Origin of the sequence: Type-D symbiont of Plautia stali, assembly GCF_001485335.1 — a bacterium.
Lineage (GTDB): Bacteria > Pseudomonadota > Gammaproteobacteria > Enterobacterales > Enterobacteriaceae > Pantoea > Pantoea vagans_C.
On record NZ_BBOC01000020.1, the window covers coordinates 1 to 56,488 of the forward strand.

Annotated in this window: 56 protein-coding genes (1 of these 56 cut by a window edge); 33 read left to right on the top strand and 23 right to left on the bottom strand. The window is 54.3% G+C overall.

Features of this window, described 5'->3' with window-relative positions; genetic code table 11:
• Both PSSD_RS08505 and PSSD_RS08510 read left to right on the top strand, forming a co-directional pair.
• The coding region (locus PSSD_RS08505; RefSeq protein WP_167347661.1) for an ABC transporter permease family protein at positions 1 to 280 on the top strand (280 nt) is incomplete at its 5' end.
• Complete coding sequence (locus PSSD_RS08510) at positions 280 to 1,095, top strand: carbohydrate ABC transporter permease (RefSeq protein ID WP_058970585.1); 816 nt, start codon at positions 280 to 282, stop codon at positions 1,093 to 1,095. The genes PSSD_RS08505 and PSSD_RS08510, both read left to right, overlap by 1 nt.
• Positions 1,096 to 1,191: 96 nt before the next feature.
• Here the strand turns inward: PSSD_RS08510 and PSSD_RS08515 are convergent, their stop codons facing one another.
• Complete coding sequence (locus PSSD_RS08515) at positions 1,192 to 2,262, bottom strand: tartrate dehydrogenase (protein ID WP_058970588.1); 1,071 nt, start codon at positions 2,260 to 2,262, stop codon at positions 1,192 to 1,194.
• A gap of 85 nt (positions 2,263 to 2,347) precedes the next feature.
• Between PSSD_RS08515 and PSSD_RS08520 the strand changes: the two genes are divergently transcribed.
• The 4 genes from PSSD_RS08520 to PSSD_RS08535 all read left to right on the top strand — a co-directional run bounded on the left by PSSD_RS08520 (position 2,348) and on the right by PSSD_RS08535 (position 6,918).
• Entirely contained in the window at positions 2,348 to 3,256 is a 909-nt protein-coding gene (locus tag PSSD_RS08520; protein ID WP_058970591.1) for a LysR family transcriptional regulator, read from the top strand.
• Between the two features lie 377 nt (positions 3,257 to 3,633).
• Positions 3,634 to 5,055 (top strand): sodium:solute symporter family protein, encoded by a 1,422-nt coding sequence (locus tag PSSD_RS08525; RefSeq protein WP_058970594.1) that lies wholly within the window; start codon positions 3,634 to 3,636, stop codon positions 5,053 to 5,055.
• Position 5,056: 1 nt separating this feature from the next.
• A complete protein-coding gene (locus PSSD_RS08530) occupies positions 5,057 to 6,238 on the top strand; it encodes a sialidase family protein (protein WP_058970597.1) in 1,182 nt (393 codons plus the stop codon).
• 2 nt (positions 6,239 to 6,240) lie between these two features.
• Positions 6,241 to 6,918: an SDR family NAD(P)-dependent oxidoreductase gene (locus tag PSSD_RS08535; protein ID WP_058970600.1), complete on the top strand. Its 678-nt coding sequence runs from the start codon at positions 6,241 to 6,243 to the stop codon at positions 6,916 to 6,918.
• Positions 6,919 to 6,990: 72 nt separating this feature from the next.
• Here the strand turns inward: PSSD_RS08535 and PSSD_RS08540 are convergent, their stop codons facing one another.
• Entirely contained in the window at positions 6,991 to 8,958 is a 1,968-nt protein-coding gene (locus tag PSSD_RS08540) for a sigma-54-dependent Fis family transcriptional regulator (protein ID WP_058970603.1), read from the bottom strand.
• 197 nt (positions 8,959 to 9,155) lie between these two features.
• On the opposite strand from PSSD_RS08540, the gene PSSD_RS08545 reads away from it, so the two are divergent.
• The 4 genes from PSSD_RS08545 to PSSD_RS08560 all read left to right on the top strand — a co-directional run bounded on the left by PSSD_RS08545 (position 9,156) and on the right by PSSD_RS08560 (position 13,574).
• Positions 9,156 to 10,175, top strand: a complete 1,020-nt coding sequence (locus PSSD_RS08545) for a Gfo/Idh/MocA family oxidoreductase (protein WP_058970606.1) — start codon at positions 9,156 to 9,158, stop codon at positions 10,173 to 10,175.
• Entirely contained in the window at positions 10,175 to 10,954 is a 780-nt protein-coding gene (locus tag PSSD_RS08550) for a TIM barrel protein (RefSeq protein WP_058970609.1), read from the top strand. Before PSSD_RS08545 ends, PSSD_RS08550 begins: the two co-directional genes overlap by 1 nt.
• A 74-nt stretch (positions 10,955 to 11,028) precedes the next feature.
• Positions 11,029 to 11,943, top strand: coding sequence for a substrate-binding domain-containing protein (locus PSSD_RS08555; RefSeq protein WP_058970612.1), 915 nt, complete (start codon positions 11,029 to 11,031; stop codon positions 11,941 to 11,943).
• A gap of 407 nt (positions 11,944 to 12,350) precedes the next feature.
• Positions 12,351 to 13,574, top strand: a complete 1,224-nt coding sequence (locus PSSD_RS08560) for an O-antigen ligase family protein (RefSeq protein ID WP_167347662.1) — start codon at positions 12,351 to 12,353, stop codon at positions 13,572 to 13,574.
• A 20-nt stretch (positions 13,575 to 13,594) separates the two neighbouring features.
• Here the strand turns inward: PSSD_RS08560 and PSSD_RS08565 are convergent, their stop codons facing one another.
• Positions 13,595 to 14,521 (bottom strand): glycosyltransferase family 2 protein, encoded by a 927-nt coding sequence (locus tag PSSD_RS08565; RefSeq protein WP_058970618.1) that lies wholly within the window; start codon positions 14,519 to 14,521, stop codon positions 13,595 to 13,597.
• Between the two features lie 311 nt (positions 14,522 to 14,832).
• On the opposite strand from PSSD_RS08565, the gene PSSD_RS08570 reads away from it, so the two are divergent.
• Positions 14,833 to 16,284, top strand: coding sequence for a methyl-accepting chemotaxis protein (locus tag PSSD_RS08570; protein WP_058970621.1), 1,452 nt, complete (start codon positions 14,833 to 14,835; stop codon positions 16,282 to 16,284).
• 27 nt (positions 16,285 to 16,311) lie between these two features.
• On the opposite strand, the gene PSSD_RS08575 is transcribed toward PSSD_RS08570, so the two are convergent.
• The 3 genes from PSSD_RS08575 to PSSD_RS08585 form a co-directional block, all read right to left on the bottom strand.
• Positions 16,312 to 16,602: a DUF1330 domain-containing protein gene (locus tag PSSD_RS08575; RefSeq protein ID WP_039334080.1), complete on the bottom strand. Its 291-nt coding sequence runs from the start codon at positions 16,600 to 16,602 to the stop codon at positions 16,312 to 16,314.
• Entirely contained in the window at positions 16,602 to 17,483 is an 882-nt protein-coding gene (gene yghU / locus PSSD_RS08580; RefSeq protein WP_039334082.1) for a glutathione-dependent disulfide-bond oxidoreductase, read from the bottom strand. Before yghU ends, PSSD_RS08575 begins: the two co-directional genes overlap by 1 nt.
• Before the next feature lie 102 nt (positions 17,484 to 17,585).
• Positions 17,586 to 18,605: a LacI family DNA-binding transcriptional regulator gene (locus tag PSSD_RS08585; RefSeq protein WP_058970624.1), complete on the bottom strand. Its 1,020-nt coding sequence runs from the start codon at positions 18,603 to 18,605 to the stop codon at positions 17,586 to 17,588.
• 100 nt (positions 18,606 to 18,705) lie between these two features.
• On the opposite strand from PSSD_RS08585, the gene PSSD_RS08590 reads away from it, so the two are divergent.
• Positions 18,706 to 19,716, top strand: coding sequence for a Gfo/Idh/MocA family oxidoreductase (locus PSSD_RS08590; protein ID WP_058970627.1), 1,011 nt, complete (start codon positions 18,706 to 18,708; stop codon positions 19,714 to 19,716).
• Between the two features lie 122 nt (positions 19,717 to 19,838).
• On the opposite strand, the gene PSSD_RS08595 is transcribed toward PSSD_RS08590, so the two are convergent.
• Positions 19,839 to 20,720 carry a sugar phosphate isomerase/epimerase family protein gene (locus tag PSSD_RS08595; RefSeq protein WP_039334092.1) on the bottom strand — a complete coding sequence of 294 codons (882 nt, stop codon included), beginning with the start codon at positions 20,718 to 20,720 and terminating at the stop codon, positions 19,839 to 19,841.
• Between the two features lie 16 nt (positions 20,721 to 20,736).
• On the bottom strand, positions 20,737 to 21,774 hold the full coding sequence (locus tag PSSD_RS08600) for a Gfo/Idh/MocA family protein (protein WP_058970630.1): 1,038 nt from the start codon (positions 21,772 to 21,774) through the stop codon (positions 20,737 to 20,739).
• A gap of 324 nt (positions 21,775 to 22,098) precedes the next feature.
• Between PSSD_RS08600 and PSSD_RS08605 the strand changes: the two genes are divergently transcribed.
• The 3 genes from PSSD_RS08605 (at position 22,099) to PSSD_RS08615 (ending at position 25,484) form a co-directional block, all read left to right on the top strand.
• The gene (locus PSSD_RS08605; RefSeq protein WP_058970633.1) at positions 22,099 to 23,127 is read left to right on the top strand and encodes a LacI family DNA-binding transcriptional regulator; all 1,029 of its coding nucleotides are present in this window, start codon (positions 22,099 to 22,101) and stop codon (positions 23,125 to 23,127) included.
• Between the two features lie 253 nt (positions 23,128 to 23,380).
• A complete protein-coding gene (locus tag PSSD_RS08610) occupies positions 23,381 to 24,304 on the top strand; it encodes a TIM barrel protein (RefSeq protein ID WP_039334098.1) in 924 nt (307 codons plus the stop codon).
• 10 nt (positions 24,305 to 24,314) lie between these two features.
• Entirely contained in the window at positions 24,315 to 25,484 is a 1,170-nt protein-coding gene (locus PSSD_RS08615; protein ID WP_058970636.1) for a Gfo/Idh/MocA family protein, read from the top strand.
• 129 nt (positions 25,485 to 25,613) lie between these two features.
• On the opposite strand, the gene PSSD_RS08620 is transcribed toward PSSD_RS08615, so the two are convergent.
• The 6 genes from PSSD_RS08620 to nac form a co-directional block, all read right to left on the bottom strand.
• Positions 25,614 to 26,351: an amino acid ABC transporter ATP-binding protein gene (locus PSSD_RS08620; RefSeq protein ID WP_039334103.1), complete on the bottom strand. Its 738-nt coding sequence runs from the start codon at positions 26,349 to 26,351 to the stop codon at positions 25,614 to 25,616.
• Between the two features lie 9 nt (positions 26,352 to 26,360).
• On the bottom strand, positions 26,361 to 27,116 hold the full coding sequence (locus PSSD_RS08625; RefSeq protein ID WP_058970639.1) for an amino acid ABC transporter permease: 756 nt from the start codon (positions 27,114 to 27,116) through the stop codon (positions 26,361 to 26,363).
• 5 nt (positions 27,117 to 27,121) lie between these two features.
• A complete protein-coding gene (locus PSSD_RS08630) occupies positions 27,122 to 27,817 on the bottom strand; it encodes an amino acid ABC transporter permease (protein WP_039334109.1) in 696 nt (231 codons plus the stop codon).
• Between the two features lie 22 nt (positions 27,818 to 27,839).
• On the bottom strand, positions 27,840 to 28,592 hold the full coding sequence (locus PSSD_RS08635) for an SDR family oxidoreductase (protein WP_039334110.1): 753 nt from the start codon (positions 28,590 to 28,592) through the stop codon (positions 27,840 to 27,842).
• Between the two features lie 128 nt (positions 28,593 to 28,720).
• The gene (locus tag PSSD_RS08640) at positions 28,721 to 29,134 is read right to left on the bottom strand and encodes an acetyl-CoA carboxylase biotin carboxyl carrier protein (RefSeq protein ID WP_039334111.1); all 414 of its coding nucleotides are present in this window, start codon (positions 29,132 to 29,134) and stop codon (positions 28,721 to 28,723) included.
• A 114-nt stretch (positions 29,135 to 29,248) separates the two neighbouring features.
• The gene (gene nac / locus PSSD_RS08645) at positions 29,249 to 30,172 is read right to left on the bottom strand and encodes a nitrogen assimilation transcriptional regulator NAC (RefSeq protein ID WP_039334112.1); all 924 of its coding nucleotides are present in this window, start codon (positions 30,170 to 30,172) and stop codon (positions 29,249 to 29,251) included.
• A 450-nt stretch (positions 30,173 to 30,622) separates the two neighbouring features.
• Here nac and PSSD_RS08650 point away from each other — a divergent pair, with 450 nt between their 5' ends.
• Entirely contained in the window at positions 30,623 to 31,825 is a 1,203-nt protein-coding gene (locus tag PSSD_RS08650) for a pyridoxal phosphate-dependent aminotransferase (protein ID WP_058970642.1), read from the top strand.
• A gap of 327 nt (positions 31,826 to 32,152) precedes the next feature.
• Here PSSD_RS08650 and PSSD_RS08655 read toward each other — a convergent pair whose 3' ends face one another.
• Genes PSSD_RS08655 through PSSD_RS08670 form a run of 4 tightly spaced genes read right to left on the bottom strand, consistent with a single transcriptional unit; the run spans position 32,153 to position 35,480 of the window.
• The gene (locus tag PSSD_RS08655) at positions 32,153 to 32,923 is read right to left on the bottom strand and encodes a 5-oxoprolinase subunit PxpA (RefSeq protein ID WP_058970645.1); all 771 of its coding nucleotides are present in this window, start codon (positions 32,921 to 32,923) and stop codon (positions 32,153 to 32,155) included.
• A gap of 21 nt (positions 32,924 to 32,944) precedes the next feature.
• On the bottom strand, positions 32,945 to 33,931 hold the full coding sequence (locus PSSD_RS08660; protein WP_039337321.1) for a 5-oxoprolinase subunit C family protein: 987 nt from the start codon (positions 33,929 to 33,931) through the stop codon (positions 32,945 to 32,947).
• A complete protein-coding gene (gene pxpB, locus PSSD_RS08665; protein ID WP_039337323.1) occupies positions 33,928 to 34,638 on the bottom strand; it encodes a 5-oxoprolinase subunit PxpB in 711 nt (236 codons plus the stop codon). The genes PSSD_RS08660 and pxpB overlap by 4 nt, the downstream gene beginning before the upstream one ends.
• A 2-nt stretch (positions 34,639 to 34,640) precedes the next feature.
• Positions 34,641 to 35,480 (bottom strand): transporter substrate-binding domain-containing protein, encoded by an 840-nt coding sequence (locus PSSD_RS08670; protein WP_039337325.1) that lies wholly within the window; start codon positions 35,478 to 35,480, stop codon positions 34,641 to 34,643.
• Between the two features lie 259 nt (positions 35,481 to 35,739).
• Between PSSD_RS08670 and PSSD_RS08675 the strand changes: the two genes are divergently transcribed.
• Positions 35,740 to 36,660, top strand: coding sequence for a DMT family transporter (locus tag PSSD_RS08675; RefSeq protein WP_058970647.1), 921 nt, complete (start codon positions 35,740 to 35,742; stop codon positions 36,658 to 36,660).
• Positions 36,661 to 36,755: 95 nt separating this feature from the next.
• On the opposite strand, the gene PSSD_RS08680 is transcribed toward PSSD_RS08675, so the two are convergent.
• Complete coding sequence (locus PSSD_RS08680; RefSeq protein WP_058970650.1) at positions 36,756 to 37,451, bottom strand: RraA family protein; 696 nt, start codon at positions 37,449 to 37,451, stop codon at positions 36,756 to 36,758.
• Between the two features lie 12 nt (positions 37,452 to 37,463).
• Complete coding sequence (locus PSSD_RS08685; protein ID WP_058970653.1) at positions 37,464 to 38,975, bottom strand: MFS transporter; 1,512 nt, start codon at positions 38,973 to 38,975, stop codon at positions 37,464 to 37,466.
• A 421-nt stretch (positions 38,976 to 39,396) separates the two neighbouring features.
• Here PSSD_RS08685 and PSSD_RS08690 point away from each other — a divergent pair, with 421 nt between their 5' ends.
• Complete coding sequence (locus tag PSSD_RS08690) at positions 39,397 to 39,795, top strand: (R)-mandelonitrile lyase (RefSeq protein ID WP_039336699.1); 399 nt, start codon at positions 39,397 to 39,399, stop codon at positions 39,793 to 39,795.
• A 33-nt stretch (positions 39,796 to 39,828) separates the two neighbouring features.
• On the opposite strand, the gene PSSD_RS08695 is transcribed toward PSSD_RS08690, so the two are convergent.
• Together PSSD_RS08695 and PSSD_RS08700 are read right to left on the bottom strand one after the other, a co-directional pair.
• Positions 39,829 to 41,139 carry a type II toxin-antitoxin system HipA family toxin gene (locus tag PSSD_RS08695; protein ID WP_235589202.1) on the bottom strand — a complete coding sequence of 437 codons (1,311 nt, stop codon included), beginning with the start codon at positions 41,137 to 41,139 and terminating at the stop codon, positions 39,829 to 39,831.
• Entirely contained in the window at positions 41,139 to 41,444 is a 306-nt protein-coding gene (locus tag PSSD_RS08700; protein ID WP_268810627.1) for a helix-turn-helix transcriptional regulator, read from the bottom strand. Before PSSD_RS08700 ends, PSSD_RS08695 begins: the two co-directional genes overlap by 1 nt.
• 407 nt (positions 41,445 to 41,851) lie before the next feature.
• Here PSSD_RS08700 and PSSD_RS08705 point away from each other — a divergent pair, with 407 nt between their 5' ends.
• The 13 genes from PSSD_RS08705 to PSSD_RS08765 all read left to right on the top strand — a co-directional run bounded on the left by PSSD_RS08705 (position 41,852) and on the right by PSSD_RS08765 (position 54,426).
• On the top strand, positions 41,852 to 42,766 hold the full coding sequence (locus tag PSSD_RS08705; RefSeq protein ID WP_058970662.1) for a ParA family protein: 915 nt from the start codon (positions 41,852 to 41,854) through the stop codon (positions 42,764 to 42,766).
• 123 nt (positions 42,767 to 42,889) lie between these two features.
• Positions 42,890 to 44,254, top strand: a complete 1,365-nt coding sequence (gene dnaB-PI, locus PSSD_RS08710) for an SPI-7-type island replicative DNA helicase (RefSeq protein ID WP_058970665.1) — start codon at positions 42,890 to 42,892, stop codon at positions 44,252 to 44,254.
• Positions 44,251 to 45,972 (top strand): ParB family protein, encoded by a 1,722-nt coding sequence (locus PSSD_RS08715; RefSeq protein WP_058970668.1) that lies wholly within the window; start codon positions 44,251 to 44,253, stop codon positions 45,970 to 45,972. The genes dnaB-PI and PSSD_RS08715 overlap by 4 nt, the downstream gene beginning before the upstream one ends.
• Positions 45,965 to 46,219 (top strand): TraR/DksA C4-type zinc finger protein, encoded by a 255-nt coding sequence (locus tag PSSD_RS08720; protein WP_058970672.1) that lies wholly within the window; start codon positions 45,965 to 45,967, stop codon positions 46,217 to 46,219. The genes PSSD_RS08715 and PSSD_RS08720 overlap by 8 nt, the downstream gene beginning before the upstream one ends.
• Positions 46,212 to 46,955: a DUF2786 domain-containing protein gene (locus PSSD_RS08725; protein WP_058970675.1), complete on the top strand. Its 744-nt coding sequence runs from the start codon at positions 46,212 to 46,214 to the stop codon at positions 46,953 to 46,955. Before PSSD_RS08720 ends, PSSD_RS08725 begins: the two co-directional genes overlap by 8 nt.
• An 84-nt stretch (positions 46,956 to 47,039) precedes the next feature.
• Positions 47,040 to 47,639: a DUF2857 domain-containing protein gene (locus PSSD_RS08730; RefSeq protein ID WP_038643502.1), complete on the top strand. Its 600-nt coding sequence runs from the start codon at positions 47,040 to 47,042 to the stop codon at positions 47,637 to 47,639.
• Positions 47,639 to 47,869: a ParE family toxin-like protein gene (locus tag PSSD_RS08735; protein WP_038643500.1), complete on the top strand. Its 231-nt coding sequence runs from the start codon at positions 47,639 to 47,641 to the stop codon at positions 47,867 to 47,869. The genes PSSD_RS08730 and PSSD_RS08735 overlap by 1 nt, the downstream gene beginning before the upstream one ends.
• A 78-nt stretch (positions 47,870 to 47,947) precedes the next feature.
• Complete coding sequence (locus tag PSSD_RS08740) at positions 47,948 to 49,126, top strand: STY4528 family pathogenicity island replication protein (protein WP_058970678.1); 1,179 nt, start codon at positions 47,948 to 47,950, stop codon at positions 49,124 to 49,126.
• 265 nt (positions 49,127 to 49,391) lie between these two features.
• Positions 49,392 to 50,114, top strand: a complete 723-nt coding sequence (locus tag PSSD_RS08745) for a PFL_4669 family integrating conjugative element protein (protein ID WP_058970681.1) — start codon at positions 49,392 to 49,394, stop codon at positions 50,112 to 50,114.
• A 16-nt stretch (positions 50,115 to 50,130) separates the two neighbouring features.
• Positions 50,131 to 52,143, top strand: a complete 2,013-nt coding sequence (locus PSSD_RS08750; RefSeq protein WP_058970684.1) for a DNA topoisomerase III — start codon at positions 50,131 to 50,133, stop codon at positions 52,141 to 52,143.
• Between the two features lie 635 nt (positions 52,144 to 52,778).
• A complete protein-coding gene (locus PSSD_RS08755; RefSeq protein ID WP_058970687.1) occupies positions 52,779 to 53,270 on the top strand; it encodes an STY4534 family ICE replication protein in 492 nt (163 codons plus the stop codon).
• A 75-nt stretch (positions 53,271 to 53,345) separates the two neighbouring features.
• A complete protein-coding gene (locus PSSD_RS08760; protein WP_058970691.1) occupies positions 53,346 to 53,894 on the top strand; it encodes a single-stranded DNA-binding protein in 549 nt (182 codons plus the stop codon).
• A 100-nt stretch (positions 53,895 to 53,994) separates the two neighbouring features.
• Positions 53,995 to 54,426, top strand: a complete 432-nt coding sequence (locus tag PSSD_RS08765) for a DUF29 domain-containing protein (protein WP_034948913.1) — start codon at positions 53,995 to 53,997, stop codon at positions 54,424 to 54,426.
• 142 nt (positions 54,427 to 54,568) lie between these two features.
• Here the strand turns inward: PSSD_RS08765 and PSSD_RS28085 are convergent, their stop codons facing one another.
• Entirely contained in the window at positions 54,569 to 54,916 is a 348-nt protein-coding gene (locus PSSD_RS28085; RefSeq protein WP_034948916.1) for an FxLYD domain-containing protein, read from the bottom strand.
• Positions 54,917 to 55,081: 165 nt separating this feature from the next.
• On the opposite strand from PSSD_RS28085, the gene pilL2 reads away from it, so the two are divergent.
• The gene (gene pilL2 / locus PSSD_RS08775) at positions 55,082 to 56,335 is read left to right on the top strand and encodes a PFGI-1 class ICE element type IV pilus protein PilL2 (protein WP_058970694.1); all 1,254 of its coding nucleotides are present in this window, start codon (positions 55,082 to 55,084) and stop codon (positions 56,333 to 56,335) included.
• A 1-nt stretch (position 56,336) separates the two neighbouring features.
• Positions 56,337 to 56,488: the 5' portion of a type IV pilus biogenesis protein PilM gene (gene pilM / locus PSSD_RS08780; RefSeq protein ID WP_058970697.1), read on the top strand. 292 nt of this gene lie beyond the right edge of the window; 152 of the gene's 444 nt are visible here — the first part of the coding sequence; its start codon is at positions 56,337 to 56,339; its stop codon lies beyond the right edge, outside the window.

Here is a 56,488-nt window from a genome sequence, read left to right on the forward strand (position 1 = left end):
TCGTCAGAAATTTATGCGGATTACGCTGCCCTCGCTGCGTCCGGAGCTGCGTATTGCGTTGCTGTTGACGGTGATTGCCAGCCTCAAGGCTTTCGACCTGGTCTACGTGATGACGCAAGGCGGGCCTGGAACCTCAACCATGGTGACCAACATCTTTATGTATAAGCAGGGCTTCGACCTGCACTACTTTGGTTATGCCTCCGCGGTGGCGGTGTTCAGCATGTTGATTGTATTGATGATCAACGCATTAATTCACTTTGCCATTCGGGAGAGACACTGATGCGTGGCACGCCAATAGCCTCTCGCGCGCTGATCTGGATTGTCGCGCTGATGACCATCCTGCCGTTTTTGATGGCGCTGATGACCTCATTCAAAACCCAGATTGAGCTGTTTCAGGGCGTGTTTACGCTGCCCTCGTCGCTGAACTTCAAAAACTATGTCACTGCCTGGCAGCAGGGGCACTTCAACGTCTACTTTATGAACTCGGTGCTGGTGGTGATTCCGGTGGTGATCAGCAGTATTCTGCTCGGTATTCTGGCGGGATTCGGTTTTGCCTGGTTGAAGATCCCCGGCAAGAAAGTGGTCGCAGCGATGCTGGGGCTGGGCATGGTGCTGCCGAGTGAAGCCTTTATTATTCCGCTGTATCACGAATTGCGCTGGATGGGGTTGACCAACACCTATCTGGCGCTGATCCTGCCGCAAATTGCGCTGTCGCTGCCGTTTACCACCTTGATGATTGCCACCGCACTGCAGCAAGTGCCGCGAGAACTGGTGGAAGCTTCGGTGATGGATGGCGCATCGCGCCGCAAAATTCTATGGGGCATTCTGGTACCCGCTATCTGGCCCACGCTCTCTACGCTCGCACTGCTGCTGTTTATCTGGACGTGGAACGAATTTCTTATCCCGCTGATTCTGGTCAACAAAGATGAGCTACGCACCTTGCCCATCGGCATGATGTTCTTCCAGAACAAAAACACCATCGACATTCCGGTGCTGATGGCAGGCGCGATGATCGTGATTATGCCGCTGGTGGCGGTGTTCCTGGTGTTCCAGCGCAAGTTTATTAGCGGTGTGACAGAAGGGGCAGTGAAGTAGTTGGGCGTTCAGAATATTCATCATTGCCAAGGGCGGCCTTCAGGCCGCCCGTAACCGACATTACCGTAGCGGCGCGACTCATCGCGCATTTGAACGTTACAACGCAGCCGCTATCGCCACGCCCAGCGCTTCCGTTGAGGCGCTGCCGCCGAGATCGCGTGTCAGGCTATTGCCCGCAGCCAGCGTGCGCTCAATCGCATCCAGCACTGCGGCACCCGCTTCAGCGTAACCCAGATGTTCCAGCATCATCGCGCCACACCAAATCTGTCCAATCGGGTTGGCCACGCCTTTACCCGCGATATCGGGCGCAGAACCGTGCACCGGTTCAAACAGGCTGGGGAACTTGCCCTCCGGGTTGATATTGGCCGAAGGTGCAATCCCGATGGTACCCGTACAGGCGGGGCCGAGGTCTGACAGGATATCGCCAAACAGGTTGCTGGCGACCACCACATCAAACCAGTCAGGATGCAGCACGAAGTTCGCGGTCAAAATATCGATATGATATTTATCGACTTTCACTTCCGGGTAGCTCGGTGCCATCGCTTCAACACGGCTGTCCCAGTAGGGCATGGTGATAGCAATACCGTTGGATTTGGTGGCCGATGTCAGGTGTTTTTTCGGGCGCTTTTGCGCTAACTCGTAAGCAAATTTCAGAATACGATCGACGCCAGTGCGCGTCATGACTGTCTCCTGAATCACCACTTCACGCTCGGTGCCGGGGAACATGGTGCCGCCCACGGACGAGTACTCGCCCTCGGTGTTTTCGCGTACTACGTAGAAATCGATATCGCCCGGCTGGCGGTTTGCCAGCGGTGCTTTCACGCCTGGCATCAAACGCACAGGGCGCAGGTTGACGTACTGATCGAACTCGCGACGGAACTGCAACAGCGATCCCCACAGTGACACATGATCGGGCACCACATCCGGCCAGCCCACGGCGCCAAAATAGATGGCATCGAACTGGCTTAAGGTGGCGAACCAATCATCTGGCAGCATTTTACCGTGCTGCTGCCAGTATTCGGCGCTGGCAAAGTCAAACCACTGCCACTCCAGTGAAATATTGAATTTCTTCGCCGCTGCATCCATCACACGGATGCCTTCAGGCATCACTTCTTTGCCAATGCCATCGCCAGGGATGACGGCGATTTTATAGGTTTTGCCGCTCATAGGGTCTCTCGCAGGTTGCTGTTGATGTTCTGAACGCAGTATAACCATGCATCACTGGGAAATAATTAGCCTGAGCGGCAAGCCAATGTTGAATAAAAGTAGAGAATCGCGCACTTCAACCGACGATCTGGCCTTCTTTGTCCGGGTGGCAACGCTGGAGAGCCTAACCGCTGCCGCGCGGGAACTAGGCCTGTCGCTGCCTGCAGTCAGTAAACGCCTGAGCCAACTGGAACAGCGGCTGGGCGTTCAACTGCTGCGGCGCACTACGCGACGGCTGGAGCTGACCGCCGAGGGCAAGCGCTATCTGGAAGGGGCACGACCGTTGCTGGATCAGCTGGCAGAGCTGGAAGAAGCGGTCAGCAGTCAGACTGCGGTGCTGCGCGGTTCGCTCAACATCAACGCCTCGTTCGGCTTTGGCCGACGCCACGTGGCGCCTTGCGTCTCACGTTTTGCCGCGCTGCATCCTGAAGTCTCCTTATCCCTGCAACTCAGCAGCCAGCCACTCAATTTTCTTGATGCGCACATTGATATCGATATCCGCATTGGCGAGCCGCCCGATGCACGGCTGATGGCGCGTAAGTTGCGCACCAATCCGCGCGTGTTATGCTGCGCGCCCATCTACGCCGAACGCTATGGGCTGCCTGAGAATATTGCTGCTCTGTCACAACACAACTGTATTTTACTGCGTCAGTATGAGAGTGATTTTGCCCTGTGGCGCTTGAGCAACGGCGAGCAGCAGTTGACGCAAAAGGTGCACGGCAGTCTGATCACCAACGATGGTGAGGTGGCGGTGCAACTGGCGATGGATGGACACGGTATTCTGCTGCGTTCCTGGTGGGACGCTCAGCACAGCATTGAGCGCGGGGAACTGCTGCATGTGCTGCCTGAATGGAGCGCGGTGGACGGTGATATTTTTGCCGTGTGGCAGCCACAGCGCCAGTTGCCCGCTCGCATTAGCGCCTTTGTCGACTTTTTGCAGTCCGCGCTGAAATAGTTAAGCTGATTTTGATTATTTATAATCATCATTGACTGTTTGTGAGCATGATCAAACAAATATTACTTCATTTAGCCTATAAATTGCCCTGCTTGTGCGTGAATTCATTCTGATGTGAGTGAAATGAATCACAAAATAAAGCAGGGGGTGGCCAGGGTGCAAAGACACTATACCCAAAATAATTCGAGCTTCAGGAAGGCGGCAAGTGCATGAATCCTCAGGAGCTTACTGAAGTAAGTGACTGAGGTGAATGCACGTAGCCAACGCACCTGCAGCTTGAAGTATGAAGGGTATAAAATAACAAAGTTGGCGACCTCATTAACGGCATGCGTTAAGCCCAGCGCCTGCCACGACCCTACGTTATCGATGAGGCTAAAATGAAACAATTCTCTGCAGAAGGGATGATGATTATTGTCGGGATTGTCATCGCGTACATTCTGTTTACCACCTGGCTGACCTGGCGTCTGCGCAGTAAAAACAGCGGCGACTTTATGGCGGGATCCAACGTGATGCCGGCTTTTGTGGTGGGCGTAATGCTGATGTCAGAATATATCGGCGCGAAATCCACGATCGGTACGGCGCAAGCCGCTTTTGAAGACGGTTTTGCCGCGTCCTGGTCCGTGATTGGTGCCGCTATTGGCTTCCCGCTGTTTGGTTTCCTGCTGGTGAAGCGCATTTACAACACCGGAAAAATCACCATTTCAGGCGCGATTGCTGAGCGTTACGGCAACTCAACCAAAAATATCATCTCGATCATTATGATCTACGCGCTGCTGCTGGTGAATGTCGGTAACTATGTGAGTGGTGCGGCGGCGATCTCCACGGTGTTAAACCTGGATCTCACCACGGCGGCGGTGATCACCGCGATCGTCAGTACCTTCTATTTTATGTTTGGCGGCATGAAGGGCATTGCCTGGGTCACGCTGCTGCACAGCGGATTAAAATATATCGGCATCCTGATTATTCTCGGTGTGGCGCTGCACATGACCGGCGGTGTGAAGCCGATGATCAAGGAGATGCCGCACTTCTACTGGACCTGGGATGGCAATGTCGGTGCCAGCACTATCTTCGCGTGGATGATTGGCACTATCGGCTCGATCTTCTGCACCCAGTTCGTGATTCAGGCGATTGCCTCCACCAAAAGCGCGGAGTCTGCGAAACGCGCCACCTGGGTCGCCTTCTTCTTCTGTATGCCGATTGCCATCGCCATTGCACTGATCGGCGTGGCGGCTAAGTACCTGCATCCGGATATTAAGAGCCTCTATGCGCTGCCGGTGTTCCTGCAGGATATGAGCCCATGGCTGGCAGGGATTGTGACGACCTCGCTGGTGGCATCAATCTTTGTCAGCGTGAGCACCGTGGCGTTAGCGATTGCCTCGCTGGTGGTGAAAGATTTCTACGTGCCTTACCGCAACCCTACGCCAGAACGTGAGTTCCGTATGACACGCTGGTTATCGCTGCTGATTGGTTTCTTACCGCTGATCTTTGTGCTGTTTGTGCCGGAAGTATTGAAGTTGTCCTTCTTTACTCGCGCGATTCGCCTGTCGATCTCGGTTGTCGCCATTATCGCTTTCTACCTGCCGTTCTATAAAAGCACGCGCGGTGCCAATGCGGGCCTGATTGGTGCCTGCGTGGTGACTTCGGTCTGGTACCTGCTGGGCGATCCGTTCGGCATCAATAACATGTACGTTGCGCTGATTACGCCTGCGGTGATCATGGTGATTGACCGTTTGATCCCCTCGCGTCAGACGCTTGAGAAAAAAGCCCCAAAATCGTCAATGCAAAACAGTGGAGCCTGATATGACCGATTCAACGATTACCGTAGAACGTAACGGTAACCTTCATCCACACGCCCAGGATGCACAGCAGCTGACGGCCATGCTGCCTTCGGTCTGTCCGCAGAACCATGCTGCGAATTTGCTGCCCCTGCCGAACGGCGATCTGCTGTGCGTCTGGTTTGGTGGCACTCAGGAGGGGATCGCGGATATTTCGGTGTGGTGCTCGCGTCTGGAGAAGGGCAGTACGCAGTGGAGCGAAGCAGAAAAACTCTCTGATGATTCCACCCGTTCGGAGCAAAATCCGGTGCTGTTCCTCGATCCCGATCAGGTGCTGTGGCTGCTTTGGACTGCCCAGAAGTCGGGTAATCAGGACACTGCCATTGTGCGTTATCGTCAGTCTCGCGATTTTGGCCGCAGCTGGAGTGCCATTGAAACGCTGCTCGATCAGCCAGGCACCTTTATTCGCCAGCCGATTGTGGTGCTGCCGAATGGCAACTGGTTGCTGCCGGTGTTTTATTGCCGCACCCAGCCGGGCGTGAAGTGGGTAGGGAATGACGATATCAGCGCGGTGAAGATCTCCAGTGATAAAGGGAAAAGCTGGCGTGATGTCGCGGTGTCGGAGAGTCTGGGCTGTGTACACATGAATATCACATTGTTGCAGGATGGCAGCCTGTTAGCGCTGTATCGCAGCCGTTGGGCAGATTTTATCTACCAAAGCCGCTCCGTTGACGGCGGGGAGAGCTGGAGTGCGCCGTTGGCGACTGAACTGCCTAATAACAACTCTTCGATTCAGGTCACCACGCTGAACAACGGTCATCTGGCACTGGTGTTCAATGCCATGAGTGCCAAAGATGCCAGCGAGCGCCGTCTGTCGTTGTACGATGAAATTGAAGACGAGGATGACGATGTGGCGGTGGCGGCGGAACCGGTGGTGCACACCGGGCGCACGGCATTTTGGGGTGCGCCGCGCGCACCGATGACGCTGGCGATCTCTACCGATGGCGGTAAAAGCTGGCCGTGGCAGCGCAACCTCGACGAGGGGGATGGCTACTGCATGACCAATAACTCACAGCAGAAGCTGAACCGCGAGTTCTCCTACCCCAGCATCAAGCAGAGCGAAGACGGTGCGCTGCACATCGCCTATACCTATTTCCGTCAGGCGATTAAATATGTGCGCGTCAACGAAGCATGGGTGAGGGGATAAGCATGAGTCGACACGCGCTGGTTACCGGTGTCAGTTCCGGCATCGGCGCGGCGATTGCCGATCACCTGCTGGCGCAAGGCTGGCAGGTGACGGGTTTCAGCCGCACGCTGGTGAAAAAAGATCACCCCGCCTTTACCTCGGTGAGCGTCGATCTGTTTGATGCCAACCTGCTGAAACAGGCGTTGGCCGCACTGCCGAAGGTCAACGCACTGGTGCATGCGGCGGGGATGATGGCGGCGGCACCGCTTGGCGATCTGGATGAAGAGCAGAGTGCTCGCTTGTGGTATCTGCATGTGCAGGTGGCGCAAATCATGGCGAATGCCTTGCAGCCACAGATGACACAGGGCGATCGTATTGTGCTGATCGGCAGTCGAACGTCACGCGGTGCAGCCAATCGCAGTCAGTATGTCAGTACCAAAGCGGCGATGGTGGGAATGGCACGCAGCTGGGCGGCAGAGCTAGCGCCGCAAGGTATTACAGTGAATGTGATTGCGCCGGGCGCCACCGAAACGCCGATGCTGCTGCAACCGGGGCGCGCCAGCTCACCGCCCAAGCTGCCGCCGATGGGGCGCTATATCAAACCAGAAGAGGTCGCTGTACTGGCAGGCTTTGTGCTGTCGCCGGCTGCTGACGCCATCACCGGGCAGGAGCTGGTGATTTGTGGGGGGGCGTCGTTGTAACTATTGTTCATAGATGCGGGTGTTCGTAGGGGCGGCCTCCAGGCCTGACGATAACGCTGTCTGGAGCCGCAGTTACAATGCTAATCCATTTCTTATTGCGGCCACGTCCACCTGCCACAACTTCAATTTGTTATACAGCGCCGTGCGGGAAATCCCCAGCAGCTGCGCGGACTGGCGCAGATTGCCTTTGTGTTCACTCACTACCTGCAACACATGCTGGCGCTCTTTATCCTGCAATGACGTCAATGTACTGGTGTCGGTCACTGAAGCCCGTCGCGTCATCTCCTCGGGCAAATCTTGCCTGCCGATCTCCAGCCCTTCACACAGGTTCACCATACGCTCGACCAGATTCTCCAATTCACGCACGTTGCCCGGCCAGTGCCACGCCTGCAAACAGCTCATCGCTTCAGGCGACATTTGGGGGGCAATGCGTTTCAGCCGGGTACAGAGCGCGACAATAAAGGTATTCACCAATCCTGGAATATCCTCCTGACGCTGGCGCAGTGGCGGTATCTCCAGCGAAATAACGTTAAGGCGGTAGTAGAGATCGCGACGAAAGGCGCCTTTCTCCACGGCATCAAGCAGATTGCAGTGCGTGGCGGCGATGATGCGCACGTTCACTTTCAGCGGATGTGCCGCGCCGATACGCACCACTTCACTCTCCTGTAAGACGCGCAGCAAACTGGTTTGTGCCTCTAACGGCATCTCGGCAATCTCATCGAGAAACAGCGTACCGCCCTCTGCCAGTTCGAATTTACCGGCCGAGCCACCGCGCCGCGAGCCGGTAAATGCGCCATCGACATACCCAAATAGCTCACTCTGGACCAGATCACGCGGTAGCGCGCCGCAGTTGAGCGCGATAAACGGTTCCTGATGACGCGGGCTGGCATTGTGAATCGCCTGGGCAAACAACTCTTTACCGGTACCGCTCTCACCGCTTAATAGCACGGTGCTGTCAGTGCGGCTGCTGGCACGCGCTTTCTGAATCGCCTGCTGCACAAGCGGGGCGTGGCCGCGAATCATCTCGAAGGTGTAGCTGGCGCTGGCCCCCATCACCCGGCGCGTGATCGCGCGGATACGCTGGTTCTCACGCAGAGAGAGCACGCGGCCACCATCGGGCGCGGGCATAAGGGAAATCAGGCAGGAGAGGGGCTGGATGCCATCCGGGATGAACTGCAGTTCGCGGTCGTTGCAAAACGGCATGGTGAGTAGCGATCCACCCTGCGGCTGCAGCAGGACATCGATCGGCCCGGCATCGGGATCGAGGCCGCTGAATATCTGCCGTGCGTAGCGATTCAGGGTTTTAATGCGACCGTGGCGATCGCAGACGATCACGCCCTCATTCAAGGTTTCGAGAATCGACTGCTGCTCGGCCAGTAAACGCCGCAGCGTCAGTTGCTGTCCCACTGCTTCCGCAGCGGCTTGTACGGTACCCAGCGTGTGGGTATTGAAGTTATCCGGGGTAGCGGTCAGTGTCAGCACGCCTAGCATTTGACCGCTTGCGTCACGTACCGGTGCGGCGGCGCATTGAAAGTGGCGATTGCGTAGATCGATCTTCCAGTTCTCCCCGCTCAGCACATATACCAGGCGTTGCTCGATTAGGCAGCGTGCCGTGCAATTGGTGCCGAGCACCTCTTCACTCAGGATGCTGCCAACAGGTGTCAGGTCGGAGCCGCAGAAATGCAGTGTGACACCCTGTGCATCAGTGAGATTGATATGGCCGTCCGGGTTGTAAGCCAGCAGGTTCTCCATCACGTTGCGTGCCACCAGGATCAGCTCGGCATTGTGTTCCAGGATCGCCGCCAGCTCCTCGGCGGGCGGAGAGGTATAAACAAAGGTCGTGGGGTCGATGGCACGCTGCTGCGAGCGCTGCCAGGAGTGCAAAATGCTTCGCCGCATCCAGCGTGGCTGCTCACCTCGTTCAAAACTGTGCCAACCCTGCCACAGCAACGTATCCCATTCGCCCACCTCCGCACTGTTGGGCAGGCTGAAGATGGGGTCGCTTTCATCTTTAAAGGGTAAACGCTCAATGGTACGCATCAGACACTCCTGCTGGCGGTGGAATGTCCATTTTATTGACATGCAAAGTTGACATGTAAATTTTATTGCCAGTTTGTGAGCCAACGCTGTGTTCTGCCTCACAAAATCGCTGCGATACAGGTTGGCATTGGCTTTGCAATGTCTTGATGACATCGCAAGGCCCGATTGGGTATATCCAGAAACCTAAGGAATGAACCATGACATATCATCTTGACCCTGTGCGCGTTGGCCTGATTGGTGCGGGCCGCATGGGCAGCTTCCATGCCGAAAACCTCGCGTATCGTGTACCGGGCGCTATCCTGGCTGCCGTAGCCGATCCGCTGCCGGGTGCCGCAGAGAAACTGGCCAGCAAATTAGGTGTGACCAAAGCCTATAGCGATTTGCATGCGCTACTGCAGGATCCTGAGATAGATGCCATTGCCATCGCGGCACCGGCGCGGACGCACGCCGAGTGGGTGATCGCCGCGGCCAATGCGGGCAAGCATGTGTTCTGTGAAAAACCGATGGCGGTGACGCTGGATGAAGCGGATCGCGCGATTGCGGCGGCCAAAAGCGCGGGCGTCGTGTTACAGGTGGGGTTCAACCGCCGCTTTGATTCCGGCTTTGCGGTAGCCATCGCGGCAGTGAAAGCCGGCGAAAACGGCACCACGCAGTTGAGCCGTTCGGTCACGCGCGATCCGAAGCTGCACGATCCTGCCCCGATCCCGCAGTGGACTATTTTCCTGGAAACCCTGATCCACGATTTCGATACGCTGCTGCACTTTAACCACGGCGCGAAGCCGGTCGAAGTGTACGCAATCGCTGATGCGCTGGTGCGCCCAGACTTCAAAGACAAAGGGCTGTTAGATACCTCCGTGGTGACGATTCGTTTCGACAACGGTGCGATTGCCATTGCCGAAGCCAATTTCCAGGCGGTGTACGGCTACGATGTGCGCGGTGAAGTATTTGGCAGCAAAGGCATGTTGCAGGCCGGCCATATCAACGCCAACCACTGCGTGCGCTACCACGCCGACGGTATTGCCATCGATACCTCGAGAATGGATTCCGATCTGCTGCGTGAAGCCTATGTAGCGGAGATGGCCGAGTTCGCACGCTGTATTCGCACCGGCGAAACACCACGCGCCACCGGCGAAGATGCGCGCAATGCGCTGGCGATTGCGCTGGCCTGTATCGAGTCCGTCAAACAGAACCTGCCTGTTACCTTAGGAGCGCGCTAATGGCGACCTATCAACTCTCTGTCTGTGCCGAAATGGTGTTTCTCGATCTGCCATTTATCGAGCGTGTAAAACGCATTCATGAGCTTGGATTTGGCGTCGAAATTTGGGGTTGGGCCAACAAGGACATTGATGCGCTGGTGGCGACAGGGGCGCGCTTCACCTCTATGACCGGCTACCTCACCGGTAACCTGACCGATGACAGCGAGATTCAGCAGTTGCTGCAGAGCGCAGAAGCCTCGCTGGCTGTGGCTGAGCGGCTTAATTGCCCTGGACTGAACCTGCATGGCACCGGGCTGGATGACAAAGGTTTACCGGTGAAACCCGTGGAGATTGTCACGGGGGAGATGTGGCTTAAAGCCGTCGAGACGCTGCGCAAAGTGGCACAGCTGGGCGAGCGCGCAGGACGCGTATTCACGCTGGAAAACCTGAATCTGCCTGTTGATCATCCCGGCACGCCGTTTGCGCTGGCCGCCGACACGCGTGCGCTGGTGGAAGCCGTCAACAGTCCGGCGCTAAAAATGAACCTCGATCTCTACCACGCGCAGATTGGTGAAGGAAATCTCATCGAGCTGATTCGCCGCTGCGGTACGGCCATCGGTGAAATTCAGGTGGCGGATGTGCCGGGGCGTCAACAGCCCGGTACCGGTGAAATCAACTACCGCGCCATCGCCCGTGCGCTGCACGAGGTGGGCTATACCGGCACTGTCGCGATGGAGGGCTGGGCCAGCGGTGATAGCACGCTCGCACTGCAACAGTTCCGCGATCACTTCACGATTTAAGCGTTCTACCGCCGGGTATTTGCCTGTTGCCCGGCGTCATAACAATAAAACCTCAACCCTACAGGAATGAACCCATGAATATCAGAAACATCATGCTGTGCCTGTGCTCGTTGTTACTGAGTCTGAGCGTCAGTGCGAAAACCTTCACCGTTGGCGTCGCCCTGGCTAATTTCGATCTTAACTTCGTCTCCATCCTGCGTACCCAGATGCAGGAAGAGCTGAAGGCTAACCAACTTAACGGCCAGTTTGTCGATGCCAAAGGCGATGTGGCGTTGCAGGTGCAGCAGGTTGATGACTTTATCAACCAGGGCGTTGACGCCATTATCCTCAACCCCGTGGACACCCAGGGCGTGTTGCCGATGATTACCGCAGCGAAAAACGCCAATATCCCTCTGATTTTTGTCAATCGTAAGCCGGAAGTGAAGTTGCCAGGTGACATGGCTTATGTCGGTTCCGATTCGGCGCTGGGCGGCGAGATGCAGATGGAAGCACTGGCGAAGAAGATGAACTACAAGGGTAACGTGGCGATTTTAATGGGTGCGTTGTCGAACGAGGAAGCGCGTGAACGCACCAAAGCGGTCGAAGCGGTCATCGCCAAATACAAAGATATGAAAGTGATTGAGAAGCAGAGCGCCAAATGGCAGCGCAATGAAGCGGTGGATGTGGTGTCGAGCTGGTTGCTGAACCAGCGTCCGATTGATGCTATCGCCGCCAACAACGATGAAATGGCGATCGGTGCCATCATGGCGCTCAATCAAGCGAAGAACGAAAAGATCCTGGTCGCCGGTATCGATGGCACGCCAGATGGGCAGCAGTTTGTGAAAAACGGCAAAATGACCCTGACTATCTTCCAGGATGCCAAAGGTCAGGCAACCGGCGCGGTTCAGGTCACCAAGGCGCTGCTGGATAAGCAGAAAGTGCAGGAGTACAACTGGGTACCGTACAAAACCATTACTCAGGATAACTACGCGCAGTTTGCTGCGAATTAATGCGCTTATCCCCTCTTCATCATGCAAGAGGGGAATTTCTTCTCCACCTCATCCTCACGCCCTGTAAGCCAACTCCCCTCTATGTACCGCCCCATAATCCATTAACGGATCCAATTTAACGTTGATGAGGCGAAGTAAATAAGCCGTTGACTGCTGGACGTTGAACAATCAGTGCGGCATTATCAGCAGCGCATTGGCGATATTATCGTTGAATGAATCAGAGACAGGGGTTATTCCTACTTTGAGAGGCATCAAAACGTGAGGATGGGTGACAGTAAGTAAAAATCATAAATAAAGTATTTAGGATTATACTTAATGTTCCGTCGGTCATTTTGAGAGTAAAGGTTACTGAGGCTAAGCGAATTTTGAGTATATTATCACCAGTAATGAAGAGAAAAAATCTTGGCATGGCACTGCCTTGGCTGGCTTTTGCCGCACTTTTTTGTATGCTTCCCGTTGCGTTTCTGTATGAGAAAGGGGGTCGGGTATTATTTTATTATTGTGCTTATTTTTCATTGGCTGGTGTAGTTATTGAATTATGGCAAAGAAAGAAGGTTAAGCTAACGGATAAAAAAGCTCTGGCGATATTATTGCTGGGTGTGATTTACGTTGGGTGGTCAATATACTTCCAATATGTCATGCATACCGTAGATGGCTTGTATTATACCGCTGGGAAGCGATTTATCCTTGCCTGGCTTATTATGGTGTACATGATGCACTGCTTCCGCACTGGGTCGCTGAACAAAAAATTGGCTGTGCGCTATGCTTTTCTCTCTTTATCCCTGGCATTTATCACCTCAAGTTGCTTTGGGATCTTCCAATCGATAACCACCGATGAGCGCATTGTGCTCGGCATTAACCGCGCAACAATGACAGCCTATGCCTACTCTATCGTGATGCTGGCGTTAATATCACTGATATTGAGAATGCCTGACAGCAAGCTAAAGAAAGCCTTTTTCCTGTTCGTTTCGATCATTTCACTGTACGTGATTATGCTGACGCAAACGCGCTCGGCTATGGCCATCCATACTTTATTCCTTGCTTACATGACCGTGAGACTCTTTGCGGTGACACGTAATGTGAAATTCATAGGGTGTGTAGCGCTATTGCTGCTGTTAGCGGTAGGCCTTAGCTATAAACTGATTGAAACCCGTGTTGATACGACCGTGACGGAGTACACGGATTATCAGCAGGGCAATGACAAAACATCGCTGGGATCGCGCTTTACCATGTGGAAAACCGGCATTCTGGCCTTTGAACATGCACCATTAGGTCAGACGCAGGATCAGCGTAATAAATTCATTACCACCTACCTTGATGAACATCATCAATCGGATTCCTGGGCGTTAATTTATATTAATGTTCATCTGCATAATGAGTTTATTCAATTCGCTTCATTATTTGGTGTGGTGGGTGTCTTGATGTTGTTGTATTTCTTTTTCACTCTTATCGTGGTTGAAATAAGATCTCATCAAACCATCACGCCATTGGCCATAGCCAGCGTTGCCATGCTGTTATATGGTATGACCGATGTATTGCTAACCTCAGTCGAGTTTATCGCCATGTTCGGTGTATTAGTGGTGTTGCTGTCGCTGATTGAGAACGCAGAGGGTAATAAAAAAGCTCCTTAACGGGAGCTTTTTTCAGCGTGTTAAAAGAGACCTTTAAGCTTCATTTTGAAGTATTTTTTCTTGAAACTGGTTCGCACTTTGGTGTCAGCGAGAAACGAAATGACGGGTATTTTACTGATGGCATTTTTCACTGTTACCAGGTCATTTTCGTTTTTGATCATCGGATAATACTTATGGGCAATATTAATCCAATGGCATGACAGGAGATTGCGATATTTTTCCTGAAAAACATCATCCATTTTCTGTGTGGCAAGAATTAGCATGGCGATCTTTTCAGCATCCAGGTCGTTCGACAAACTTTGCGCCCTTTTAAAATAAAGATACGGGCTATGTTGAGCGTAAAGGATATGGTGGCTGACTTCTAATACAGTAGGGAAGAGCCATGCATCTTCATAGCAGGTTAAATCAGGGAATTGAAATTTTTCCAGGATTTCTCGCTTAATGAATTGACCGATAAAATGTGCCTGTAATTCACGATGAATCAGGAATTTTTCAATAGCCTGATGCTGACTCAATGGCGTTGTGATTAATCCATGCCATTTTGCAACCCGCTGCTTATTCTCATAAACCTCATTGAGTGGTGCAAACAAGGCATCTGGACTCTCTTTTTCTAAGCAGTTAACAATATCCGCTAATGAATTTTTCAACAGTTGGTCATCACCATCCAGCATCATAACGTACTGACCGCGGCATTGACTGACTGCAAAGTTTCTTACCTTGCCGATATTTCGTAATGAAATATCAAATACGCTGGCATGGGCATTTTCGGCTGCGAACGCGTGCAGCATTTTACTGGTGTTATCCGCAGAGGCGTCATTAACAAGGATGATCTCAACTAATTCCTGCACCCCAATGCAGGCATTTTTCAAGCTCTCTAAGGTGTCTTCAAGAAAATTTTCACAGTTGTGTGCAGTGAGTAAGACACTAATAACATAAGGAGAAGCCATAATTATCCGCTATCTTTTATAAGAGACATCACGATTAATATTACTATAGGTACATCATCGGGGGTGAGCGAATTCATGAAGTGGTGCACATCTTCTGGTAAAGTCAGATTAGTACTAAGAAAACCCCCGCTATAAGCCTAACGGCAGCTCGCTGCGAGCTGTAACAGTGAAAAAGATCACATCTCATCACCTTAGCTTCAGACGGCGCTAAATTATTTCCCGCGCTTGTCGATAATTTCTCCACTCAGTCTGTGTCGCCTTGCCCTGCATCCCTGGGGCAGCTTGATCAACTTCTGGTGTGGAAAAGTGCCATGATCGCAACGCCCTTGATAGGCCCGGACGCCGCGCCGGTAGAGATGGTTTCGCTTAAACGTATTGCACAGCGCGCAGACACGCTTGCCATGCTGCTCTGTTGGACGCTGTGGCCGATTGCGCTTGGCATAGGGTGGATGAACCACAGCGTGATGGTGGCGCTCATCGTGGGGCTGATTCTGGTGTTGCTGGCCACCTTTTGCGCAACGGTGATACGCGGCTCACTGACTTCCAGGTTACTTCTTTCCACTTTGCTGATTGGCTGGGCTGGCTTATTGATTCAGCTCGGTGAAGGGGAAACCGAATATCACTTCTCGGTATTTGTGCTGATGTCCGTACTCTTGGCGTGGCGCGATATACGTCCTCTGCTCATGGGAGCGGTTGCAGCGGCGACGCATCATATTTTGTTCAACTATCTACAGGATAACGATCTGTTTGGCGTGGTGGTCTTCCATCACCCAGGCTGGGACATGGTGTTTTTCCATGCGCTGTTTGTTGTCGCGCAAACCATCATACTTTTGGTGATTGCTCGCCAGATGGCCGCTGATGCGCGTTCCGCCAGCGAGGTGGCAGTACTGGCCGCCCAGATCAATCAGCAAAGCGGTTATCTGACGCTCACCGCCGATACACAGCAGAGTGAGACGCCCTTTGCGCGTACCTTTAGCACCACGCTAGGCACCTTGCATGGCACGCTCTCGCAGGTCAGTCAGCGTGTGGGGGCGTTACTGGTGGAGTCGGACAGTCTGCTGCAACGCAACGCCGCACTGTCCAGTCGAACCGATGAGCAGGCACAGGCGCTGGAGGTGGCTGCCAGCGCGATGACGCAGATCAGTATCGCCGCCAGCTTAACCCGTGATAAAGCCCAAAGTGCCCGCGAACTGGCCAGTGAAACGCGCGCGGTGGCAACGCGCGGTGAAGAGAATATTCAGTCGGCGATGGGATCGATGGCGAAGATCAGCGAAGAGTCACAGCGGGTGAAGGTGATTTTGGAATTGATTGACGGCATTGCGTTTCAGACCAATATTTTGTCACTCAATGCGTCGGTGGAAGCGGCCCGCGCGGGGAACCAAGGGCGTGGCTTCGCGGTGGTGGCCAGCGAAGTGCGTAATCTGGCGATGCGTAGCGAAAATGCGGCGCGTGAAATCCGGCAGTTAATCGATGCCAGTTCTGCCAGCACCCAGCATGGGGCCGTGCAAGTTGAACATGCGGCTCAAACGATGCGCTCGATTCACAGCAGCATTAGCGGGTTATCGCAGCTGGTGACGGAATTATCGGAGATGAGTGAGCAACAGAATCTCAGCATTGAGCAGATACAGCAGAGCATTAACAGCATTGATCACAGCGTGCATCACAATGTGCAGCACGTAGCCGAAACCATGCAGGTGGTTCAGCAGCAGCAACGGCAAGCGAATCAGTTACAGCAGTCGATCTCGTTGTTCAGGCTGGATTGAGTGGGCGGCCTGCAGGCCGCCAACACATTAGGCTACGCCGTTCACCAACAGCACGCGGTAATTGGCACCTTTAAGGCGGTGCGCTTTGGCTTCCTGATACGCCGGGCTGAAGTACCAGGCTTTTGCAGCATCAGCATCGGCAAATTCCAGTACCACCACGCCTTCCGCATCACGGCCTTCCAGCACCTGCAGATCGCCGTAAAAGGCCAGCGGGTTGATCTGATGATCGCCGCGCGCCTCGCCCGCTTTCTGCGCATAGGTCGCCAGCTCATCCTTATCCAGCGTTTCGTCCTTAATCATCACCACATAGGCAGCCATTACTTCTCTCCTCGAGCCTGGCGTTTATCTTCGGTGTTGTTATCGAAATCAGCGGCATCGTGGCGTTCCAGCAGTTGGTCTTGCGGCTCTGCACCGAACGCTTTATTCACCTTACGACCACGGATTACCGCTGGGCGTTCGGCAATCTCTTTAGCCCAACGCACCACATTTTTATACGACTGCACGTCGAGGAACTCGCCGCCGCCATAGATGTTATTCAGCACCAGATTGCCGTACCAAGGCCAGGTGGCGATGTCCGCAATGGTGTATTCATCACCGGCGAGGAAGCGATTATCGGCCAATCGACGATCCAGTACGTCAAGCTGGCGTTTGGCTTCCAGCGAGAAGCGGTTGATGGCGTATTCGATTTTTTCTGGCGCGTAGAAATAAAAGTGGCCATAGCCGCCGCCGAGGTAGGGCGCTGAACCTTGCAACCAGAACAGCCAGTTGAGGGTTTCGGTACGGCCCGCGATATCGGCAGGAATGAAGTGACCAAATTTCTCGGCCAGATAGAGCAGAATATTGCCTGACTCAAATACGCGCAGCGGCGGGGTGACAGAGTGGTCACTCAAGGCCGGGATTTTAGAGTTCGGGTTAACCTCAACAAAACCGCTGGAGAACTGATCGCCATCCCCGATGCGGATCAACCAGGCATCGTACTCGGCTTCTTTAGCCCCGACGGCCAGCAACTCTTCCAGCAGAATAGTGACTTTCTGGCCGTTCGGCGTGCCAAGTGAATAGAGCTGCAGCGGATGTTTGCCCACTGGCAGAGTCTTCTCATGCGTCGGCCCGGCGAACGGACGGTTGGTTTTCGCGCCGTTACCTTTGGCTTCCGGGTCCCAGGTCCAGACTTTCGCGGGCTGATACTGATTTTCCGACATAGTGATTTCGCCTTGTTGTGATTGCGTTTTTTGCTGCTACTGAGTGTAGCAGCGCGAGATGAAGGCGATTTAACCGCGCTGGCGGTGCGAAGCCAAGTGTGATTAAGCGAAGTTCTCTTGCGTAAAAAGCATAAAGTCCACTTTACCGGGCGCGTAGGTGTCGGGCTGTTCACCCTCTTCCAGATGTTTGAGCAGCAGGGTGAGCGCCAGCTGCGCGTGGCGCAGGGTGTTTTGATCGAGGGTCAGCGTCAACACGCGTTTTTCTAACAGCTGGCGCGTGGTGCTGTAGAGCTCATGGGTGACGTACACCAGTTTGCCGTTCAGACGATGACGCGCCAGGGCTTCGTGGATCTGTGTATTGCCCATGCCCGTATTGTACAGCCCAACGATGTGCTGCGAGCCGGCCAGGGTTTTCTCCAGCAGACGGCTGATGCGCTCACGCTCATCCTGCCCGGCCAGAATCTCGCGCAAGCGCAGTTGCGGGAAGCGTTCGGCCAGTACCGATTGAAAGCCTTCGATACGCTGGCGATGCGCAGAGTAGTCGGCGCGGCCACTCACCAGCACCACATCACCTGCGGTGGCGGTCATACTGCCGAGCATCAGCCCGGCGGTGCGACCCGCTTTGTATTGATCGATACCGACATGGCACAGGCGCGCCGCATCGGGCAGGTCGGTGACCAGGGTGATTACCGGCACACCGCGCGCTTTGCAAGCGGCTAACGCCTCATAAATCAGAGGGTTTTCGTGGGCAAAAACAATCAGCGCGTCCCGTTTTTTGCTGCTGGCTGCAATATGTGCTGCCAGCTTCTCGGGCGCGTTTTCTGGGATCAGGGTGCGATGCAACCGCAAACGGCGATAGCCAAGCTCATCAGCGAGATGGGCGAAGTCCTGTGCCAGTTGCTGGAAGAAGAACGAGCCGTTGCCACTCAGCAGCACTTCAACCTGCCAGGTGTGGCGATGCTCCTCCGGCAAAATACGCTTTAAACCCGCCTCGCGCGCTGCCTGTAGAATTTTTTTGGTCATCGCAGGCGAGACGCCGCCGCGATCGTTCAGGACGCGATCAACCGTGGCCACGCCTACGCCAACCTGCTTCGCCAGTTCCGCCAGCGTCAGTGCTTTCATCTGAGGTAATTCCATCAAAAACCGCGTTCAGCTAGCCTGCCACAAAGCGCTATTTTGACAACATTGGCTATTCCAAAATGTGAACAAAAGGAGCGTTAAGATGCGGACGCCGCAACGTTTTGCCCTGATTGGCAGTGGATTTATAGGCCAGGTACATGCCGCAAACCTGGCGACTCATCCCGGCGTAGAGCTTGCGCTGGTGTGCGATATCGATGTCTCACGAGCGGAAGCGGTGGCGCAGCGGTTTGGTGCGCGTGCGGCAAGCGTGCAGCAGGCGCTCAACAGCGATGCGATTGACGCAGTGTTGATCGCCAGTGCCACGCCAACCCATGCCGAATTGCTGGAGCAGGCGGTGCGGGCGGGTAAGGCGGTGTACTGTGAGAAACCGATCGACCTGTCGTTGCAACGCGCGCGCGAAGTGGTGGAAAAGATTTCGCCGCTGCAGGTCCCTGTCACCGTGGGGTTTAATCGCCGCTTTGATCTGAGCCATCAGCAGCTGAAAGCGCAGTTAAAGCAGGGGCTGATTGGCCGCACCGAGCTGATACAGATGGTGTGCCGTGCTTCTGAGCTGCCACCGCTGAGTTATCTTCAGGCCTCAGGCGGACAGATGCGCGATCAGGCGATTCACTTTTTCGATCTGCTGCGCTGGCTCACCGAGGATGAAGTCAGCACGGTGGGTGCACTGGGTGCCGCGCTGGCCATGCCCGAGATACGTGATTTCGATGTCGATACTTCGGTGCTTATCATGCGTATGCAGCAAGGCGCCTTGGCTCAGCTGGATAATACACGCCGCACGGCTTATGGCTACGACGAACGCATTAGCGTGATGGGCAGCGAAGGGATGCTGGCGTCAGAGAGTCAATCGGCGCGCGGTGCCACCTTGTATCAGGGGAGAGGGATTACTCAGCCTGGACTTTATGCCGACTGGTTTAGCCGTGTGCAAGAGACGTATTACACGCATCTGGATGCGTTTGTGCGTTACATCGGCGGGGAGAAGGTGGAAGGGCTGCCGGGATTGATTGATGGTCTGCGTGCGCAGGCGATTGCGGAAGCGGCGCAGCTTTCGCTGACACGCGGTGAGTTTGTGGATGTGGAGCGGGTGTCTATCTGATGCCCTCACCCCAACCCTCTCCCGCAAGCGGGCGAGGGGGCCGATCGAGGGAGCATGTCGTCCACACTATCCAGTCCCCTCTCCCTGTGGGAGAGGGTTAGGGTGAGGGCATCAAGCCGCACCTATTTCAGCAGTTCACGCTCAATCAATTCACGCGTTTCCACTGCCTGGTACTTCATCTTCTCCGGATAGCCGAACAGCGCCGCCGAGATAATCGACTCACCGCCCACCTTGTAAGTGCGGTTGGCAAAGTCCATCTCGCGCAGTGCCTCAAACAACCCATCGAAGTTCACTTCGCCTTCACCCACAGCCACGTGCTGATGAATCGTCGCATCGACACCCGGCGGGTTAACAATATAGCGGCAGTGCTTGGTGTGGTTCATGGTATCGGCAATCAGCATATGCGACAGATCGTCGCCGGCGTAATGCAGCATGCTTTTCACATCACCTACGCCCTTGTCGTAATAGAAGGTGTGCGGCGCACTGTAGATGTATTTGACGTTGTCGCTACGGAAGGATTTCACGATATCCGCCGTTTCATTACTTTGTTCGCAGAAATCCCATGGATGGGCCTGAATTTCGACGCGGATGCCCTCACGTTCAAAAATGGGCAGTAACTCATCCATTGAGCGATAGAACATCTCTTCACAGATTTCCGGCTCATTCGGGTTGCCCGACAGCTCGGTGTTGATCACCTGTACGCCCATCTCAACGGCGATTTCAATCATGCGTTTCCAGTTCTTCACCGCAGCCTGACGGCGCAATTCGTCTGGGCCGGACCAACGGTACACGGTGATGAACGAAGAGATCTCTACGCCAGTGGCATTCAGCGCATTTTTGTATTCGCGCATGATTTCACGGCTGGCTTTGGGATGTTTATAGAACGGGTTGATCTGTGGATGCGGGGATTGCTCAATGTACTTATAGCCCCACTCAGCCACCTGATGCACCATGCGAGTGATACCAAGGTCTCTGATGACATCCACATCAAAAGCGATTTTCATTTTGTTCTCCTGAGCGTTAAGCGGTGCGCTCTTCATTAAACACCACACCAATCTGCTGTCTGACGTCATCCATTGCCCGCAGCGTCGCCAGAGAAGTGGCAAGCGGACGAACAGGCGAGTCGAGCAGGCCCTGATGAATACACCAGGCGGTATGTTCGATTTCATGACTGAGCTGAATATAGCGGTTGGTCGGCTCCTCCCAGCGCAGCGTGTGTCGGCCATCACTGGAGGTGAGACGGAAATTGCCCGGCGCGTAGAACTGGCCGTCAAGGTAGAGCGTGGCATCGCGGCCAGCGATGACTGCGGTGCCAGGCGTGTTGCTGAACAGGGTGGTGTTGAGTACCGAATGCATACCATTGCTGTGCGTCAGCAGCATCGAGGTCTGGCCGTTAACCCCACCCGGTGCGGGCTGTCCCTTGGCGACAATGCTGTCGGGCGCACCGGCGACAAACACGCTGAAGCCGATCAAATAACTGCCGAGATCGAGCATCGGGCCGCCAGCCAGATCGAGATTAAAGATGCGGTGATCCTGGGTGAAATATTCGCCATGATCGGCGATCAGCGTATGAACATCACCTAAAGCGCCATCGGCCAGCAGTTGACGGATCACATCATATTTTGGCGCGAAGTCGCACCACATCGCTTCGACACACAAGCGTTGCTGCTTTTGCGCTTCTTGCTGTAACTGCCAGGCTTGCTGCGCATTCAACGCCAGCGGCTTTTCGATTAATACGTGTTTGCCTGCCTGTAACGTGCGCAGACCATCCGGGAAGTGGTGATTGTGCGGCGTGGCGATATACACCACATCAATGTCAGAGCGGCTGAGCAGTGCATCTATCCCTTCCACGGCATGCGGGATATCCCACTTACTGGCAAAGGCCTGGGCTTTCTCAAGGCTGCGTGACGCTACAGCGATCAGCTGCTGCTGAGTGTGGTGGCGCAACGCGTTGGCAAAGTGGTCGGCTATCCAGCCAGGACCAACAATACCCCAGCGTAATGCAGGAATCTGGTTTTCAGGGTGACGACGAGGTGCAGGTAGGGTTGCAGGGAACATATCATCTCCGTTTTATTTAATACCTAATGAACCGGGAGCCAGCCATCAAATATAGGAAGCGGCAACCGCACCCTCTAATCCTTTCCTGATGTAAATCCATCAGCCTGAAGCACAGGTGTCGGGAGGATAAATATCAAACATTTATTCTGGATGGTATCTGAATGAAATGAGTCATTTCATTTTTGCGAGGGGGATCAAAATACTGAGAGGCTTTCTATCAAATAGTGAGATTTGATGACGACTTATCCAACAACAGATTCGCACTCTAAAAAGAATTCAGGCATTATTTTTGATAATTAACTATCAATTTACTGGAAGCTATTGATGAGTAAAATCACCATGAATGCCATTGCCGATGCGGCGGGTGTGGGTGTTGCGACCGTAGATCGCGTGCTGAACCGTCGCGCACCGGTTCGTGCAGCCACCGAGCAAAAGGTACTTGAAGCCGCGAATCGCCTGGGGTATCGCGTTGGCCCCGTCGCGACGTTCCACGAAACACAGCAAACGGCAGGCGTGACGTTACGTATGGGTTTCATCCTGCTCTCCAAATCTTACTCTTTCTATCATGCGTTCACTGACGCACTGCGGCAGCATACCCAGCCGCTCCATCCTGCCGGCAGTGAGCCGTTATTTTACTGGCACGATATTGATGATGTTGCTGCGGTGGTGGCATCCCTGCATAAGCTGGCTGAGCAAGTGGATGCTATTGGATTGGTGGCGCTGGACCATCCGCTGATTCGCCATGCGATTGAGCATATCTCGCGGCAGGGCGTGCGGGTTTATGCGCTGTTTTCGAATTTTTCTCCCTGCGGCCACGCCGGTTATTTTGGGCTGGATAATCAGAAAGCCGGGCGCACCGCCGGTTGGGTGGCCTCGCATCTGCTGCATCAGCCGGGATCGGTGGGCGTGTTGGTCGGTGACCATCGTTTTACCTGTCAGGAGAGCTGTGAGATCAGCTTCCGATCCTATCTGCGCGAACAAGACAGTGCCCGTCGGGTGCTGGAGCCATTGAAAACCCATGAGTCAATTGATGGTGGCTATCATGCCACGCGCCAGTTACTGGATGAGCATGCTGATCTCGCATTGATTTACGCCCCCTGTGGCGGAATTGAGGGGGTGATCCATGCGCTACGCCAACAGCCACAACGGAAGGTGGCACTGGTTTGCCATGGTCCGGTGAAAGAGGGGGATCTGGCGCTGATTGACGGCAGCATTACGGTGATGATCCGCCATGATATTGATGATATGGCACGGCAGTTGGCGCGTACGGTGCAGCAGCAGGCCACGGAATCAGGCGATCACTTCTCGCTGGTGACGCTGCCGTTTGCGATCATCACGCGGGAGAATTTGTGAGCCTGTCGCCACAAATGGCGGACTGCTACACAGTTATTCGTTTCCCGGTCGCCATGAATGGCAACCCTACGACGATTGTGCACCGATCTCGTAGGGTGCGAATTTATGCGCACTCTGGCTGCATTTGATAGGCAATCTATCAAATTAATGATGAAAAATAACTTGATCGCTATCAAAAAATGAAAGTTTCATGATTGCTGAAGGTGAAATTTTTATTTGATACTTGCGCTATCCACTACCGCAAGGAACGATCATGACTATTCACATTGCTAACGCACCCTGCAGCTGGGGTGTCGACGATCCGAAAAATCCTTTCCTGCCGCCGTGGCAGAAAGTCCTCACCGAGGCAGCTCAGGCGGGTTACAAAAGCATTGAACTCGGCCCGTGGAGTTATCTGCCCACCGATGCCAGTGAACTGCGTCAGCAGTTAGAGGCGCATCAGCTTTCGCTGGTGGCAGGCACGATCTTTGATGATCTGGTCAGCGAGGCGAACTTCCCCGCCATGGTCGAGTTGACCCACAACATCTGCCGCAACCTGTCACAAGTGCCGACTGCTGAGAAAACGCACGCGGATAACCTTCCCGCGCCCTATCTGGTGATTATCGATTTTGGTAATCCAGAACGCGCGAAATACGCCGGGCAGTCAGATAAAGCGCCTCGCCTTTCCCGCGATGACTGGCAGCGCATGATGCAGCATATCACCACCCTGAGCCAGATCGCCTGGAACGAGTATGGCGTACGTGCAGTGATCCACCCGCATGCTGGCGGCTGCATTGAGTTTGCCGACGAACTGGCGCAGTTGGTGCAGGATATCCCACACGAGGTGGCTGGCTTATGCCTCGACACCGGACACCTGTATTACTCCGGCATGGACCCGATTCCGTACCTAAGCCGCTATTGGGATCGTATCGATTATCTGCATTTCAAAGACGTGAACGACGCCGTCTGGCGCGATGTGATTGCGCGTGGGGTGGACTTCTTTGCCGCTTGCGCCGAAGGCGTGATGTGCCCAATTGGCAAAGGGGCGATTGATTATCCAGCGGTGCGTGCTTTCCTCGCTGAGCGCAACTATCAGGGCTGGATCACCATTGAGCAAGAGCGCGATCCGCGCAACGCGGACACCAGTCTGCGTGACGTGACTGCCAGCCTGCACTATCTGCAATCGGTCGGATTCTAAGGAGAACATCATGATTAACGGTATTAAAGCACTGAATCGTTCCCTGCGCTGGGGCATGGTCGGGGGCGGTGGCACCAGCCAGATAGGTTACATTCATCGCTCTGCAGCACTGCGTGATGGCAACTTTGTCCTCCAGGCGGGGGCGTTTGACCTCAATGCTGAGCGCGGTCGCGCCTTCGGTGCCTCTTTGGGTGTCGATGGCGAGCGCTGTTATCCCGACTACGAAACGATGTTCGCCGCTGAAGCCGCACGTGCAGACGGTATTGAAGCGGTATCCATCGCGACCCCCAACAATACCCATTTCACCATCTGCCGTGCCGCACTCAATGCGGGCCTGCATGTGGTGTGTGAGAAACCGCTCTGTTTCACCACTGCAGAAGCGGACGAGCTGGAAAAACTCTGTGCTGAGAAGAAAAAGATCATTGGTGTCACTTACGGTTATGCCGGACATCAGCTGATTCATCAGGCACGCGAGATGATCGCTGAAGGGCTACTGGGTGAAATTCGCATTATCAATATGCAGTTCGCGCACGGTTTTCATAATGAAGCCGTCGAGTTGCAAAACGAAAGCACCAAATGGCGCGTCGATCCGCGGTTTGTCGGACCGAGCTATGTGCTGGGCGATCTGGCAACGCATCCATTGTTTATCGCCGAAACCATGGTGCCAAAACTGCAGGTGAAACGCCTGTTGTGCAGTCGCCAGAGCTTTGTCAAAACCCGCGCACCGCTGGAAGATAATGCCTTTGTCATGATGGAGTATGACAACGGTGCGGTGGGCACCATGTGGGCTTCCGCCGTCAACTGTGGTTCGATGCACGGGCAGAAGGTGCGCGTGATTGGCGAGAAGGCCAGCCTGGAGTGGTGGGATGAGCAGCCAAACCAGCTGCGTTATGAAGTGCAGGGTGAACCGGTGCAGATACTGGAGCGAGGGATGGGTTACCTGCATCGCACGGCACTGGCGGACGATCGTATTGGCGGTGGCCACCCAGAAGGGCTGTTTGAAGCCTGGTCAAACCTCTATCGTCGTTTTGCGCTGGCGATGGATGCCACCGACCGGGGCGATGAGGCATTCCTTGCTGATTTCTGGTATCCGGATGTGCATGCCGGTTTGATGGGCGTGCGCTGGGTTGAGCAGTGTGTGCAGTCAGCGGATGCCGGTGCGGTGTGGGTGGATTGCTAAAGATAGCTCGGTGATGAAAACGGTCGGCATAACTGCCGACCTTACACTGTTTTCGTGCCGCATTTCGTTCGGGCGCGATGTATCGCGCGAGGTTGAAATACGCGCAATGAATTGCGCCGCGACGTTACATCAATGCGATCGCAAATCACTCAAAAAGCGCTGCGCACGCGGGTGCTGTGGCTGATTGAAGAAGTTCTCAGGCGTCGCTTTCTCCAGAATTTGCCCCTGATCCATAAACCAGATGGTGTCCGCCACTTCGCGGGCAAAATTCATTTCGTGCGTCACACACATCATGGTCATGCCTTCCTGCGCCAGACTGCGCATCACCGACAAGACTTCGCCGACCATCTCGGGATCGAGCGCGGAGGTCGGTTCATCAAACAGCATCACCGGCGGTTTCATCGCCAGCGCACGGGCAATCGCCACGCGTTGCTGCTGGCCGCCGGAGAGCTGTGCCGGGTAGGCATCCGCTTTATGGGATAACCCCACTCGCTCCAGCAACTCCCCCGCCTGCTGGCGCGCCTCGGCACGTTTCACACCCAACACTTTCATCGGCGACATCATGATGTTTTCAGCCACCGAGACGTGTGGGAACAGGTTGAAGCTCTGAAACACAAAGCCAATCCGGGTGCGCAGATGGTTCAACCGCGTGCTGCTGCCGTGAATATCAATGCCATTAAACACAATTTGGCCGTTATCAATCGGTTCGAGGCGATTGACGGTGCGGATCAGCGTCGATTTACCCGAACCGGACGGACCACACACCACCACCACTTCACCGGTGTTGATTTCGGCACTCAGGTCAGTCAGCGCCTGATAAGCGCCGTACCATTTATTGACCTGATTAAACATGATCATTGGGCTCATAGAGCTTCCTTATTGCGAAGAGGTTTTAGTCAGCATCACCGCGGGTGCCACATTGGCATTGGCCTGCGGCGGTTGGCGACGTTTCTGCGCAATATGCGCTTCGAGTTTATTGGCAAGCCAGGTGAGGCTGAAGCAGATGACGTAATAGCTCAGCGCCACAATCGCAAATACCTGGAACGGTTTCGTCAGTAACTGGTTGCTCACCTGATTCGCGGCAAAGGTCAGCTCCGGTACGTTAATCACGTAGCCGAGCGTCGAGTCTTTGATGATCGACACCAACTGGCTCACCAGGCTTGGCAAGGTGTTGAACAGCGCCTGCGGCAGAATCACCAAACGCAAGGTTTTGAGGTGGCTCATACCCAGCGCACGTGAGGCCTCATACTGTCCGTGTGGCAAGGCCTGAATGCCGCCACGTACGATTTCGGCGATGTAGGCACTTTCGTAAATCACCAGCGTACACAGCATGGTGGCGAAGCCGCTGATGTTGTGGCCAATCAGTAGCGGTACGCAGAAGTAGGTCCAGAACACCACCATCATCAGTGGAATGCCGCGCAGCAAATAGACCCAGCAGGTGGCAGGCCAGCTCAGCCAGCGCCACGGAGACAGTCGCGCCAGACCCAGCAGCACCCCAATGGGGAAAGCAAAGAGCACGGCCAGCACTGAAATCAGCAGGGTACAGAGCACGCCGCCCAGCGGGCCATTAGGGTACTGGCCCATTAACAGCAGCATGCCGTTGTCATGCAAAATGGTGAAAATCTCAAACATCGCCATTACCTCGCGTAGACGCGTTGGAAGCGGCGGGCCAGCAGCGCGCCAAGGCCCATCAGCAGCAGGGAGAAGAACAGGTAACCCACGGTTGCCACTAAGTAGGACTCGAAGGTACGGAAAGTCTGGTTCTCAATATCACGGGTGACATAGGTCAGCTCCGCCACGCCAATCACCATCGCCAGACTGGTGTTTTTAAACAGCAGCACGGTGTGGTTAATGACGGATGGCAGCGCGTTGCGAATGCCCTGTGGCAGGATCACGGAACGCATGGCGCGCACATAGCTCATGCCCAGTGCGCGAGCCGCTTCGTTTTGTCCATCTGGAATGGCGCGCAGGCCGCTGCGGATATCCTCAGAGAAGTAAGCGGCCTGACACAGTCCGAGCGCAACCAGTGAGAACAGAAACTCAGCGTTGTAATCGACTATCAGCATCTGCACGGATTCCGGCAGCAGCGTAGGGATCGCGAAGTACCACATCATTAACTGAATTAAGGTGGGCACATTACGGTGATAGGAGACATACGCTTTGACCAGCCCAACGGCAATACGATTTTCCGTCAGGCGGATCACCACCAGCAGCAGGGCAAGAACCATTGCCAGCAGCCAGGCACCTAACGCCAGTTCAAGGGTGACCACCGTTCCGTCAACGATCATCTGGCCGTAATGGCCGGTTATCACACTGCTGAAATCAAGTGCCATACAGTTACCTCTTAGTACGGTATTACGCGGTGCGGTCGCCCGGTCGCATAGTGGAAAGACCGCCCGGCACCTGCAGCGTCGGGGTGATTTCGATGTTGCCGATATTCACCGCCACCGGGGCAGAGAGCGCAAAGGCTACGCAGTCGGCGATGTCTTTGGCCTGCGGCAGTTCGAAGCCATCAATGAAGCGGCGGCGAGCGTCATCGTGGTCGCCAGAGACGTTGCCGAAGATATCGGTGGCGACACGGCCAGGGCAGATTTCGGTGATACGCACGCGTTTGCCATAACAGTCAACGCGTAGCTGGCGTGACAGGGCATGCACACCGGCTTTGGTGGCGTGGTACACCGAGTTGCCGTTGAAGTTGTAAATTGCGGCAATCGACGTAATGTTGAACACATGGCCACGGTCACGAGCCACCATGCCAGGAACCAGCAAACGGCACAGGTGCAGGACCGCACGCAGATTGACGTCAACTTGCGTCTCCACCACGTTTTCGTCTGCGTCGAGGATTGAGCCAGGGTGCGATAAGCCAGCGTTATTAACCAGAATGTCGATCTCGAGATCTTTGCACAGTGCCGTCAGCGCATTAACGTCACTGACATCCACCGCATGGGGAATGCAGCCAGTGCGATCGGCCAGTGCGGCCAGTTGTTCCTTGCGACGCGCGACGGCGTGCACGGTAATCCCTTCTTTGCACAGACGCTCAACAATCGCTTCGCCCATACCGGCGGATGCGCCAGTGACCAGCGCGGTTTTATAATCTGAAAATGGCATTTGCCTCTCCTCGTCTCGCCGAAGGTGTTGTCGGCGTAATTGGTCTTTTTTGACTTTATGCAGTTATGCCGCAAGGGCATAAGACATAAAAACTTTGAGGCGATAAGTGCCCCTTATAACCCGATTATTTACTCACTATCTGACTGAATAGTCATGATTTCTTCCGCATATTCAACCGGGCTGTTCGAGGGTTGAGTCAGTTGGTGTACACGCCCTTTTAGCGGGCTGAGCACCGGAACATACAAGGGGCCAACCTGCACCACGGCGAGCAGATCCTGAGCTTCTACCTGCTGACCGGGCTGAACAAAATCCTGTTGGCTAAGAGGATGGCGGCGCAGCAGCGTACCCGGCATGGGGGCGCCAATCGCCTGTGTCGCCGGTGGGGTTTCCTCTGCCAGGATAACGGGGGAGGGGCATGCTGGGGCGAAGGTCAGACGTACTGACCACTGTTTGCCCTCAAGTGCCAGACTGTTGAGGCCGGAGCTTTGCATTTTGCGCGCCAACGCACGCAGCGTGGGCAGCGGTATCGCGGTTTTTTCCATGGGGTTCCCGTCAAAGCGAAACACGCCCGCCTTAGCGGGCAACAGACCAAATCAATCTAGCGCGTTCGCCAGGCGGGCTGTAAGAGGGTTTCGCTTTGCGGTAATAAGCGGGTCTTATCCCACCAGGGTCAGCGGATGGTTCTCGACATTGCGACGAGACATCAACGACAGCAGAATCGATTTCACTGCTTCAGCTGGCTGGGAGAGCGGCAGGTGGTCGGACATACAGAACGACAGTGAGGCCTGTACATCTGGCTCAACTATCTTCGCCATCCAGGTATCACCGTTTTTCAGCAGCGCACGAGCGGCAGACTCCGGCATGATGGTGGTGCCTAAACCTGCGCTGAGGGCGGCATTCAGCGTGGTTTGTGATTCGATCTCGCATTTCACGCGATACTGCAGGTTGTTTTGCGTGAAGGCATCATCCAGTACTTTGCGCATGATGTTATAAATGCGCGGCAGGAACAGGTCGTATTGTGCAACCTGTGCCAGCGGAATTTCTTTAACCGGTTTCGCCAGGCTGAACGGGCAGACGAAGCATAAATCTTCTTTCATCAACGGCATGAAGCGCAGGCCATGGATGCTGCGATGATCGTAGATCACTGCCATATCCATGCGTCCATTCATGATCAATTCGCTGAGCGTGGTGCCGAAGTTTTCATTGAAATACAGCACGATGCCCGGATGCTGTTGCTGCACTTCCATCATCAGCGGGAGTGCGAGGTTTTGCGCGGCGGTGCCGGGTGCCAGACCCACCGAGACGCTGCCGCTGAGAGATGCACCCACCAAATCAATCGCACTTTGCGCCTGTTCGCACTGGCGCAAAATGGACTGGGCATGAGAATAGAGCGTTTTGCCTGCTTCGGTTGGCGTGACCCCGCGCTTGGTACGGATCAATAGCTGTTGATTGACTTCCCCTTCCAGCGTGGCCAGCTGCTGACTGAGCGCAGGCTGAGCGATATGCAGAATATCTGCGGCTTGAGTCAGGCTACCGACATCAACAATTTTAACAAAATACTTCAGGCGACGAAGATTCATGGGCACTTCCCTCCAACAGAACGCATATCGGTATCAAGCAAAGTTGATGCCAATATAAGCTTTCGTGATTGAACTCAGACAGGAGGGTACGGCTACCGGGCCTCCTGAGGCTGGTGCTGAGTTTGCGATCCGCCGATCTGGCGGGTGTTGAAAAAAGCAGCGATGCACCGAAAGGGTGCATTTGACCCATCAGCATTGCCAATGGCGGGCAAGGAAAATCGTGGGTTCGAGATGTGGCTCGCGGATAAAAGTAACACTTTATTAACATTGCGTCAGGCGCATGGGCGTGACCTGCCGCGCAATTTTATGCCAATCCCAAACCTTTATGACAAAAGTGTGGAGTCGGTCCAGTCATCGCTTTGTGTTATATCACCACAACAAAGCTCTATTATCGTGGCCTCGGTCCTAATCCTATGCTCAGGGAAACTGACACCGAACCCAGGATTGACCATGCCCGAGATAGCCGATCGATTAAAGAATGTCACCGTTTCCGCCTCCGTAGCCATGACCCAGAAAGCGCGCGACCTCGCGGCGCAGGGCGTGGATGTGGTGGCGCTCTCCACCGGTGAACCTGATTTCCCAACACCGCCTCATGCCATCGAAGCCGCATACGCTGCCGCGCGCGCGGGTGATACGCGTTATCCGCCAACCGACGGTACGCCGGCACTGCGTAAGGCGATTCAACTGAAGTTCAAGCGTGACAATCAGCTGGATTATGACGTTAGCCAGATTCTGACCGCAGGTGGCGCGAAGCAGATCATCTTTAATGCCATCATGGCCACCATCAATCCGGGTGACGAAGTGGTGATCCCGACGCCGTCCTGGATTAGCTATGCCGATATCGTGAAATTTGCTGGCGGCGTGCCCGTGCCGCTGCCGTGCGCGCAGGAGAACGGATTTAAGCCGTTGCCCGCCGATCTTGATGCTGCCATCACGGATAAGACCAAGTGGCTGCTGCTGAACTATCCGAGCAACCCTACCGGTTCGGTTGCCAGCAAAGCTGAGCTACTGGCGCTGGGCGAGGTGCTGTTGCGCCATCCGCAGGTGTGGATCATGACCGATGATATCTATGAGCACCTGATTTATGACGACGTGCGTTTTTACACCCTGGCGCAGGTTGAGCCACGCCTGTATGACCGCGTGCTGACGGTGAACGGCGTGTCGAAAGCCTATTCAATGACGGGCTGGCGCCTCGGCTTCTGTGGTGGTCCAGCCCCCCTGATTAAAGCCATGAGTAACGTCAATACGCAGAACAGTGGTGGTGTGTGCACTTTGACGCAAGCCGCAGCGGTGGCGGTACTGGATGGCCCACAGGATCTGCTGCAGGAGCGTGCGGGTATTTACCGTGAGCGCCGTGATTACGTGCTGGAGCGCCTGACCTCGATTGACGGTTTACGCTGCCATAAGCCAGAGGGCGCGTTTTATCTGTTTGTGAATATTGAAGGGTTGATTGGCAAAACCAGCGCGGGGGGACGATTGATCACCAATGATGCTGATTTTGTGCTGGCGCTGATCGAAGAGCAGCACGTGGTGACGGTGCAGGGCGCCGCTTACGGGATGAGTCCTTTCTTCCGTATTTCTTACGCCACCAGCATGGAGCGTTTGCAAACCGGTTGTGATCGCATCGCAGCGTTCTGCGCCGGTTGCCGTTAAGGGATATAGACGAGAGAGATAAATGGCCGCGTAAAGCGGTCATGTTTGTCCGTTAAGAACTCAGGCTGCTTATTGATAAGTGGCCTTTCTTTTCTGTGCGGGTCTGTGCGGGCTCTGCCGCCACTACTGCCCCCTCTGGGCCGTCCTCGCGCCGCTGACGCGGTACCTTCGACTTCCACGTCGTGCCGGACGGACCGTTCGCGGATGACCATCCATGGTCGGCCGCGAACTGCCCCACGCCTCCCCGCGTGGGGCTCCAGACGGCGTTATCGTCAGTCGCTTAACTGACAATCATTACGCGCAAACCGGCCATTTTCTGGGGAGTGATTACTGCGCGACGACTTCTGCTGCGGGGGCGACCTGATGGCCGCTGGCTTCAATTTCGCTGCGCACAATAGTTGCGAGCGCCAGTGAACCCGGCGTGTCGCTGTGTACCAGAATTGAGCGCGCACGCACGCTAATCTCTTCCCCTTCGAACGTGGTCACGGTGCCATGCTGCAGGAACTGGCGCACGCGGGCGCGCAGCGCGGTCTCTTCTTTAATCACTGAACCGGCAATGCCGCGCGGCACTAAACGCCCTTGCGCATCATAGGCGCGATCCGCCAGGAACAGCGTCAGGGTTTTCAGTCCCACCTGCTTTGCCGCACGCTCAATAATGGTATCGGGTTGGGCAAACACAATCAGATCTGGATTGATGCGGGCGACCAGCGCCATCACCTGCTGTGCCAGTGCCTCATCGCGATTGACGATATTGCCCATCGCTGCATGGAAGCTGAAGTGTGACACTTTGGTGCCTTCCGCCTGGGCAATCGCCGTCAGCGCACCCAGTTGATACGCCACCTGCTGGCAAATCTCTTCGGCGCTGAACGGTAATTCACGGCGGCCAAAACCCTGACGATCGGGCAGGCCGGGATGGGCGCCAATTCCAACACCGTTCTCTTTGGCCAGCCGTACCATCCTGGTCATGATCGCCGGATCGCCCGCGTGGAATCCGCAGGCGATATTGGCTGATGACACCACCTTCATTAACGCAGCGTCATCGCACAGTTGATAAACGCCAAAGCCTTCGCCCATATCGGAATTCACATCAATCTTCATGGTTTGGGTTCCTTACGAAAGTTATGCCGTCAACGCTTTGCGCAGCGGCGGGCAACTGAGACGCAGACGGCTGAGCCAGCGTGTGACTTCCTGATCGATCGCTATCGCTTCACGCGCATCGCTCTGGATCAGCTGGATCGACTGGCCGGGAAGCACTTGTCCCAAACGCCACAGATCCTGCTCGATCACCCCGGCAATCTTCGGGTAACCGCCTGCGGTGTTAGCATCGCTCAACTGAATAATGGGTTCGCCGCCAGGTGGCACCTGCACAATGCCCGGTATCAGGCCATAGGAGCGCATTTCGATGGTTTCAGAGGGGAAAATCGGATCGCCCGCCAGCCGATAACCGGTACGGTTGCTTTGGTTGGAAACCTGCCAAGATTGTTGCCAGAAGCGCGGTGCATCAGCAGCAAACAGCGGATATTCACCCGATGGAATCGCGCGCAGCTGGATCTCACCGGCACTGTTACGCGGGAAATGCGCGCTCAGGGCGCTGTCCGGCGGTTCGATGCCAATCCCACTGGCGGGAAGGGCTGAGGCGTGCGATTCACCCAGCGGCAGCCGATCGCCGCGTTGTAATGGACGGCCTTCCAGTCCACCAAAGCTGCCGCGCAGTGCGGTGCTTCGTGAACCCAGCACCACGGGCACGTCAATGCCGCCCGCGATGCAAAGATAACCGCGCGCGCCACTGCGAGGGTAACGCATTTCCAGTACCTGGCCCGCCCGCACGCCACAACCCCACCAAGGCGGCAGGGGGACGCCATCCAGCGTGGTACGGCAGTCTGCGCCCGTCACGGCGATACTGGTGTCTTGCAGAAAGCGTACGCGAAACGGGAACAGTTGAACTTCGATCGCCGCGGCATTCTCTTCATTCCCCAGCAACAGATTGCCCGCGCGCAATGCCAGGGGATCCATCACACCACTGACCGAGACGCCCATATGGCGAAAATTGAAGCGTCCCAGATCCTGCACTGTGTTAAGCGCACCGCTTTGTTCAATCTCAATCACAGTTCAATCCTCTGCGGCAGGAAACGAATACGATCGCCCGGTGCCATCAAGGCTGGCGAGGATGCCAAGGGATCAAACACATCCAGTTCGGCAAAGCCGATAGCGTTCCAGCCGTTGGGGCCGGTCAGCGCTGACACACCCGCCTGCGCGCCACCAATGGTCACCGTGCCTTTCAACATACTTAGCGACGGTACTTTCTTCCTTGGCGTAGCCAGCTGCGGATCCAGCCCGTGCAAATAACCAAAGCCTGGCGCACTGCCCAGGGCGAACACCGTGTATTCGCTCTGATGGTGGCGACGCACCACTTCGCGCGCGCTAAAGCCGGTGTGGCGGCAGACCGCATCGATATCGATCGCGTGTTCGCCGCCATAATGCACCGGGATTTCAATCAGTTTGCCTTGCGGACTGGTCGCCTGAGCCTGATCCCACGCCGCTTGCAGGCTAAGACGAACGGCGGCTTCATCAACAGGGATGTGGCGGAACAGCACCAGCAAATTGGTGACGCCAGGAATCAAGGCTTCAACGGCTTCATCCGCTTGCAGCAGACGTGCCAGTGACCAGATGCGGCGTTGGGCGGAGAGATCAAACCCACCCGGGGCTTCCACCAGCCACGCACGCGCGCCGATGGTGGAAAGGGTAATCGCGGAGGAGCAAGCCAGCGCGGGGGCACTGGCGGGCTGGATATCAGATGGCGACATCACGGGCATGGTTATTCCAGCGGTTCAAATTTCAGACTGGAGAGCGGCTGTACGCGCTCTTCACGCACCATCTTGTATTCGGTGTTTGGCCCAATCCAGGTGTTCCAGATTTTATCGATGGTGCCGTCATCGTCCATGGCTTTCAGGCCACTGTTGACGCTGGCGAGCAGCGCCGGTTCATCTTTCTTCATGCCGACACCAATCGGCTCCAGCGCCATCGGCTCTTTGATCATCGCCAGATCGATGCCGTCTTTTTTCGCCTGAGCAATGGTTTTGATACCGGTCATGGTGTTGGTGACGAAGCCTACAGACTTGTTCTGTTCCAGCGCCAGGAACGCCGAAGCGGAATCCTGGAAGGTCACGGCTTTGCCACCCTTGATATGGATCGACTGCTCAGAAGTGGTGCCTTTGGTGGCGCTGATGCGTTTGCCCTGGAAGTAGCTCAACGGCTTATCCGCCAGTGGAGCTTTGACCAGCAACATCTCCTTCGCTACGTAGTATGGATCGCTGAACTGGATCTGATTACCACGGGTCTTGGTGTAAGCGAGGTTAGCAATCAACACATCGGCGCGGCCGGTGGCAATAACGGCAATACGTGCTTCAACGGATGTCGGCACCAGCGTGAGTTTGACATCCATATGTTTGGCTAACGCGGTACAGAGATCGATATCCATCCCAGCCAGCTGGCGCGTTTGTGGATCCGGTGAAGAGAACGGAGGCACGTCAGAGTAAACGGCACACTTCAGTTCGCCGCTGGATTTAATGTTCGCCATCATGTCTGCCTGCGCCGCCGAAATCGCCAGCAGTGGCAGCAGTGCCAACCCGATGGTAGTACGTCTTTTCATGGTCATGTGCATTCCCTCAATAGTGGATGCTGCCTCGCAGCGCAAAAGTTCGCTTTTCTGGACTATATCGGCTTTGTTTTACGTCGAAAAAGAGGGAAAGCGTTGCATGCAATAGGGAAATGATATGACCCAAGGCGATAAGTTATTTCTATTCAGGTAGAGCGAAAAAGTGTTATCCAGCGCACAGTTTTCTACTTAGTGTGAAGCGCGTTGTCCTCTCGGCAATCCTGCCGATTGCACGCAGTAGAGAGAGAAGAGAAAGCGCATGAATCCCCGTTTAGGCGTGTTACTGAAGATATTTGCCGCGCTCTGCGCCACCTTGATGCTGGCCTGTGTGAAGGGCCTCAATGGCGCGATGCCCACCGGCGAAGTGATCTTTTTCCGCAGTTTTATCGCGCTGTTCCCCTTGCTGATCTGGCTGAAATTCCAGGGCAACGTGCTGGAAAATCTGAAGACGCGCAACCTGTTTGGCCATTTCATTCGTGGTTTTTCCGGCACTGGCGGCATGTATTTTAACTATCTGGCGCTGGTGTATATCTCGTTAGCCGATGCCACAGCGCTCAGCTATGCCGCGCCTTTGTTTACGGTGATGATGGCGGCGATGCTGCTGAAAGAGCGAGTGCGAGTGTCCCGCTGGGTGGCGGTCGTGGTGGGATTATCCGGCATTCTGATCATGCTCTCGTCCAGCCTCGCGGCCAGCGGTGGTGTGCTGGCAGGCGGTGCCAGCAGTGCGACGGCCAGCCTTGGCGTGGCGTTTGCGCTGATTGCGGCACTCTGTACGGCGACCTCCAATGTGCAGATCCGCTTCCTTAATGGCATCGAAAAGCCCGGCGCGATTGTGTTCTATTTTTCATTGATGACCACGCTGATTGGCCTGGCGACGGCATTCTTTGGCTGGGCGAAACCCAACGGCTTGCAGCTGTTGTTGCTGGTGGGCTGTGGTCTGTTTGGTGGGTTGGCGCAAATTCTGGTTACGCTGAGCCTGCGTTATGCCGATGCCTCGTTACTGGCCCCCTTTGATTACACCACGTTGGTATGGTCGATGCTGATTGGTTATCTGTTCCTCAACAGCCTGCCTGGCAGCACCACCATCTTTGGTGCATCGATTGTGGCGCTGGCCGGGATTTTTGCGGTGTGGCGCGAAAACCGGCAGCGCAAGTTGGCGATGGTGAGCACCACGCCGTGATATGCACCTCGCGCCGCAAGGAATATATCTGTCCATTCTTAGCTACCGTCTTGCACGTCTAATGTAGGGGCGCGATTAATCGCGCCTCTTAACCCTTAACGGTAAATATCATCAATAATCTCGACCTGCTTATTGTGCAGCGTCTCTGCCAGCCAGCCGCGCTCCAGCGAACCGGTTTTTGCCAGCTCGAAGTTACGCTCATCCACGATTAAATAGGCCTGTGCCGCTTCAAGAATGCGTGCCGCATCCTGACGTGGAATGATAATCACACCGTCGGCATCACCCAGCACAATATCGCCAGGCGAGACATGGATCTTGCCGCAGGCAATCGGCACGTTAATTTCGCCTGGGCCATCTTTGAACGGACCGCCGGGGGTATGCCCAGCGGCATAAATCGGGAAGTCCATGCGTGATAAGCCGTCGATGTCACGTACCGGGCCATCCAGTACAATCCCTTCCATGCCACGCTGTCTGGCGTAGGTGGCCATCACTTCACCCATCAATGACTGGCTGCGGTCGCCCTCATTCGACAGAATAATCACATCGTTTGGCCCGGCCATATCCAGCGCTTTGTGCAACATCAGGTTATCGCCGGAACGTGCTTTCACCGTGACTGCCAGACCGCACATGATCGGTTTTTGTGGCGCGGTTTTCAGGCTGATCTCCGCTGACAGCGCGGGTAGGCGGCTCATGCAGTCCGCGACCACCGCGGCGGGTAAACAGCGAAAGGCTTCCAGTAAGGGTTCGGCATCAGCTGGGCGACGAAGATAAATACGGTTTCCTGCGGTCATTTTATTCTCCTGTCAGGATTTACTTGGGTTTATAGGGGTAAGAGAGGGATTGGCTCGCTCTTCACGGGTGAATGCGCCGGAGAGTGGCGTGCCATCGACGGTGTCGTAATGGCGAAGTGCCTGCGGTTTCAGCCAGCGCTGCACGCGGGAAGGCATATCAAAACCAATCAGCAGCATCACCACGAAGGTCAAGCCAAAGGAGAGTCCACCCAGTGCACCGCCCAGCGACGCATGCTGCGCGATCAGTGCACCCAACACCGGTGCTAATGCACCACCCAGCGAGCCGATGTTGTAGATAAAGCTGAGATTGGCGGCACGCTGTTCGGTATCGAAATAGCCGCTGATCATTTTCGCCAGTAGCCCGCCGACACCCTGGCTGAATAGCTGCTGCAAGAAGATGAGCAGGCACAGCAACCACACATTCGAGCCGTTCAGCATAAACACCGGGATGATCAGCAACTGGGCGACTAACAGGCTGAGAACATAGGTTTTGCGTGTGCCTATCCGATCGGCAGCAATGCCCGCCACGCAACAGCCCAGCCCCATGCCAAAGCGGCTGAAGGAGAACACTAACGCCACCACCTCAGGTGAATAGTGCAGATCGGTTTTCAGGTAAGTCGGTAACAGCGCATGGATCGGCCACCCGTAAAGGAAGACGCAAATAATCGTCACCGTTAGCATCAGGCTGGTGGGCCAGCGATCGCCGCCACTCTGCACCAGGAAGCGAATAAAAATAGCGGCCGTGGTGATGGCTAACAGCGCGGTTGCCCAACCGGAGCTTTGATGATCGAAACAGAAGTAGAGCGCAACGGCAGCAACAATCCCGAGCAGTATGTTGAGGTTATTCCGTAAGCGATTGGGGCTGCGAAACAGCGCATCAATCATGGTGATGGCGGGTTGTGAGGCTTTCGCCTTCGCGGCGGCCCACTCTTCAGCTTCTGGGATGGCACGTCGTAGCCATAAGGCATAAAACACCGGGATTATGCCGAGGTAAAACAGCGCTCGCCAGCCCCATAGCGGCACCACCCAACTGTAAGCCAGCACCGATAAAATAGCGCCAGCGGAGAACCCTGAATTAAGAAAGGCACTGGCTTTGTTACGCATGTCTTTTGGCCAGGTTTCGATGGCATAAGCGGAACTGGTGCCATATTCACCCGCCATGCCAATCCCGACCAGAACACGGGCAATAAACATCCATGTATAATTCGGCGCAATACCGCAGGCGAATGTTCCGCCAGCAAATAATATGATGCTGGTGATCATGGCGCTTTTTCGGCCATATTTATCACCCATTGCACCCAGCGCTAATCCACCAAACCAGCGTAAGATAAAAGCAGCGGAAATTAAGGCCGCGGCTTCTGCTGTCGAAACATGAAATTCAGCCATTATTTCGGTAAGCACCAGGGTAATAATGACGAAGTCAAACCCGTCCAGCAAATATCCCATCCATGCAGCCCAGAATGCCTTCCATTGCTGGCGGTTAAGCCTTTTATACCACGGCAACGCGATCGTCTCTTCAGGCATAATTCACTCCCGATGCAATGACAGAGTAGGGGGATCCCGGCTGTTATCAACAGCCGGGTATCAGAGGTTATTTTTCTGTTTGAGCAAGAATACGGGATAAATGGCGTGTTACGGAGTGTGTGTTACGGCTTACGAAGTCACGATCACGAAATATTATTTAGGGATGCGTTAACTATCTGATAAATAATTTTATTGAAATTTTTTATGGGGGAATAAATTAATATTATGACCTGAGGTTGTTTTATTGTTTCCCCTTAAAAGAATAGTTTTAAAACATCCTATTCTTCACTGAAAGACCCTGTAACGGTAATCGGTATGATCTTATGAGTCCTGCTCATAGGCGCTTGCGTGATTGTTGCCTTAATCGCATCCAGTCCCCTTTGCTACAGTAGAGTCATTGATAAAACAGAGGACAAAAACCATGTTGCGATTCATCAAAAACGGCTCCGTACCCTCACGTAAAGGTCCAGCAGAGTATTTCACCGGTACGGTGCGTTTGGATGCCCCTTTCCAGGCTGATGCCCCTGCACGCGTAGGTGGCGCAACGGTGACATTCGAGCCGGGCGCGCGGACTGCATGGCATACGCATCCGCTCGGACAAACTTTGATTATTGTGCATGGGCAAGGCTGGATTCAGTGTGAAGGTGAGGCGATTCAGGTGATGAATCAAGGTGACATTATCTGGATCCCAGAGGGTGTGAAGCACTGGCATGGCGCAACCCCGGATAACGCGATGTCGCATATCGCCATTGCTGAATCGGTGGACGGCAGCCCGGTGACCTGGATGGAGCAGGTGAGTGACGAGGATTATCGGTTGTAGTCTATTAAGGGATGCTGCAAGGCATCCCGCAATTCAAAGTCTCAAACGTAGGTTGTCGCTCACTTCGGCTATCAAGGTGTGGGGTACTTCTTGCTCACGAGCCCGAGTTGCCCATTGCGCTACGGCTTCCACTGTTTCATCTATTAACCGATCCAGATTTTGTCTGTTGAACAGTGGACTGATCTTCTCCAACGTATAGAAATCATGGCGAGTGAAATTGTCGCGTTTACCATTCAATGTCATCCAATGGCTGTTCACCCATTTACTCCCGGGTTTAAAGCTATAAGCCAGATCGTAAGCCGGAGCCAGCTTCCATTCTTTGCCTTTCAACATGAAGGAAAAATTCTTGGCATGATCGTCGTGGTTACGCGCCACAATATTAAATATCATGCGCTTCATCAGTTGTTCGGCATCACGCGCTGAAAGATTAAGTTGCCGCGCAACACTAAACATTTCCGCATAAGAAAATGAGCCTGGTTTTTTATAATCGACATGCGCGAGACCATTCAGGGTTTGCACATGAATCTTCTGATTACCAATGCGATCAAAACGCTGGGTAATGAAGTGGCGGCGATGGCCTTCAGCTAATAAGTGTGATGGCATCATGTCGATACCACATGCTTTCGCCATCTGATAGTAGACGTACTCCATGGCACCAAAGCCTAATGGGTCACCAAAAGTTTCTTGGTTACGATTATGTTCACTCACGCCGTCAAACTTCATCAAGTAGTGCGTGAAATTAACCGGGACCATGGCTTGTCCAGATCGTACCTGAGTAAATTCATCATCAAACGCCAGAACCGCTTTAGGTCTTGCCCCGCCTGCGCTCATTCCAACTGATAGCAGTGAAAGCATGCCTTCCCGATCTTCATCTCCGTCCCGATGCAGCTCTGTAGAGAATGCGCCTCGTGCATCAAGGATTTCCTGAGCGGTGGCGACAAGCGAGGTTATCTCAATCGAGTTTGAGGCATTTAGACTACGGAGTTTTGTCGCTGGAGCGTATTCCAAGGCGCCCATCCCGCGTTTCCCCGTATATTGCAGTCTTTGAAGGGGGGTAATGTCATCAGGGCGTTTACCTTGGCCTGCAACCCAGGCATTGAGAACAGCATTGCCAAAATCGTCTGGTAACGAGTCGGCAATCAGCCCGGGTAACCCTTTAAACGTTGGAAACGCCAGCTCTGGGAAACGATAGATTTGTGTTGATAGCGGCATTTTTAGCGGTGAGAGCTCTATGCCTTGCTTGATAAAGCTGGATGCATACTCGAACGCCCCTACGCCTTTTTCTGAATCAAAGCTGACCGCGCCAACATCCTGTTGTGCATAGCTCACATTGATGACTTCCATTACCATTCTGAATTCTCTTCCCTGAGCGGCTTATCTTTACGTTGCCCTGAAGCTCTCCTTCTCTGTTTGCCCTGTAACTTTGCAAGTTGAATCGGGGATATTTCCTGCGGTGGCAAAAACAGATTCAGTGTTTCAGTGAGATCCAACGCTACCATGATGGCGATAAAGACATCTAACTGCGCTTTTCCTTTTTCAGCATTGAGCACGGACTTACGTGCAACACCTGCACGTTCAGCAACCTCCGTTTGCGTTAAGTCACGATTAAGACGGGCTTGCTTAAGTCGCTGACCAATCTCTTCGGCCAAAGCCTGTGCGGAAAGGGTAGTCATTCCTATAATGCCCCAAATAATGAACTTTAACTTTATTTTAGTGCTTAATGTTCTAAATGTGGAACTTTATCGGTTAACTGATGTTTTAATAGAGGTGTTTTATAAGGTTCTGTTTTTTGCACTTTACTAGATTAATGGTGAGTTAAGTGCCAAATTTGGAACATAAACAGTGCTTTGAGTTGATGGCAGGGAGGGGGGAACAGAATGACAAACGCAGAAAAGCAAAAACCCAGCCATAAGCTGGGTTTTCAGAATGTTGGTGCCCGGACGCGGAATCGAACCACGGACACGGGGATTTTCAATCCCCGTGTCCGGTTGTTAACGTTTTGGTCTTTTTGTTGCTGGATTGCTAATCGCACCTGAATCAATTTCAGGTGTATCAAATGCATTCAAAATCAGAGCTTTATAAAAAACAGGGTTCAAAGCCCAAAATTTTACCTGTTGTTTCAACCAAAGGTGGAGAAGGGAAATCAACTCAAGCCGCAAATCTGGGTGGTTTTCTTGCAGATGCAGGTATAAAAACGCTCATCATTGACGGCGACCATGCCCAGCCAACTGCCAGCAGTATCTATCCCTTAGAATATGAAGCACCTTGCGGGCTCTACGAGTTGCTCATGCAAACCGTCGACCTATCCCAGGCCGAAAACATCATTTCCCGCACCGCGTTCACGAACCTTGATGTCATTGTCTCAAACGATCCGCGCAATCTTTTACCTACCTACATGCTCAATGTTGCAGATGGGCGGGTACGTCTGCGCAATGCATTGTCAAACTCGGTATTTAGCCAGTATGACGTCATCCTGATTGATTCGCAGGGGTCACGTTCAGTGATGTCAGAACTGATTATTCTGGCCGCAACCGGCGAGATGATTGGAATGGTCAAGCCTGTGCTGCCTGATGTGCGTGAATTTATGCGCGGCACAGTTGCTCTGATGGAAGAACTGCTCCCTTACATGGCTTTTGGGATCAGTCTTCCGAGTATACGCATGCTGGTTAACTGCATGGACTATACGCTGCTTGCGAAAACCACGGTTGAACAGGCCGAAAGCATCATACTGAGTGGCGATTACAGTCAGCATTCAGACAAGATCGTCATCAACATGCTACAGACGCGCATTTATGATCTTGATGTTTATAAGCAGGGGCATGCGGCCGGTCAGCCTGTTCACCGCCTGGAGAAAAAAACGTCCCGTAAGAGCGATTCAGCATTCGACTCAATGCACAAACTTGCCTGCGAACTGTTCCCTGAATGGAAGCATAAGTTCGACGTGCTTGCGGAAGAAGGGGGATCAAAATGATCCTATCCCCTTTTTTTTCAGCAGCCCTCACCATGATAGTTAATAAAATCAATGCCGGACGGCAGCTGAGTATAGGTGTTATCAAGCGGCCCTCGGCAATGGCCCCTCTCAAGGGAGGTGCGTATGTCTGACAACCGCAGAAATATTCCAGGTATTTATTCACCTGATGCCGAGCAGTCTGTTATCGGTGGCCTGATGCTGGATAACGATCGCTGGGATGACGTTGCTCTCCATCTGAGTGCTGATGATTTCTTTATCAAGGTGCATAAGGCCATCTTTCAGGAAATGTCCCGGCTGGTATCAGCCGGTAAACCACTTGATCTGATTACGCTTTCTGAAAGCATTGAACGTCGCGGTAAAGACGCTCTTGAGCAACTGGGGGGATTCGCTTACCTGGCTGAGCTGGCAAAAAATACGCCCAGTGCAGCAAACATCGTTGCTTACAGTGAAATTGTTGCCAGAAACAGCCGTGGGCGGCAGCTGGCGGCCATTGGTGCTGAGATTACCGAACAAGTCAAAATGCCCGGAACGAATATTGAAAAGCTCATGGAAACCGCCGAGCAGAAAATAACTCGCCTGGCAGAACGTGCTGAGCCTGAACAGGCCGTGACGCTAATTGATGGTATGGAAAAGCTGCTGACGGAGCTGGAGCGCCGGTGCAACGTTCCCGATGGCATTACCGGCACGCCCACCGGGTTTGACGAGTTTGACGCGATGACCAGCGGTCTACAGCCTGGTGATCTGGTGCTCATTGCGGCCCGCCCGTCTATGGGAAAAACGGCGTTTCTGATAAGCCTCTTGCTCAATTCACTGCAGAAAAAAGTGGGTTCAATAGGCCAGTTTTACAGTCTTGAGCAGCCTACTGAACAAATCCTCATGCGCATGGTTGCATCACTGGGCAATGTTGATCTTACCCATCTTAAAAGTGGATTAATGGATGATGAGGACTGGGCTCGTGCCTCATCCGCGGCCAGTTTGCTTATGGGCGATCTCAAGGACAGCTTAATCATAGATGATACAGGCTCGCTCACGCCGGCGATGCTGCGTATCCGCGCACGTCGTAATGCCCGCCGCTACGGTCACCCGTCCATTATCGGGCTTGATTATCTGCAGCTGATGCGCTGTCCGGACCAGGAGAACCGCACGCAAGAAATCGCCGAAATATCCCGTTCCCTGAAAGCGCTGGCCAAAGAGATGGGTTGCCCGGTCGTTGCACTTTCGCAACTGAACCGACAGCTGGAAAACCGTGCGGATAAGCGGCCTAACAACGGTGACCTGCGTGATTCTGGCTCACTTGAACAGGATGCTGACCTGATTATTTTTATCTACCGTGACGAGGTTTATCACGAGAAAACTGAAGATAAAGGTGTTGCTGAAATCATCATCAGCAAACAACGTCAGGGACCCACAGGGACAATACGCCTGCAGTACGAAGGTCGCTATACCCGCTTTAATGCCATGGACAAACAGGCGGGGAGATCAGTATGAGCAATGTCAGCAAACTGGACCTGGGCTCAGCGATGCTACAGCGGGGCAGATCGCCCGCTAAGGTTAATGCCGGTACTGATACAGCTCCACTGCCGGTCAGTGAGATGGCGATGGTACTGACCCTTGATCAGTTGCGCCCCAACCCCGATAACCCGCGTAAAGGCCGTAACCCACGCTATGAAGAGATCAAATCTTCGGTGCGTGCACGCGGTCTGGATTCCATACCTAAGGTCACGCGTGACCCTGATGGCGAAGATGTTTATATCTTCAGTGACGGAGGAAACACGCGATATCAGATCCTTTGTGAGCTCTGGCAGGAGACCGGTGATGAACGGTTTCACCGTGTTCACACCATTTTCAAGCCGTGGCCGGGCAGGCTCAAATGCCTCGTAGGCCATCTGGCCGAGAATGAGGTGAGGGGCGACCTGACGTATATAGAGAAAGCGTTCGGGGTGCATAAAGCGCGCGTCATTTATGAGGAGCAACTGGGCCGCAGCGTCACGTTGAGGGAGCTTTCAGACCTTCTCGGGCAGGAGGGCTATCCGATTGATTACTCTAGCGTTAGCCGGATGGAGGACACCCTCAACTATCTGTACCCACATATGCCCAGACTGCTGGAATCGGGTATGAGCCGGGGACAGGCAACGCCTCTGCTCAGTCTTCGTTCGTCGGCGATGAAGGTCTGGAAAATTTTCAGCGGTGACGTCCGGCCCGATACAACTCTGGACGAAGTATTTGGATCGACATGCAAGGGCTTTGACGAACCTGACTGCTATGCACTGGATGTGTTCAGGGATGAATTTATCGGCCAGCTTGTTAAGGCATTACCTCATCCGAGCCTCAATTACGATCGCTGGCTGATTGAACTGGACCCGCGCGAACAAAAACGCCGTGAGCAGTTTGGTGAGCCGCCACCGCTACCCTCGCTCACGCCGCCGCCCGGGCGGTCTGCTGGTCGTGAGCGCGCTGAGCCGGGTGTGACCATTCTGCCGTCGGATACTTCATCAGCCCTCCAGCCCACGGGTCTCCGGAGCGGTACGTTAACGTCTAACGGCCGCCCTGAACCAGCGCCGGACCTGACTTTGAACACGTCACTGCCTGACGCAGCGTCAGTCACTGCCGGCAGTGAACCGCGTCGCGAGGTGCAGAACGATTTGTTTGGCGGGCGTCCTGTCATCAGCGGCGAAAGTGAAATTATCACGGATGAGAATGCGTCCTTATCCTCGCCTGAGTTCAGTGCCGGCTCGCTTGTCTCGGCGTTCACAGATCCTGAAGAGGCCTACTCTGCTGAGGTAATCAGTTCTGTTGCTTTCGCGGAAACCGGGCTGGAACCGGTCAGCGATATCTGGCACATCTCCGCGCTGCAGGATGATACGGAACATCTGCAGGATATGGCATATCGCCTTGTGTTTGAGATTGCTGAGGCCATGGGCTGCGCGGACTGTGTGCGGGAAGATAAAAATCCTTTGTCTGCCGGTTTTGCCGTATCCGACAGCACCCGCGAATTTACGCTGTTTCTGGCGGGTCTTTCCGGTTCAGTTCCCAATTCTCAGTTCAATATGTTTATGTTTTGCCTGAATTTCTTCGGATCGCAGGTTCCTTCGGATACGGCCGTTTTTGATGATATTACGGTAGTGAAAACAATGCGCCTTATCCGGGTTATCCGTCGCCTGCGTGAACTGCAACGCCTGGCTGCTCAGGGAGGGGACAATGTCTGACGATCTCAATGATGAAATGGCGCAGGCCAGCACTGCCCTTTTTACTCAGCGCGGTATTGATGCAATCCGTGCAAAGGTGCAGTGTCTGCGGCCCTCAAAAGAAATCTGCGAATGCTGCGGTGCCGATATTCCCCCTGAACGGCAACGTGCCGTTCCGGGTGTGGAGTTCTGTGCCGGCTGTCAGGACGTGAAGGAAAAGCAGATGCGTCATCGTTCGGCTGGCGGCAGAGGGAACGGGTATGTCTGAGCAGGCAAAAGTTCTCGAACGCATACGGCGCCTGATGGCGCTGGGAACCCGCAATAGTAACCCCCACGAAGCCGCACGGGCAGTCAGGCTGGCTCAGCGGCTGATGCAGCGCCACGGCCTGACAGCAGACATGCTTTCACTCAGTGAGGTCAGCGAGTCCGTGTGTCAGGGGCTTAGCAGTAATGCCGACAAAGTCCCGGCTTGGCTGAGCTCGCTGGCGACCGTCGTCTGCATGGCCACGGGCAGTCGTTGCTGGTTTGGCTGGTATATCCATACCAGCCTTCAGGGTGTGAACAGCGTGCGCAGGGCACTTCACTTTTACGGTTTTAATGAGCGTCCCGAGGTGGCGAACTACATCTTCACCGTTCTGCAGCGGCAGCTTAAGGTTGCTACAGACGCGCACATGGCAGGGTATCGCAAGCGACGCATCCTCATCGGCACGCTGAGGCGCCGGGCCGACCAGTTCAGGGAGGGCTGGGTCGCCGGCGTCTGGCAGGTGCTGCAGTCGTTCGCCCCGACAGACGGTGAAAATGTCGTCCTCAAACGCTGGCTTGGCCAGCGTCATTCCGGTGAAACGCTGCGGGAACTCAACGTGCGTAATGCCGGAAGGTGCCGCGGTGACAGACTGGCCCGGGAAAAGGGTTTTCTGACCGGCCGTGAAACGGAATTACATCAGGGAATAGGCGGCGCTCAGGCTCCGCGACAGATTACAGCGCAGGAGAATGTACATGACTGACTTTCTTTTATGGATTGCCTGCCTGTCAGGCTGGTTTTTTGATGTTCTGCTCGTCGCTGACCAGACAATTTCAGGAGGTGGCCTGTGAGCCAGCATAATCTTTCTCAGGCCACCACGGCCATTCTCTCTTCACTTCTTATGGACGTTAAGAGCGGTAACATCCGCCGATGTGAGTCGCTGGGGATGTCAGTTGAGGAGATAAGGGCACTCAGTCAGTTGAGTCTTGATGAGTTGCATTATCTCAGCCAGTCGCACGTCTCCGTTCTGGATATCAGCCTGAATCATGAAAATTTCTGGCTGATGCTGAACCAGGCCCGCAACGAACTTAAGCGCATGCTGATGATTGATCGTGCACTCGAGCTTGGCGGGTCCATGGAGCTGATTGACAAGTACTTTGGCCTTTCTCCAGCTGAGGTAAGCGCCCGTCGCCGACTGATGGGAATTGAGTCGCGGCAGGGACGTACACAGTCCCTGACGGAACCGCAGGATGCGGCGCTCTGGACCGAGTGGAAAGCGGCCGGACTGTCCTCTCCCGACTCTCATCAGGCGCTGGAGGCAATGATGCTGGCTTCTGAACAACACGGTCTGTCACTGACTGCCGTGTGGAGCCGGGTCAGTCAGTGGTGCCGCGAGGCAGGTGCTGCAGCACGCCGGTCTGAATCTACCGTACGTAAGGAGGCGTGATGCAGCTGGGTGATTTCTCTCCCCGTCAGCAGGTGTCGCCGGCTGTGAGGCGCCGCGCACAGACGCTGTTCCGGGCAGCATGCTGCGGACACAAGGTGTTTCGCCGGCTGACCATGAACGGTTATCTCAAGATAGATGTGGGTCCGTTCTGGCGCATCCTGAGTAAAGATGGTGGACGGCAGTGGTGGCTGATGGATCATGAGACCTACAACCGTGAAATTCGCCGGTAAAGGACGACCGCTGATGACCACACAGTGCCGGGCCTAGCCCGGCACTGTGCTGTCTCAGGCAGAAGAGGAGATGATTAAATGACCATTCCGGCCGATAGCATTGTGGCGCACACGCTGTCCAGAATGCAGAAAAATCTTGAGCGGCGGTCAGATACCGGCGATGTCAGCCAGGAGCGCAGCGGTCTGCTGTTTATGGGCAATGTGCACGACGCTTTTCCGCGCAGGCTGTTCCTGGACACGCGCCTTTCACCGCTGGATAAAACCGCCTGGGTGATGATCCGGCTTTATGCGCAGCAGAATGAGGGCGCCATTTTTCCTACCTATGATGAACTACAGGCTCAGCTCGCATCAGCCCATTCAGATAAGGCATCCAGGGACACGGTCAGTCGCGTTCTGCTGATGCTGCGCCTCACCGGCTGGCTCAGCCTGTGCAAACGCGTACGCGATGACCGCGGCCGGGTAAGGGGGAACATTTATGCACAGCATGATGAGCCGCTGGGTTACCGTGATGCAGAAACCTTTGACCCGGGCTGGCTGAAGCTGGTCGAAGACAGCTGCCTCAGCCGGAACAAAGCCGTCCGGATGACGGCGTTGGCCTTAGTAAATGACATCCTCCAGGACACGGGGATGCGGCATCGCCACAGCCGCCTTGCGCTGATTGAGAGTCGACTGGGCGCACCGGAGACGCCTGCTCAGATGGTCCATCAGCGGCACACTGAACAGCTGAGTCCGAAAAACGGACTCAGTACACCTCCAACAGATAAAATACCGGGTCCTGATTCAGGACCCAGTGATAAATCAACAAGTTACACCGGAGTCCGAAATCCGGACTGTAACGTACGTTCTTTCACACAGAGTGTGAATAAAAAAACGTACGTACCCTGTGAAAATCACTATCTGCCTGACGATTTTCTGAACGGGCTGAACAGCGAAGACCGTCACATGCTGACCTCGCAGATGGCCTCGCTGCCTGAGGTCGTCGCAAAGGCCCTTGCTGGCATGCTGCAGGAACAACTTAACCGGGGCAAACTGGCCAACCCTGCTGGCTGGCTGTTTTCCATGCTGCGCCGGGCGCGAAACGGTGAACTGAAACTGTCCGACGAGACGTCGAAGCGCGATGCCGCTGGTGAGCCTTTGCGTATGACGGAGACGCGAAAAGTCCCGCCAGCGAATCTGCCAGTGATGCCAACCAGTCGCCCGTCACCGGAGGATGTCAGGGCAATGATCAGTGCCATACGAAACAAAATAATCACCTGAAACAGCGATTGAAAAGCGAGCATTTTTGCTGGGCGCAGCGAGGTTAATAATCGTATAGAGGTGCTGTTAATGCAGTGAACCTGACGTACAAAAAACCAGCAACATTAAACCGTTCAAATAATGAACTTGTTGCGGGGCGCAACAAGATTAAAAAATGAACAGAAGAATAATTTCATGCTGATGATTAAGAGTTTCACATTGTTGTAAGTGCACAGGTTTCACGACTATGCCTGCTCATCTTAACTGAACACAGGTGACGACAACGATGGCAGATCAAAAAGTAACTAAGACGGGTTCGCTTCAGTCAGAGATGACAATTGCGCTCCACACAAATTATGCAATAGGTTTATGGCAGGGGCGCAGGCCGGGAAAACAGGAGGGTAATGTTCCTGTAAAGCATGGCATTATCGGAATGCCGCAGTTTTTTCATCGTGCAACGCTTATCAACCAAGACTCGCTCAAAAACAATCCCTGGGCAGATGAAGCTATGTACAGGCTTGAAGAAAAGTTAAAAGCAGCAACAGAAAGAATGTCTGAATTGATTCAGAAGCTTGAGCAAGAGGTCGCCTTATTACCCAAAGGAGTAACTCTTACAGAAGTGGCATCAGTTGAACCTCTAGACATTCAAGTCTTTACTCGTACTCCTCTTGGTTACCGATGTGTATTTCTTCTTGTTGGCTTTGATCAGTTTGCCAAAAAGGTACTTCAGGCATCTCATTATGGTTTGATCACCCGCAACGCGCGCGATTCGTATCTCAGTGAAGGGGGAAGATTGCTGCGTCAGATTTATGGAACCGTGCTTTCATATCGCCGAGTGGAAGCTACCCGAATCGATGCAGCGGAGAATAATGACATCTGGAAAAAAGCCTGTGAAATTGCGGGAGAGCCTGACCAAGCTATCCTGCTGGGACATAAGCGTTCTGCTTTCTCTCCACCGGTCAATGAAGCAAGCGTGAACCTCCTTCGCCTGCGTTATCAGGCTATCTGAGACGCCGGAGGCAGTCATGCGGCTTTATATTTGTGAAAAGCCCTCTCAGGGGCGAGATCTTGCTGGCGTGCTGGGTGCAACTCGTCGCGGTGAAGGATTTCTGTCGGGCAGCGGCGTGACCGTGACATGGGCGGTGGGTCATCTCCTTGAAACGGCTTCTCCTGAAGCCTACGGTCAGCAGTACGGTAAACCCTGGTCACTTTCAGCGCTGCCGATCCTGCCAGCTCCCTGGCAGGTCGTTGTAAAAAAGGACACGCAGGATCAGTTCAAGGTCATTGAGCGGTTGCTTCGCCAGGTTGATGAGGTGGTCATTGCCACCGATGCTGACCGTGAGGGTGAAGTTATTGCGCGAGAGCTGCTGGACTATTGTAGCTGGGAAGGCCCGGTGCAGCGTCTCTGGCTCTCTGCTCTGGATGAACCCAGCATCCGTGCAGCACTTCAGGACCTCCGCCCCGGCCAGGCCACGCTCGGCATGTATCATGCCGGCCTGGGACGTGCCCGTGCTGACTGGCTGATAGGGATGAATCTCTCGCGGCTTTACACCCTGCGAGCCGCCGAAGCTGGCTTTGACGGCGTGATCTCCGTCGGGCGAGTGCAGACCCCCACGCTGGCGCTGGTTGTCCGCCGGGACCGCGAAGTCGCGTCTTTTGTGCCAAAACCCTACTGGCAGGTCAAAGCGCTTCTTTCGGCTGGCGGCCTTACCTTCCCAGCGCAGTGGGTGGCGGCGAAAATCTATACTGACGATGAAAAGCGCTGTATCCACCAGAATATCGCGCAGCAGGTGGCGCAACTCTGCCGGCAGACAGGACGTGCTGTCGTCACCGAGTGTGAGACGAAGCGTGAAAAAGTTGCGGCCCCTCTGGCGTTTTCGCTTGGTTCCCTTCAACAGGCCTGCGGCAGACTCTGGGATATGTCTCCCCAGCAGGTGCTGGATACCGCTCAGAGCCTGTATGAAAAGCATAAGGCGACAAGCTATCCCCGGACCGACTGCGGTTATCTGCCTGAATCCATGCAGGAGGAGGTCTCCGGCGTACTCGATGCCATCGGCCGAACTGATCCGGATTGTGTGCCATTACTGACTCGTCTTGACCTGACATTTGTGTCTCGCATATGGAATGACAGGAAAATTACGGCACACCATGGCATTATTCCCACTCGAACCGCCTTTCAGCTCTCGGCCCTGACGGAGTCTGAGCGTAAGGTTTATCTTCTTATCCGTCGTAATTACCTCGCCCAGTTCCTGCCCCTGTATGAATCCGATATCACCCGGCTCCAGTTCGACATCGGCGGGCAGCTGTTCCGAACCACGGGGCGCACCGAGGCAGTAAAGGGCTGGAAGGCTCTCTTTGACAAAGCCGGAGATGAAGATGCGCAGGCGGATGACGATGCAGCGCTGGCGCTGCCACCGCTCTCTCAGAATGCCTCCTGCGCCGTGACAGGTGCTGAGGTAGCGCAGCTGATGACCCGGCCGCCGGCGCACTACACCTTTGCCACCCTGATTGGTGCGATGATGAACGCCTCCGCTTTCGTTACCGATATCGCGCTGCGTAAGGTACTGAAAGACAATGCGGGTCTGGGCACTGAGGCCACCCGTGCAGGTATAATTGAACAGTTGCTGAACCGCCGATTTATTGTGCGTAAAGGCAGTAAGCTGATGGCCACAGAACTGGGTAGTGACGTCATTGATGCTCTTCCCCTACAACTGACTGAACCCGGCATGACCGCGCTCTGGGAGCAGGCGCTGGATGAGGTCGCTGCAGGTCGCATGTCACTTGACGACTTTCTGCAACGGCAGGCTGGCTGGACGCGCAATCTGGTCAGTCAGGGCGCGCAGCAGCGGGTGAATATTCGCGTGCCTCCCTCCCCTCCCTGCCCACTGTGCGGAAGTAAAACCCGACTGCGAAAGGGAGAAAAAGGGGAATTCTGGAGCTGTCAGCGCTATCCGGTATGTAAGGGCGTCATTAATGTCAGCGGCAGTAAAAATAAACGTTCACGTAAGGCTAAGTCTCCTGAATCAAAGAAGAATTAATCCGTTGTCTCCGATTGCGGGCCATCAGGGGCTTTGCTATTGTGACACCGGCTCTGAAGCCGCACCCCGTGACTGCGGGTTCTGTCATCATCTAATGCATGTGCTGACGGAATACAGTCTGACTGGCCTCGTCCACACCTGAACGGGAGCCGGTAAGGCACGAAAACTCCGTGAAAACCGTGCCGGGAACTGAACACGCCAGCGGAGCTACTGTAAAATACAGCTTAACAACAGGTCGAAGGTGCAGACCTCAGAAGGCGGTGCCACATGGCGCCGCTTTTTTATTTTCATGCAGTGATGATTTTTTGCGCGGTTCAACGTTGACAACCGTTGCGACTGAATGAATGATTGTGGGGCTTATCGTTGTCTTCCCGACAACTGCCAATGTTCCAGTGATTTGAGAGGGACGCCTTCGGGTAATCACATGCCAAAGCCATCACAACCTGAGAGATGGCGCTTTCGGGCGGTTCTAAACCTGTTTAACCTTTGCAAACAGGGACCTGTTAGTCAGGTAAAGGTCCACTTCACCAATTCAGCCAGTCGGCAAATTATGCTGACCTCCCTGCGGGAAACATTTCCCGTACGGGACAAATGTTTCTCCGCTACCTGTTCAGTTTTACTCCGGAGAAAACATCATGACTGCAACTAATCAAACCCCTGCTTCAAATGGCTCTGCTTCTGGAAATCAGAAAAAAGAGTTTTTCAACCTTAATGTCAGCGGCATCGGTTATCTGAACTCGATACGTCGCGTTCAGGGCCCTAACGGTGAGTTCACCTGCGCTGTTATTAACGCTCTAACCGGTCCGACTGACAATGCTTCCTATACCCGATTTGATGTCACCATCGCGGGCCCGGAAGCAACCAAACTGATCAATCGCTGCCAGAAAGCCGTTGATGAAGAAGAAAAGGTGCTGCTCGGATTTGTACTGAGCGGACTGAAAGCCGATGTGTTTACCCTCCAGTCGGGTGATCACGCTGGTGAAAGTCGCCCTTCTTTGAAGGCCCGCCTGATAAAGGTGGAGTTCATCAAGAAAGGCCAGGACGTGGTTTACCAGGCACCCAATGCTTCCCAGACGCCGGAATCCGGTTCATCTGCTCCGAAAGAGTACGATCCGAACTCATTCTAAGCGTCACGGACACACCACCGGAACACATCCCGGTGGATGTGCTCCTCTCAACCCAATTCATAAGAGGAAATCATTATGTCCGCACGCGGCGTCAACAAAGTCATACTGGTTGGTCATCTCGGCCAAGATCCTGAAGTACGTTACATGCCAAATGGCAATGCAGTAACCGGTTTAAACCTGGCGACTTCAGAAACCTGGCGTGATAAACAGACCGGTGAAAACCGTGAAAATACCGAATGGCATCGTGTCGTGCTGTTTGGCAAGCTGGCTGAGGTTGCCGGTGAATACCTGCGAAAGGGTTCACAGGTGTACATTGAAGGCCAGTTACGCACCCGCAAATGGACTGATAACAGCGGTACCGATCGCTGGACAACTGAAGTCGTTGTGGGTGTTAACGGAACGATGCAGATGCTGGGCGGGGGTCGCAATAACAGCTCCAGTACCAGTGGAAACAATGCGCAATCAGGTCAGCAGGGTGGCTGGGGTCAACCTCAGCAGCCACAGCAGACTCCGTCAGCGCCAAGAAATCCACAGAATGAGCCACCGATGGATTTTGATGATGACATACCGTTCCTCGGACACGGTTATGGCATCTGTAAAAAAGCCATTTACGCAATTTCATAATGGATTCAGATAAATATACCCTCTTATGCGCCAGTTCAGTCTGGCGCTTTTTTCTTCTATAATGATGTTCATTAATCAGGAATGTCACTGGAGATCTACCATGAACACACGCTACGAAGCTGACGTTGTTGCCTGGGCTCAGGAGCAGGCAGCTTTACTCCGTGCCGGTCGGTTCTCTGAGATTGATATTGCTAATATCGCCGAGGAGATCGAAGACGTGGGTAAAAGCGAAAAGCGGGAGCTGGCCAGTCGTATGGCCGTTCTGCTAGCGCATCTTCTCAAATGGAAGTTTCAGCCAGGCCGTCGTGGGTCAAGCTGGCAGCGAACCATCAAAGAGCAAAGAAAAGCACTGGCATTACATATAAAAGGCACTCCGAGCTTAAAAACGGCTCTTACCGATAGTGACTGGATTGCTGCAGTATGGGCAGATGCAGTCTCTTCTGCAGCTCAGGAGACACAGCTTGATGTTTTTCCTGAAGATTGCATCTGGGAAATGGGACAGATCTTGTCTCAGGAATACTACCCGGATTGATTTTGTCAGCCTGTGTTAAGACTAAGCGCCATCATGGCGCTTTTTTTTATCCTGAATTTCCTGGTATTTAGTCAGTTATCGGAAACCCGTCCATGACATGAAACTTGCTTTTATGGCGTGGACGGGTTGCCCCGAAGGGGAGTTATTTTTCTGTTGCCAGCACTTCGGTCAGTTTGAACGAATCGGGCTGCAGCTGGATACTGTTGTAAATAGCGTTAATAGTAAACTTCTGACCAGGTTCGATATTACTGGCCATATCTACAGCCTGCCCGATGACGACGTCATTTTTGAGCAAATTAAATTTAACGATAATATTGCCGAGCGTTTTACCACTGGTATTTTGTCCCAGCCCTTGAATGTTCTGAAGACCGTTTTGCGTTTTCTGGAAGTGCAGGTCACTTACCGCAACTTTGTTGCTGGTCGCGGCCAAAGCTGCTGAGCTGGTAATGAAAGCTGCGGCGAAACAGATGGCTGATAATTTTCTTTTCATAACACCCTCTTGATGAGTAAACCTTAACGTGACGAACTGTCACTTTTCTTCTATCGGCCGTCAGTACTTTATTCTTCAATCTGAACTCAGAGTTTCACATTGCCCGCTTTTTCATCACCGCCAGAATAGCACTCCTGACTAAGACTATCCCTGGGGTGAATCCTGATGGCAGTACCTTCAAGACGCGCGGCAACGGGAGCCGGCCTGCTCGCCTGCTCTGTCATGTTAGCCAGCTGCAGCAACCCGGCTTCTGACCCTGCGCCATTAACTAATGGGCGTTATCAGCAGCCTGCACGTTTCGATGACATTTACCGCAATCGTGCCCCTGAAGTGGTGCGCTACGATCGCTACACGCTCGTCAGTACGCGCCCGGATGATGCACAGCGCGATCCGCTCAATCAGATTATTGATATCACGATGCCTGCCCAGCTGGTTAACACAGTAGGAGAAGGATTTCGCTATCTCCTGCTGGAATCAGGTTATTCACTGTGCTCAGCCACGACTTCTTCATTTTCGGAACTTCTCAGCCGTCCGCTTCCCGCTGTTCAGCGCGATATTGGACCGGTTAAGCTGAGCGAGGCGCTGCAAATTCTTGCCGGCCCCGCCTGGCGGCTGAAGGTGGATGAAGTCAACCGTGAAATTTGTTTTGTGCTGCGCGATCAGTACCGCCAGTTTGACGCAGCGGCTGCAACGCCCCCCCCGGCAAAAGGTCTGTCGGCAATTAACCCGGTTCAGCCGAAACCCGTTCAGTCAGCGGGCCCAGCCGTTCCTGAAAATGCTTTACCCCGTAACCCTTTCACAGGGGAAACCCTGCCGGCTGCCGTCCCAAAAACAGCGTTGACTCCACAGAATCTGGCCGTGCCGTCACCCATGCTGACAACCAGCGGACCCCAGAAAGCGCAGAAATCCGCGAACAATCCGCCGCTTTTAGCTAAGGCACCGGTTGCTAAAGTGGCTAAGCAGCACGGTTCTCAGGCTGTGGCAGTTCGTCCGCCGGTAGTCACACAGACTACAGTGAATGCCACACCGAAAGCGTCCTCTGTGCGTCCTGTCACAACGCTCCCTCCCGCGCAGCCTGTGAGCAGCCAGACGGCAGCCTCTCCCATTCCGGGCACACCTGTTACCGTCGCCCCGGTGGGTCAGACATGGCGGGCAGAACCGGGTTCAACCCTGAAAGAGACACTCACCGGCTGGGCTTCGAAGGCGCCGTGCAGTAACGGCGGTAACTGGGTCGTTATCTGGCCGGTATCGCTTGATTACCGCATTGATGCCCCTCTGATTTTCCACGGCAACTTTGAGTCGGTGATGGTTCAGGTATTTGACCTCTATCGCAAGGCCGAAAAACCGCTGTTTGCTGAGGCAAACCGCATTCAATGCCTGATTTCCGTCAGCGACACCCCTGCGGGCGGGGGGCACTGAGATGGGATTCGCGCTGCCGGTTCTGGTGTTTTGTCTGGTCATTGCGCTGATGGCGGGTGATGCGCAGCGTCATTCGTCAGAACACGTCCGTGCGGCTGTCCAGCAAACGCTGCCGGATCAGTTGGCCGCAGACATGCTACGTACGGCCGATGT

Excerpts from the sequence above, each read along its gene's own strand:
- PSSD_RS08680 (WP_058970650.1), bottom strand. The coding sequence starts at position 37,451 with ATGACCGCAGGAAACCGTATTTATCTTCGTCGCCCAGCTGATGCCGAA.
- nac (WP_039334112.1), bottom strand. The coding sequence starts at position 30,172 with ATGAATCTTCGTCGCCTGAAGTATTTTGTTAAAATTGTTGATGTCGGT.
- PSSD_RS08590 (WP_058970627.1), top strand. The coding sequence starts at position 18,706 with ATGCGGACGCCGCAACGTTTTGCCCTGATTGGCAGTGGATTTATAGGC.
- PSSD_RS08650 (WP_058970642.1), top strand. The coding sequence starts at position 30,623 with ATGCCCGAGATAGCCGATCGATTAAAGAATGTCACCGTTTCCGCCTCC.
- PSSD_RS08545 (WP_058970606.1), top strand. The coding sequence starts at position 9,156 with ATGACATATCATCTTGACCCTGTGCGCGTTGGCCTGATTGGTGCGGGC.
- PSSD_RS08585 (WP_058970624.1), bottom strand. The coding sequence starts at position 18,605 with ATGAAAGCACTGACGCTGGCGGAACTGGCGAAGCAGGTTGGCGTAGGC.
- PSSD_RS08620 (WP_039334103.1), bottom strand. The coding sequence starts at position 26,351 with ATGAGCCCAATGATCATGTTTAATCAGGTCAATAAATGGTACGGCGCT.
- dnaB-PI (WP_058970665.1), top strand. The coding sequence starts at position 42,890 with ATGTCTGACAACCGCAGAAATATTCCAGGTATTTATTCACCTGATGCC.
- PSSD_RS08640 (WP_039334111.1), bottom strand. The coding sequence starts at position 29,134 with ATGGAAAAAACCGCGATACCGCTGCCCACGCTGCGTGCGTTGGCGCGC.
- PSSD_RS08715 (WP_058970668.1), top strand. The coding sequence starts at position 44,251 with ATGAGCAATGTCAGCAAACTGGACCTGGGCTCAGCGATGCTACAGCGG.
- PSSD_RS08525 (WP_058970594.1), top strand. The coding sequence starts at position 3,634 with ATGAAACAATTCTCTGCAGAAGGGATGATGATTATTGTCGGGATTGTC.
- PSSD_RS08630 (WP_039334109.1), bottom strand. The coding sequence starts at position 27,817 with ATGGCACTTGATTTCAGCAGTGTGATAACCGGCCATTACGGCCAGATG.
- PSSD_RS08610 (WP_039334098.1), top strand. The coding sequence starts at position 23,381 with ATGACTATTCACATTGCTAACGCACCCTGCAGCTGGGGTGTCGACGAT.
- PSSD_RS08595 (WP_039334092.1), bottom strand. The coding sequence starts at position 20,720 with ATGAAAATCGCTTTTGATGTGGATGTCATCAGAGACCTTGGTATCACT.
- PSSD_RS08695 (WP_235589202.1), bottom strand. The coding sequence starts at position 41,139 with ATGGAAGTCATCAATGTGAGCTATGCACAACAGGATGTTGGCGCGGTC.
- PSSD_RS08515 (WP_058970588.1), bottom strand. The coding sequence starts at position 2,262 with ATGAGCGGCAAAACCTATAAAATCGCCGTCATCCCTGGCGATGGCATT.
- PSSD_RS08675 (WP_058970647.1), top strand. The coding sequence starts at position 35,740 with ATGAATCCCCGTTTAGGCGTGTTACTGAAGATATTTGCCGCGCTCTGC.
- PSSD_RS08740 (WP_058970678.1), top strand. The coding sequence starts at position 47,948 with ATGACCATTCCGGCCGATAGCATTGTGGCGCACACGCTGTCCAGAATG.
- PSSD_RS28085 (WP_034948916.1), bottom strand. The coding sequence starts at position 54,916 with ATGAAAAGAAAATTATCAGCCATCTGTTTCGCCGCAGCTTTCATTACC.
- PSSD_RS08535 (WP_058970600.1), top strand. The coding sequence starts at position 6,241 with ATGAGTCGACACGCGCTGGTTACCGGTGTCAGTTCCGGCATCGGCGCG.
- PSSD_RS08520 (WP_058970591.1), top strand. The coding sequence starts at position 2,348 with ATGTTGAATAAAAGTAGAGAATCGCGCACTTCAACCGACGATCTGGCC.
- PSSD_RS08745 (WP_058970681.1), top strand. The coding sequence starts at position 49,392 with ATGGCAGATCAAAAAGTAACTAAGACGGGTTCGCTTCAGTCAGAGATG.
- PSSD_RS08765 (WP_034948913.1), top strand. The coding sequence starts at position 53,995 with ATGAACACACGCTACGAAGCTGACGTTGTTGCCTGGGCTCAGGAGCAG.
- PSSD_RS08725 (WP_058970675.1), top strand. The coding sequence starts at position 46,212 with ATGTCTGAGCAGGCAAAAGTTCTCGAACGCATACGGCGCCTGATGGCG.
- PSSD_RS08550 (WP_058970609.1), top strand. The coding sequence starts at position 10,175 with ATGGCGACCTATCAACTCTCTGTCTGTGCCGAAATGGTGTTTCTCGAT.
- PSSD_RS08530 (WP_058970597.1), top strand. The coding sequence starts at position 5,057 with ATGACCGATTCAACGATTACCGTAGAACGTAACGGTAACCTTCATCCA.
- PSSD_RS08575 (WP_039334080.1), bottom strand. The coding sequence starts at position 16,602 with ATGGCTGCCTATGTGGTGATGATTAAGGACGAAACGCTGGATAAGGAT.
- PSSD_RS08690 (WP_039336699.1), top strand. The coding sequence starts at position 39,397 with ATGTTGCGATTCATCAAAAACGGCTCCGTACCCTCACGTAAAGGTCCA.
- PSSD_RS08670 (WP_039337325.1), bottom strand. The coding sequence starts at position 35,480 with ATGACCATGAAAAGACGTACTACCATCGGGTTGGCACTGCTGCCACTG.
- PSSD_RS08655 (WP_058970645.1), bottom strand. The coding sequence starts at position 32,923 with ATGAAGATTGATGTGAATTCCGATATGGGCGAAGGCTTTGGCGTTTAT.
- PSSD_RS08625 (WP_058970639.1), bottom strand. The coding sequence starts at position 27,116 with ATGTTTGAGATTTTCACCATTTTGCATGACAACGGCATGCTGCTGTTA.
- PSSD_RS08540 (WP_058970603.1), bottom strand. The coding sequence starts at position 8,958 with ATGCGTACCATTGAGCGTTTACCCTTTAAAGATGAAAGCGACCCCATC.
- PSSD_RS08635 (WP_039334110.1), bottom strand. The coding sequence starts at position 28,592 with ATGCCATTTTCAGATTATAAAACCGCGCTGGTCACTGGCGCATCCGCC.
- PSSD_RS08615 (WP_058970636.1), top strand. The coding sequence starts at position 24,315 with ATGATTAACGGTATTAAAGCACTGAATCGTTCCCTGCGCTGGGGCATG.
- PSSD_RS08565 (WP_058970618.1), bottom strand. The coding sequence starts at position 14,521 with ATGGCTTCTCCTTATGTTATTAGTGTCTTACTCACTGCACACAACTGT.
- PSSD_RS08750 (WP_058970684.1), top strand. The coding sequence starts at position 50,131 with ATGCGGCTTTATATTTGTGAAAAGCCCTCTCAGGGGCGAGATCTTGCT.
- PSSD_RS08705 (WP_058970662.1), top strand. The coding sequence starts at position 41,852 with ATGCATTCAAAATCAGAGCTTTATAAAAAACAGGGTTCAAAGCCCAAA.
- PSSD_RS08760 (WP_058970691.1), top strand. The coding sequence starts at position 53,346 with ATGTCCGCACGCGGCGTCAACAAAGTCATACTGGTTGGTCATCTCGGC.
- PSSD_RS08685 (WP_058970653.1), bottom strand. The coding sequence starts at position 38,975 with ATGCCTGAAGAGACGATCGCGTTGCCGTGGTATAAAAGGCTTAACCGC.
- PSSD_RS08755 (WP_058970687.1), top strand. The coding sequence starts at position 52,779 with ATGACTGCAACTAATCAAACCCCTGCTTCAAATGGCTCTGCTTCTGGA.
- PSSD_RS08600 (WP_058970630.1), bottom strand. The coding sequence starts at position 21,774 with ATGTTCCCTGCAACCCTACCTGCACCTCGTCGTCACCCTGAAAACCAG.
- PSSD_RS08605 (WP_058970633.1), top strand. The coding sequence starts at position 22,099 with ATGAGTAAAATCACCATGAATGCCATTGCCGATGCGGCGGGTGTGGGT.
- PSSD_RS08555 (WP_058970612.1), top strand. The coding sequence starts at position 11,029 with ATGAATATCAGAAACATCATGCTGTGCCTGTGCTCGTTGTTACTGAGT.
- PSSD_RS08735 (WP_038643500.1), top strand. The coding sequence starts at position 47,639 with ATGCAGCTGGGTGATTTCTCTCCCCGTCAGCAGGTGTCGCCGGCTGTG.
- pilL2 (WP_058970694.1), top strand. The coding sequence starts at position 55,082 with ATGGCAGTACCTTCAAGACGCGCGGCAACGGGAGCCGGCCTGCTCGCC.
- PSSD_RS08720 (WP_058970672.1), top strand. The coding sequence starts at position 45,965 with ATGTCTGACGATCTCAATGATGAAATGGCGCAGGCCAGCACTGCCCTT.
- pxpB (WP_039337323.1), bottom strand. The coding sequence starts at position 34,638 with ATGCCCGTGATGTCGCCATCTGATATCCAGCCCGCCAGTGCCCCCGCG.
- PSSD_RS08510 (WP_058970585.1), top strand. The coding sequence starts at position 280 with ATGCGTGGCACGCCAATAGCCTCTCGCGCGCTGATCTGGATTGTCGCG.
- PSSD_RS08570 (WP_058970621.1), top strand. The coding sequence starts at position 14,833 with ATGATCGCAACGCCCTTGATAGGCCCGGACGCCGCGCCGGTAGAGATG.
- yghU (WP_039334082.1), bottom strand. The coding sequence starts at position 17,483 with ATGTCGGAAAATCAGTATCAGCCCGCGAAAGTCTGGACCTGGGACCCG.
- PSSD_RS08560 (WP_167347662.1), top strand. The coding sequence starts at position 12,351 with ATGGCACTGCCTTGGCTGGCTTTTGCCGCACTTTTTTGTATGCTTCCC.